The organism is Micromonospora sp. NPDC049044, assembly GCF_040649215.1.
GTDB lineage: Bacteria > Actinomycetota > Actinomycetes > Mycobacteriales > Micromonosporaceae > Micromonospora.
Map to the genome: position 1 here is coordinate 129,345 of NZ_JBEZFA010000001.1, position 57,671 is coordinate 187,015.

47 protein-coding genes (1 of these 47 only partly in view) are annotated in these 57,671 nt (G+C 70.3%); 18 read left to right on the forward strand and 29 right to left on the reverse strand.

Annotation, left to right across the window (positions count from 1 at the left end):
• Window positions 1-3,456, forward strand: a 3,456-nt coding sequence (locus tag AB0B85_RS00610; protein WP_357401987.1) for a tetratricopeptide repeat protein, incomplete at its 5' end; no start/stop codon positions are given.
• Window positions 3,457-3,461: 5 nt separating this feature from the next.
• On the opposite strand, the gene AB0B85_RS00615 is transcribed toward AB0B85_RS00610, so the two are convergent.
• Window positions 3,462-5,777 carry an LLM class flavin-dependent oxidoreductase gene (locus AB0B85_RS00615; RefSeq protein WP_357401989.1) on the reverse strand — a complete coding sequence of 772 codons (2,316 nt, stop codon included), beginning with the start codon at window positions 5,775-5,777 and terminating at the stop codon, window positions 3,462-3,464.
• Window positions 5,778-5,950: 173 nt separating this feature from the next.
• Here AB0B85_RS00615 and AB0B85_RS00620 point away from each other — a divergent pair, with 173 nt between their 5' ends.
• The 3 genes from AB0B85_RS00620 to AB0B85_RS00630 all read left to right on the forward strand — a co-directional run bounded on the left by AB0B85_RS00620 (window position 5,951) and on the right by AB0B85_RS00630 (window position 7,772).
• Window positions 5,951-6,397 carry a hypothetical protein gene (locus AB0B85_RS00620; protein ID WP_357401991.1) on the forward strand — a complete coding sequence of 149 codons (447 nt, stop codon included), beginning with the start codon at window positions 5,951-5,953 and terminating at the stop codon, window positions 6,395-6,397.
• A 49-nt stretch (window positions 6,398-6,446) separates the two neighbouring features.
• Window positions 6,447-6,644: a hypothetical protein gene (locus AB0B85_RS00625; RefSeq protein ID WP_357401993.1), complete on the forward strand. Its 198-nt coding sequence runs from the start codon at window positions 6,447-6,449 to the stop codon at window positions 6,642-6,644.
• A 198-nt stretch (window positions 6,645-6,842) separates the two neighbouring features.
• Entirely contained in the window at window positions 6,843-7,772 is a 930-nt protein-coding gene (locus AB0B85_RS00630) for a hypothetical protein (protein WP_357401995.1), read from the forward strand.
• Window positions 7,773-7,827: 55 nt separating this feature from the next.
• Here AB0B85_RS00630 and AB0B85_RS00635 read toward each other — a convergent pair whose 3' ends face one another.
• The 6 genes from AB0B85_RS00635 to AB0B85_RS00660 form a co-directional block, all read right to left on the reverse strand.
• Window positions 7,828-9,555, reverse strand: coding sequence for an IlvD/Edd family dehydratase (locus AB0B85_RS00635; protein ID WP_357401997.1), 1,728 nt, complete (start codon window positions 9,553-9,555; stop codon window positions 7,828-7,830).
• Window positions 9,556-9,619: 64 nt separating this feature from the next.
• Window positions 9,620-10,504, reverse strand: coding sequence for a carbohydrate ABC transporter permease (locus AB0B85_RS00640; protein WP_357401999.1), 885 nt, complete (start codon window positions 10,502-10,504; stop codon window positions 9,620-9,622).
• Entirely contained in the window at window positions 10,504-11,445 is a 942-nt protein-coding gene (locus AB0B85_RS00645) for a sugar ABC transporter permease (protein WP_357402001.1), read from the reverse strand. Before AB0B85_RS00645 ends, AB0B85_RS00640 begins: the two co-directional genes overlap by 1 nt.
• A gap of 78 nt (window positions 11,446-11,523) precedes the next feature.
• On the reverse strand, window positions 11,524-12,864 hold the full coding sequence (locus AB0B85_RS00650; RefSeq protein WP_357402003.1) for an extracellular solute-binding protein: 1,341 nt from the start codon (window positions 12,862-12,864) through the stop codon (window positions 11,524-11,526).
• A gap of 102 nt (window positions 12,865-12,966) precedes the next feature.
• Window positions 12,967-15,150 carry an alpha/beta hydrolase-fold protein gene (locus AB0B85_RS00655; RefSeq protein ID WP_357402005.1) on the reverse strand — a complete coding sequence of 728 codons (2,184 nt, stop codon included), beginning with the start codon at window positions 15,148-15,150 and terminating at the stop codon, window positions 12,967-12,969.
• A gap of 118 nt (window positions 15,151-15,268) precedes the next feature.
• On the reverse strand, window positions 15,269-16,291 hold the full coding sequence (locus tag AB0B85_RS00660; RefSeq protein ID WP_357402007.1) for a LacI family DNA-binding transcriptional regulator: 1,023 nt from the start codon (window positions 16,289-16,291) through the stop codon (window positions 15,269-15,271).
• Between the two features lie 673 nt (window positions 16,292-16,964).
• Here AB0B85_RS00660 and AB0B85_RS00665 point away from each other — a divergent pair.
• Window positions 16,965-18,488, forward strand: coding sequence for an alpha-N-arabinofuranosidase (locus tag AB0B85_RS00665; RefSeq protein WP_357402009.1), 1,524 nt, complete (start codon window positions 16,965-16,967; stop codon window positions 18,486-18,488).
• A 95-nt stretch (window positions 18,489-18,583) separates the two neighbouring features.
• Here AB0B85_RS00665 and AB0B85_RS00670 read toward each other — a convergent pair whose 3' ends face one another.
• From AB0B85_RS00670 to AB0B85_RS00700, 7 genes are all read right to left on the reverse strand, one after another.
• A complete protein-coding gene (locus AB0B85_RS00670) occupies window positions 18,584-20,158 on the reverse strand; it encodes an alpha/beta hydrolase-fold protein (protein WP_357402011.1) in 1,575 nt (524 codons plus the stop codon).
• 87 nt (window positions 20,159-20,245) lie between these two features.
• A complete protein-coding gene (locus AB0B85_RS00675) occupies window positions 20,246-21,757 on the reverse strand; it encodes an aldehyde dehydrogenase (NADP(+)) (protein ID WP_357402400.1) in 1,512 nt (503 codons plus the stop codon).
• A 2-nt stretch (window positions 21,758-21,759) separates the two neighbouring features.
• Entirely contained in the window at window positions 21,760-22,971 is a 1,212-nt protein-coding gene (locus tag AB0B85_RS00680) for a fumarylacetoacetate hydrolase family protein (protein ID WP_357402013.1), read from the reverse strand.
• On the reverse strand, window positions 22,968-24,149 hold the full coding sequence (locus AB0B85_RS00685) for a mandelate racemase/muconate lactonizing enzyme family protein (protein WP_357402015.1): 1,182 nt from the start codon (window positions 24,147-24,149) through the stop codon (window positions 22,968-22,970). The genes AB0B85_RS00680 and AB0B85_RS00685 overlap by 4 nt, the downstream gene beginning before the upstream one ends.
• 8 nt (window positions 24,150-24,157) lie before the next feature.
• Window positions 24,158-24,988, reverse strand: a complete 831-nt coding sequence (locus AB0B85_RS00690; RefSeq protein WP_357402017.1) for a carbohydrate ABC transporter permease — start codon at window positions 24,986-24,988, stop codon at window positions 24,158-24,160.
• On the reverse strand, window positions 24,985-25,932 hold the full coding sequence (locus AB0B85_RS00695; RefSeq protein WP_357402019.1) for a sugar ABC transporter permease: 948 nt from the start codon (window positions 25,930-25,932) through the stop codon (window positions 24,985-24,987). The genes AB0B85_RS00690 and AB0B85_RS00695 overlap by 4 nt, the downstream gene beginning before the upstream one ends.
• A gap of 75 nt (window positions 25,933-26,007) precedes the next feature.
• On the reverse strand, window positions 26,008-27,255 hold the full coding sequence (locus AB0B85_RS00700) for a sugar ABC transporter substrate-binding protein (protein WP_357402021.1): 1,248 nt from the start codon (window positions 27,253-27,255) through the stop codon (window positions 26,008-26,010).
• 164 nt (window positions 27,256-27,419) lie between these two features.
• Between AB0B85_RS00700 and AB0B85_RS00705 the strand changes: the two genes are divergently transcribed.
• Window positions 27,420-28,217 (forward strand): IclR family transcriptional regulator, encoded by a 798-nt coding sequence (locus tag AB0B85_RS00705; RefSeq protein ID WP_357402023.1) that lies wholly within the window; start codon window positions 27,420-27,422, stop codon window positions 28,215-28,217.
• A 32-nt stretch (window positions 28,218-28,249) separates the two neighbouring features.
• Here the strand turns inward: AB0B85_RS00705 and AB0B85_RS00710 are convergent, their stop codons facing one another.
• Window positions 28,250-28,546 carry a chorismate mutase gene (locus AB0B85_RS00710; protein ID WP_357402025.1) on the reverse strand — a complete coding sequence of 99 codons (297 nt, stop codon included), beginning with the start codon at window positions 28,544-28,546 and terminating at the stop codon, window positions 28,250-28,252.
• Between the two features lie 125 nt (window positions 28,547-28,671).
• On the opposite strand from AB0B85_RS00710, the gene AB0B85_RS00715 reads away from it, so the two are divergent.
• Window positions 28,672-29,274 (forward strand): methyltransferase domain-containing protein, encoded by a 603-nt coding sequence (locus AB0B85_RS00715; RefSeq protein ID WP_357402027.1) that lies wholly within the window; start codon window positions 28,672-28,674, stop codon window positions 29,272-29,274.
• 48 nt (window positions 29,275-29,322) lie between these two features.
• Here the strand turns inward: AB0B85_RS00715 and AB0B85_RS00720 are convergent, their stop codons facing one another.
• The 3 genes from AB0B85_RS00720 to wrbA all read right to left on the reverse strand — a co-directional run bounded on the left by AB0B85_RS00720 (window position 29,323) and on the right by wrbA (window position 31,614).
• Window positions 29,323-30,051, reverse strand: coding sequence for a tetratricopeptide repeat protein (locus AB0B85_RS00720; protein ID WP_357402029.1), 729 nt, complete (start codon window positions 30,049-30,051; stop codon window positions 29,323-29,325).
• 39 nt (window positions 30,052-30,090) lie between these two features.
• Window positions 30,091-30,894: a GNAT family N-acetyltransferase gene (locus AB0B85_RS00725; protein ID WP_357402031.1), complete on the reverse strand. Its 804-nt coding sequence runs from the start codon at window positions 30,892-30,894 to the stop codon at window positions 30,091-30,093.
• 120 nt (window positions 30,895-31,014) lie between these two features.
• Window positions 31,015-31,614 carry an NAD(P)H:quinone oxidoreductase gene (gene wrbA, locus AB0B85_RS00730; protein WP_357402033.1) on the reverse strand — a complete coding sequence of 200 codons (600 nt, stop codon included), beginning with the start codon at window positions 31,612-31,614 and terminating at the stop codon, window positions 31,015-31,017.
• A gap of 221 nt (window positions 31,615-31,835) precedes the next feature.
• Here wrbA and AB0B85_RS00735 point away from each other — a divergent pair, with 221 nt between their 5' ends.
• On the forward strand, window positions 31,836-32,792 hold the full coding sequence (locus AB0B85_RS00735) for an acyltransferase domain-containing protein (protein ID WP_357402035.1): 957 nt from the start codon (window positions 31,836-31,838) through the stop codon (window positions 32,790-32,792).
• Window positions 32,793-32,813: 21 nt separating this feature from the next.
• Here AB0B85_RS00735 and AB0B85_RS00740 read toward each other — a convergent pair whose 3' ends face one another.
• From AB0B85_RS00740 to AB0B85_RS00750, 3 genes are all read right to left on the reverse strand, one after another.
• Window positions 32,814-33,248 carry a VOC family protein gene (locus AB0B85_RS00740; RefSeq protein WP_357402037.1) on the reverse strand — a complete coding sequence of 145 codons (435 nt, stop codon included), beginning with the start codon at window positions 33,246-33,248 and terminating at the stop codon, window positions 32,814-32,816.
• An 89-nt stretch (window positions 33,249-33,337) separates the two neighbouring features.
• Window positions 33,338-35,935: a rifamycin-inactivating phosphotransferase gene (gene rph / locus AB0B85_RS00745; RefSeq protein ID WP_357402039.1), complete on the reverse strand. Its 2,598-nt coding sequence runs from the start codon at window positions 35,933-35,935 to the stop codon at window positions 33,338-33,340.
• A gap of 295 nt (window positions 35,936-36,230) precedes the next feature.
• Window positions 36,231-38,414, reverse strand: a complete 2,184-nt coding sequence (locus AB0B85_RS00750) for an MMPL family transporter (RefSeq protein WP_357402041.1) — start codon at window positions 38,412-38,414, stop codon at window positions 36,231-36,233.
• A gap of 69 nt (window positions 38,415-38,483) precedes the next feature.
• On the opposite strand from AB0B85_RS00750, the gene AB0B85_RS00755 reads away from it, so the two are divergent.
• The 4 genes from AB0B85_RS00755 to AB0B85_RS00770 all read left to right on the forward strand — a co-directional run bounded on the left by AB0B85_RS00755 (window position 38,484) and on the right by AB0B85_RS00770 (window position 44,197).
• On the forward strand, window positions 38,484-39,101 hold the full coding sequence (locus tag AB0B85_RS00755; RefSeq protein ID WP_357402043.1) for a TetR/AcrR family transcriptional regulator: 618 nt from the start codon (window positions 38,484-38,486) through the stop codon (window positions 39,099-39,101).
• Between the two features lie 145 nt (window positions 39,102-39,246).
• Window positions 39,247-40,659: an acyl-CoA synthetase gene (locus AB0B85_RS00760; protein ID WP_357402045.1), complete on the forward strand. Its 1,413-nt coding sequence runs from the start codon at window positions 39,247-39,249 to the stop codon at window positions 40,657-40,659.
• A 326-nt stretch (window positions 40,660-40,985) separates the two neighbouring features.
• Window positions 40,986-42,473: a family 43 glycosylhydrolase gene (locus AB0B85_RS00765; protein ID WP_357402047.1), complete on the forward strand. Its 1,488-nt coding sequence runs from the start codon at window positions 40,986-40,988 to the stop codon at window positions 42,471-42,473.
• Between the two features lie 143 nt (window positions 42,474-42,616).
• Entirely contained in the window at window positions 42,617-44,197 is a 1,581-nt protein-coding gene (locus AB0B85_RS00770; protein WP_357402402.1) for an RICIN domain-containing protein, read from the forward strand.
• 113 nt (window positions 44,198-44,310) lie between these two features.
• On the opposite strand, the gene AB0B85_RS00775 is transcribed toward AB0B85_RS00770, so the two are convergent.
• Window positions 44,311-45,576, reverse strand: a complete 1,266-nt coding sequence (locus AB0B85_RS00775; RefSeq protein WP_357402049.1) for a PHB depolymerase family esterase — start codon at window positions 45,574-45,576, stop codon at window positions 44,311-44,313.
• Window positions 45,577-45,619: 43 nt separating this feature from the next.
• Window positions 45,620-45,751, reverse strand: a complete 132-nt coding sequence (locus tag AB0B85_RS00780) for a hypothetical protein (RefSeq protein ID WP_357402051.1) — start codon at window positions 45,749-45,751, stop codon at window positions 45,620-45,622.
• A 77-nt stretch (window positions 45,752-45,828) separates the two neighbouring features.
• Here AB0B85_RS00780 and AB0B85_RS00785 point away from each other — a divergent pair, with 77 nt between their 5' ends.
• The 3 genes from AB0B85_RS00785 (at window position 45,829) to AB0B85_RS00795 (ending at window position 47,473) form a co-directional block, all read left to right on the forward strand.
• Window positions 45,829-46,065 (forward strand): DUF5988 family protein, encoded by a 237-nt coding sequence (locus tag AB0B85_RS00785; protein WP_357402053.1) that lies wholly within the window; start codon window positions 45,829-45,831, stop codon window positions 46,063-46,065.
• Window positions 46,066-46,350: 285 nt separating this feature from the next.
• Window positions 46,351-47,175 carry a hypothetical protein gene (locus AB0B85_RS00790; protein WP_357402055.1) on the forward strand — a complete coding sequence of 275 codons (825 nt, stop codon included), beginning with the start codon at window positions 46,351-46,353 and terminating at the stop codon, window positions 47,173-47,175.
• A 13-nt stretch (window positions 47,176-47,188) separates the two neighbouring features.
• Window positions 47,189-47,473: a hypothetical protein gene (locus AB0B85_RS00795; RefSeq protein WP_357402057.1), complete on the forward strand. Its 285-nt coding sequence runs from the start codon at window positions 47,189-47,191 to the stop codon at window positions 47,471-47,473.
• 87 nt (window positions 47,474-47,560) lie between these two features.
• On the opposite strand, the gene murQ is transcribed toward AB0B85_RS00795, so the two are convergent.
• A complete protein-coding gene (murQ, locus tag AB0B85_RS00800; protein ID WP_357402059.1) occupies window positions 47,561-48,610 on the reverse strand; it encodes an N-acetylmuramic acid 6-phosphate etherase in 1,050 nt (349 codons plus the stop codon).
• Window positions 48,611-48,720: 110 nt separating this feature from the next.
• On the opposite strand from murQ, the gene AB0B85_RS00805 reads away from it, so the two are divergent.
• From AB0B85_RS00805 to AB0B85_RS00815, 3 genes are read left to right on the forward strand one after another with little or no spacing between them, the layout of a single operon-like run.
• On the forward strand, window positions 48,721-50,283 hold the full coding sequence (locus AB0B85_RS00805) for a sodium:solute symporter (protein ID WP_357402061.1): 1,563 nt from the start codon (window positions 48,721-48,723) through the stop codon (window positions 50,281-50,283).
• 11 nt (window positions 50,284-50,294) lie between these two features.
• Entirely contained in the window at window positions 50,295-51,467 is a 1,173-nt protein-coding gene (locus tag AB0B85_RS00810) for an anhydro-N-acetylmuramic acid kinase (protein WP_357402063.1), read from the forward strand.
• Window positions 51,468-51,492: 25 nt separating this feature from the next.
• A complete protein-coding gene (locus AB0B85_RS00815) occupies window positions 51,493-54,360 on the forward strand; it encodes an FAD-binding and (Fe-S)-binding domain-containing protein (RefSeq protein ID WP_357402065.1) in 2,868 nt (955 codons plus the stop codon).
• A gap of 32 nt (window positions 54,361-54,392) precedes the next feature.
• On the opposite strand, the gene AB0B85_RS00820 is transcribed toward AB0B85_RS00815, so the two are convergent.
• The 5 genes from AB0B85_RS00820 to AB0B85_RS00840 all read right to left on the reverse strand — a co-directional run.
• Entirely contained in the window at window positions 54,393-55,109 is a 717-nt protein-coding gene (locus AB0B85_RS00820; protein WP_357402067.1) for an alpha/beta hydrolase, read from the reverse strand.
• 94 nt (window positions 55,110-55,203) lie between these two features.
• On the reverse strand, window positions 55,204-55,554 hold the full coding sequence (locus AB0B85_RS00825; RefSeq protein ID WP_357402069.1) for a DNA polymerase ligase N-terminal domain-containing protein: 351 nt from the start codon (window positions 55,552-55,554) through the stop codon (window positions 55,204-55,206).
• A 73-nt stretch (window positions 55,555-55,627) separates the two neighbouring features.
• Window positions 55,628-56,809, reverse strand: a complete 1,182-nt coding sequence (locus AB0B85_RS00830) for an aminotransferase class I/II-fold pyridoxal phosphate-dependent enzyme (RefSeq protein WP_357402071.1) — start codon at window positions 56,807-56,809, stop codon at window positions 55,628-55,630.
• Window positions 56,810-56,884: 75 nt separating this feature from the next.
• Window positions 56,885-57,382, reverse strand: coding sequence for a hypothetical protein (locus AB0B85_RS00835; protein ID WP_357402073.1), 498 nt, complete (start codon window positions 57,380-57,382; stop codon window positions 56,885-56,887).
• 49 nt (window positions 57,383-57,431) lie between these two features.
• Window positions 57,432-57,671 carry the 3' end of a glycoside hydrolase family 6 protein gene (locus AB0B85_RS00840; RefSeq protein ID WP_357402075.1) on the reverse strand. 1,113 nt of this gene lie beyond the right edge of the window, so the window shows 240 of its 1,353 coding nt (coding positions 1,114-1,353); its start codon lies off the right edge, out of view — the gene reads right to left on this strand; its stop codon occupies window positions 57,432-57,434.

Here is a 57,671-nt window from a genome sequence, read left to right on the forward strand (position 1 = left end):
GCCGCCCGACAGGCGATCGAGGCACGGCCCGACTCACCCGACCTGCGCCTCCAACTGGCCTACGTCCACGACGACAAGCACGACCACGAACAAGCCTTCACCGCTGTCGAGCAGGCCCTCACCATCGACCCACACCACGAATGGGCACTCGCCCAGCGCATCACCGAACTGCGCCAACTACGACGCTTCGACGACGCGGAACAGGCCGCCCGACAGGCGATCGAGGCACGGCCCGACTCACCCGACCTGCGCCTCCAACTGGCCTACGTCCACGACGACAAGCACGACCACGAACAAGCCCTCACCGCTGTCGAGCAGGCCCTCACCATCAACCCACACCACGAATGGGCACTCGCCCAGCGCATCACCGAACTGCGCCGACTACGCCGCTTCGACGACGCGGAACAGGCCGCCCGACAGGCGATCGAGAACCGGGCCGACTCACCCGACCTGCGCCTCCAACTGGCCTACGTCCACGACGACAAGCACGACTATGAGCAGGCCCTGACGGCTGTCGAGCAGGCCCTCACCATCGACCCACACCACGAATGGGCACTCGCCTGGCGCATCACCGAACTGCGCCAACTACGCCGCTTCGACGACGCGGAACGGGCCGCCCGACAGGCAATGGAGGCACGGCCGGATTCACCCCAGCCGTACCTCGAACTCGCCCACCTGCACGACGACCGTTACGACCACCAACGAGCGCTCGAGGCGATCGAACAGGCCCTCACCATCAACCCAGACCACGAATGGGCGCGCATCTGGCACATCGTCGGACTACGGCGACTACGACGCCTGGACGAAGCCGAAGATGCCATCCGACTGGCAATCGAGAAAAGACCCGACTCACCTGACCTGTACCTCCAGCGGGGCCTCCTGCATGACAGTCGCTACGACTATGAGCAGGCCCTGACGGCTGTCGAGCGGGCCCTCACCATCGACCCACACCACGAAGCGGCCCTCGCCTGGCGCATCACCGAACTGCGCCAGCTCCGGCGCTTCGACGAGGCCGAGCAGGCCGTACGGCAGATGATTGAGACAATTCCCGGCTCATCCCGGCCGTACCTCGAACTCGGCTACCTGCACGACGAGCGGCACGACCACCGACGAGCGCTCGAGGCGTTCGAACGGGCCCGCTCCATCGACCCCGACCGCGAACAGGCACTCACCTGGCGCATCGTCGAACTACGGCGACTACGACGCCTTGACGAAGCCGAAGACGCCGCCCGGCAGGCGATCGAGACGCGGCCCGACTCACCCGACCCGCACCTTCAACTGGCCTACCTGCACGACGACCGGCACGACAGTGAACAAGCCCTCGTCGCTGTCGAGCAGGCCCTCACCATCGACCCACTGCATGAATGGGCCCTGGCCCAGCGCATCGTCCAACTACGCCAGCTACGGCGCCTCGACCAGGCGGAGGAGGCAGCACGCCTGGCGATCGACGCGCGACCCGACTCGGTGGTCCTACGTCTGGAGTTGGCGAGGGTCGCCGAGGACCGTGGTGACCTCGAAGCTGCGCGTGCGGCCGTACAGACCGCTCTCGACCTCGACCCGCGGGACGACTCGGCACAGGCGGCGTGGATCCGCGTGTTGCGGCTGTCGCGTGATCTCGCGGGTGCGGTGACGGCAGCCCAAAGGTCGGCGGTGGCACGTCCGGACAGCGTCGAGGTGCTCATCGAGCTGGGAAACGCACATGCTGACAAGTACGACGACCAGCGGGCTCTTGCCGCATTCGACAGCGCGTTCGCTATCGATCCCGGCCATGTTCAGGTCGTCGAGCGTCGGGTGGCGACGCTCCAGCGGCTCCAGCGACACGTCGACGCCGAGCGGTGCGCTCGGGCCGCGGTGGCACTGCGCCCAGAATCCGAGTCGTTGCACATCTGCCTGGGACAGATCTTCGAGGAGCGGCTGCAGGCGCGGGAGGCCCTCGCCTGTTATGAGGCCGCCGCGCGGTGCAACCCGCACAACCCTCGTAGTCTGGTGGGCAGGTCAGCGGCTCTGCGCACCTTGCACAGCTACGCAGAGGCGGACGGACTGATTTCGCCGCTGGCGCGTGAGAAGCCGCACCTACGCGCTCTGACGGAGGAGCTGGCGTGGATCCAGCACGACTCGGAACGGCTCGCTGAGGCGCGGGCGACCTTCACCCGGCTGGAGCGCGCGGCACTGTCGGACGGAGAACGGGCCGCGTCGGTCGCGGGACTCGGCTGGGTCGACTTCACCTGCGGCGACTACGTGTCAGCCGAAGACCACTTCCGTCGATCGGTCGAGCTGATGCCGCATGACCGCGAGTATCGGCTGGCCCGAGCCTGGGCGCTGGTCCGGCAGGACGAACGTCGCCAGTGGGAGGAGGCCGAGCAGCTCTGCCTCGCGGCGCTCGCCGAGCATCAGGATGCGGCAGTCCTTGTGTGCCTGGGCGTGATCGACTATCGGCTCGGCCGGTTGCCGGCTGCGGAATATCACCTGGGAAAGGCGCTGAAGGTCGACCCCTACAAGGGCAGCCATACCGACCTCGCGTCGCTGTACACACAGTTGGGCCGGTACGAGGAGGCCGAGGCACACCTGAACGTCGCGATCACGCAGGATCCGTACGCCACTTCCGCACAGGTCGAGCTGGGGCACCTGCGGCTGCTCACGGATCAGCCGCAGGAGGCCGTCCGCCTGTTTCGGGGCGTTCTGCGAGTGGACCCGTCGGTGCAGGTAGCGGCACTCGGATTGGCCGAGGCGTTTACCGCACTGGGCCGATCGCGTGAGGCGGAGGACGTGTTGCGAGAAGGGCTACGGACGGCCGCCGTACCGTGGCGGCTGCACCTGGCCCTGGCCCGGCTGCTGTTCCATCAGGCCGACGCGACGCAGAACGACGATGTCTTCGCCGAGGCGTACGCCGAAGCGGTTGAGGCGATCGCAGCCGCTCCTGCCGGCGAGGCCGACCCCTACTACGTTGCCGCGGTGTGTCAGGTACGGCTGGGTGGAACAGCGACGGTGGGTGCCCTGGGCGATGCTCCCGCCCGTCGCGTCGCACTGCGACACCTACGTCGCTGTCTGAGCGTCGAGCGCGAACATGTGGATGCGCAACGGCTGGTGCAGTTGCTCGAACGCGAGAGAGGAGCCGCCCGCACCGCGGCGCTCGGCACGGCCACCATCGCGACAGTGGCGTTGGGCCTGCTGGCGGTGATGTGGACCGCGTTCTTCGTGTCGGACCGCGTCACCACCGTCATGATCACCACCATCACGCCCGTCCTGGTCGGGCTCGTCGCCGTCGCCGTGCTCCTGCCGTCGCTCATCCGTCTGAAGCTGCCCGGCTTCGAAGCCGACCTCCAGGCAGGGTTGGGTCAGATCACTGCGGGTCCCACCGGCGAGGTGGTCATCCGACCGGGCAATCTCGCTATCAGCACGGGTCCGGTGGGCTACGCGCCGAACCAGCGACGATCGGAGGACCACCGTCGAAGGTGACGCGCTCACCCCGCGTCGTCGTCGCGGGAATCCGCTCCCTCGTCGTCGGTGTCGCTCGCCGGCGGGATGGGGAAGTTTCGGTTGAAGACGTTTGTCGGGTCGTAGGTGGCCTTGATGGCGCGCAGCCGGCTGAGGGTGGGCTCGGGCCAGGCGTCCGACAGTCGCGCCGGATCGGTGTCGCTCTCGAAGCTGAGGTACAGACCGTCCAGCTGCGGATACAGCTCGGCCCACAGCTCGTCGAGCTGGGCTCTGCGCTCCGGCACGGTAGCGGCGATCACGGAGAAGTTCTGCGTCCGGTGCGGGTAGGCGGTCGCGTCGGCGGCGACGTCGTTGACGGCCGCGCCGACGGATCGGAACTGCATGATCATCACCTGACCGGACGCCATCATCGTCGCCGCGAGATCCGCCGCCTGCGGCGTGATGTGGTGCAAGAGTCCGCTGCGGGTGTCGTTGAGGCCCTGACCCCGATGCTTGTTTCCGGACGGTGCGACGATCGCCGGATAGGGCACCAACTGCGCCTGCGTGTCGAGAATCGGGCCGATCTCCAGGAACGGGCTCAGGGCGGACTGGGCCGCCTCGACGTCGTCACCGGCGTACACCAGGGTGACCTGGGCCACCGGCGGGTTACCCCGTCGACCCGGGAAGAGGGACAGGAAGCTGGTCAGATCCCGCGGTGCGTCCTCGACGAGTTGGCCCCAGCGGTGCAGCAGGGGCGCGGTGTCTGTCGCGTCCACGACGAGGTGGGCGTAGACCACCTTGTCGACCTCGTACGCGTCCAACTCGATAGCGGTGACGACGCCGAAGTTGCCGCCGGCGCCACGAACGGCCCAGAACAGGTCGGGATGGTGCTCGGCGTCGACGCGGAGCAGGCGGCCATCGGCGGTCACGATCTCGACGGCGACGACGTGGTCGATGGTCAGGCCGTGCTTGCGCGCCAGATACCCGATGCCGGCGGTGGTGGCGAGGCCACCGACGCCCACATCACCGTAGTCGCCCGCGCTCATCGCGAGGCCGTACGGGGCGAGGGCCTGGGCCACCTGCCCCCACCGGGCGCCCGGCTCCAACCGGATCCGGCGGGTCGCCCGGTCGAGCACCTCGACCCTGTTCATCCTCGACATGTCGATGACGATTCCGCCGTCGTTCGTCGACCGGCCGCTGATGCCGTGCCCGCCACTGCGCACGGACAGGGGGACGTCCTGGGTCCGCGCGTACGACACGGCAGCGGCCACCTCGGCGGCGGTCTGCGGGCGGATCACCAGGGCCGGCGCCCCCGGCCAGCTGTAGCTGTGCCGCACATCCTCGTACTCCCGGTCGCCGGGTTGGACGGCCCGGGCGGCGAGCGATGCCGGCAGCGCCGCACGGTCCGGACCGGGGCGAGCGTCGGGCCGGGCGGCGAGCGCACCGGTCGGTCCGGTGTCCGAGCCGCTCGTCGCGCGCTCCTTGGCCACCGCCTCCCGCAGCGCCGGGGCGATCTCCTGCCCGAGGGTCTGGATCAGTCGCGGGTCGTCACGGCCGACCAGGAAGGTGCTGAACCCCTCCTCCACGACAAGCGGGAGGAGTTGCTCGACCCACTGTCGCGGTGGGCCCTGCAGGAAGCCACGACTGCGCGACGAGACGTCGACGGTGAACAGGTTGAGCAGCCGGCGGATCTGCCGTGGGTCGCGTCCTGCCGCGACCGCCGCCTCGTCGATCAGCCGGTTGGCCGTCACCCGGTCCGGGGAGCGCAGGTACTCGAGCGTCGGCAACCAGCCATTCGCCTGCTGACCTGTCAATGCCAGCATCTTCGGCTGGTAGGCGCCGAGCCAGATGTCGATGTCGTGTGCCGGCGCGGGACCGCGCCGCATGCCGGGGACCGGGTAGTAGGTCCCGTCGTGGCGCAGCGGGCCGGGTGCGGTCTCGTCCCACACCCCGCGCAGGACGTCGATCGCTTCGCGCAGCGCCTCGACGCCCTGCCCGGCCGTCAGCCGGCGGGCACCCATGCCCTCGACACCGTCCCAGAACGCGCCAGCACCGAGGCCCAGCTCGAACCGGCCGTGGGACAGCCGGTCCAGGCTCGCCGCAGCCCTGGCCAGAACGGCCGGCGGGCGCAGCGGGAGGCTGAGGACGTTTCCCGAGATCCGCAACCGTTCGGTACGGGCGGCGACCCAGCTCAGCAGGGTCCAGGTGTCGAGGTAGTCGGAGTTGTACGGGTGGTCCTGGAAGGTGGTCAGGTCCAGGCCGGCCGCCTCGGTCAGCTCGGCGAGCCGCACCACGTGATCCGGGTCCTGTGCGCTGGGCGTCAGGAACGTCCCGAACTGGATCTCGTGACCGTAATCAGCCATGACGTCAACATCTCCGTAGTCGTAGTGCCAACATACGATCTGTGAAACAGATCGTATGCACTACAACTCGATTGTTCACCCACGCATTCCGGGGCGGCGCGGGCCGGCCGCGGGTTGACGGGCTTCGCATGCTGGAACCAGCAGCCCGACTTGCCGAGCCCGGGAGATGAGCCATGCGAAAGCCGGTCAAGACCGCGGCCCTCCTCTTCGGGCTCGGCGTCGGTGTGTGCGTCGGGCCGTCTCTCGGTCCGGCCGCACTGTGGTCCGGAGTCGCGGTCGCCGCGCTCGGGGTCGGCCTCTCCCTGCTCGGCACGAGCGAGGCCGATCTGGTGGAAGCCGACCTGGTCGACCGCGTCGCCGCGAACGACGACACCGCGGTCGAGCGGCTGCGAGAGCTTTACCAACGACCCACGCTCAGCGGCTTGGGTCCTCGGGTCGAACAGATCCTCAGACTCGCCGAGGGGCAGGCCAAGGAGCACCGCGCCGAAGTGCAGCTCGAATGCGAGCAGATGCTGGCCGCCGCCCGACAGGAGGCGGAGACGATAGTGAGTCAGGCCCGCGACCGGGCCGCCGGGATCACCGGCAACACGCGGGAGCACGAATCCGGACCGAGCGCCTGAGGTCCCTCCCGTACCGCAGCGGTACGCGGTCAGGCCGTACGGTGGGGTGATGGTGCAGCGTGACGGGGGGAGGCCGGCGATGCGCTACCACCTGCTCGGGCCGGTCGAGGTGTGGTCTCCCGCGGGGGAACGGCTGGCCCTCGGCACGCCGATGCAGGTGCGGCTGTTGGCCGTGCTGCTGGTCGTCCGCTTCCGCCCCGGCCTGACGCACCGGGCGCCCTCCGGGCGAGTGTCGACAACGGCCTGACACCCGGGTCGGCGCCGAGGCTGAGGCCTCGCCGCTGACCCGGCCCCCGCCCGCCGCGGTCTCCGACACGGTCAGGTCAGCGCCCGTGACCGTAGCACCGGCGCTGGCCCCGGCGTCCCGAGCGACTCCCTCCGGCGAGGGAGCACCTCCCCTGTCGGCGGGGTTCGCCCGCGCCGGGACAGCGGAAGGATCGGACGCATGGCGACATCAATCGCTCGCAGGACGGGCCACTGCCTGACGTACGCGGTGCTCGGTTGGGCCGTGGCGTACGGGGGTGTGCGTCTGGCGTGGACCGTCGGCGAGACCCCGGAGTTCCGGCAGTTCGGGTCGGACCTGCTGGGGTTCACCGGCTGGTGGTCGGTGGCGTTGTGTCTGACCGCGGCCGCCCTGGCGGTTGCGCTGGACCGGATGCCGACATGGCGGCCGGTGCTCGCGGGGGTCGCCTGGGCGGTCACCGGGGCGCTGGTCGCCGCCGCCGCGATCCTGCTGCCGGAGCTTGTGGGTTTCCTGCTGTTCACGGTCGGCCCGCACTTCGAGCCGACGGCGTTCGCCAGCCGGCTGGGGTGCGTGACCGGAGCGGCTCTGCTCGCCCTGGCCACCGCCGGCTACCAGCGGCGCACCCGGGGCGACTGCCCGGACTGCTGCCGGACCATCCGACCCGGTCACCGACGCGTGGTCCCCGCACGGTGGGCGCGCTGGGCCGCGTACGTCGCGGTGGCCGGCCTCGTCGTGCGCTTCGCGGCCCAGGCCGCGGTGGGGCTCGGCAGCCTCGCCCAGGACGCCGCCGTGATCGGGCTGGAGGTCTGCCTGCTGCTGGCGGGGGTGCTGTTGCCGCTGGCGCTCGTGCACGGCTGGGGTGAGGTCTGGCCGGGCTGGGTGCCGCTGCTCGCCGGCCGCCCGGTCCCCCGCCTGCTGTTGCTGGTGCCCGGTTTCGGGCTCGGGGTGGGCATCGTGGCGTACTTCGGCATGGGGCTGGCGCAGTTGCTGTCCGGCTCGGTGAGCGAGTTCTCCGACGCGTTCCTCTGGGTGGCGATGTCGGCGTACTCCGTGCTGGGGCTCGGTCTGCTCGCGGCGTCAAGCGACTACCACCTGCGTACCCGCACCGCGTGTGCGGCCTGCGGACGGTGACGGGAGCCCCAGCCGCGCGCCGGGGCTCCCGCTTCTGCCCGGGTGTCCGTGCCGGTCAGTGTGAGTGCCGGGGTACGGCGCTGCCGCTGCCGCCGACGAGAAAGTCGAGGTCCGCGCCCTGGTCGGCCTGGAGCACGTGCTCGCTGTACAGGCGTGCCCAGCCCCGGTCGGCGGTCGGCGGTGCCGGTTGCCAGTCGGCGCGGCGTCTGGCGAGTGTCGCCTCGTCGACCAGGAGGTCCAGGCGTCGCGTCGGGACGTCGACCCGGATCAGGTCGCCGGTGCGCACAAGCGCGAGTGGGCCACCCACTGCGGCTTCCGGGGCGACGTGCAGGACGCAGGTGCCGTACCCGGTGCCGCTCATCCGGGCGTCGGAGATCCGCACCATGTCCGTGATGCCGGCGGCGAGCAGCCGTCGTGGCATGGGCACGTTGCCCACCTCCGGGAAGCCGGGATAGCCGCGTGGACCGGCGTTGCGGACCACGATCACCGTGTCCGGGGTGACGTCGAGGTCCGGGTCGTCGGCGGCGACGACGTAGTCCTCGATCCGGTCGAAGACGAGCGCCGGCCCGGTGTGCCGGAGCAGGTCCGCGGAGGCGGCGGAGACCTTCAGCACGGCACCGGACGGCGCGAGCGACCCGCGGAGCACCACGGTGCCCGAGCCGGCGGGCTGGAACGGCTCCGCCATGGTGCCGATGACCTCACGGTTCCAGCACTGCACGCCGCTGATGTTGTCGGCGACGCTCTGGCCGCTGACAGTGACGTGGTCCAGGTGGAGCAGGGCGGCGATCTCGTTCATCACCGCCGGAACGCCCCCGGCGTAGGCGAAGTCCTCCATCAGGTACGCCCCGGACGGCATCAGGTTGACAAGCATGGGCACGTCGGCGGTGAGGGTGTCGAAGTCCTCGAGGGACAGCGGCACGCCGAGGCGTCCGGCGATCGCCAGCAGGTGCACGACGGCGTTCGTGGAACCGCCGATCGCGGCGTTGACCCGGATGGCATTCTCGAACGCCTCGCGCGTCAGCACGGTGGACAGCCGCTGGTCCTGCCCGACCATCGCGACGATCCGACGGCCGGCGGCCTGGGCGAGCGCGTACCTGCGGGAGTCGACAGCGGGCACGGCGGCGGCACCCGGCAGTTGCACGCCCAGCGCCTCGGTCACGCAGGCCATCGTGGAAGCGGTGCCCATGGTCATGCAGTGGCCCCGGCTGCGGGACATGCCGACCTCCGCCTCCGCGCAGTCGGCCGCTGTCATCCGGCCGGCGCGCTGCTCCTCGGTGAAGCGCCAGACGACGGTGCCCGAGCCGATGTCCTGGCCCCGGAACTTGCCGTTGAGCATCGGACCACCGGTGATCATCAGAGTGGGCAGGTCGACGCTCGCCGCGCCCATCAGCAGGCCGGGGGTGGTCTTGTCACAGCCGGACAGCAGCACCACCCCGTCGAGCGGGTTGGCGCGGACCGACTCCTCCAACTCCATGGCCAGCAGGTTGCGGTAGAGCATCGTCGTGGGCCGCATCAGGGGCTCACCCAGGCTCATGGCGGGGAACTCCAGCGGCAGGCCGCCGCTCTCCCACACGCCCCGCTTCACCGACTCGGCCAGGTCCCGCAGATGGGCGTTGCAGGGGGTCAGCTCCGACCAGGTGGTGGCGATGCCGATCACCGGGCGACCGTCGAAGACGTCGTCGGCGAAACCCTGGTTGCGCATCCAGGACCGGTGGATGAAACCGTTGCGGCCCTCCGCACCGAACCACTGCCCGCTGCGCAGCGGACGATCCGTCGTCGACATCAGCACACCTCTCCGTCATCCGTGCGGCCGCGTGGGTGCGCGGCGATCAAGGGGTGGTACCTACCTACCGGAGGCCGCCGACGGACAACCCGCCGCGCCAGTGTCGTTGCAGGCTGAAGAACGCGATGATCAGTGGGATCACGGACACCAGCGAGCCCAGGATGATCAGGCTCCACAGCGAGGTGCCGCCCGAGTTGTTCGCCGACGCGATGCCCTGCCAGAGGCCGAGGCCGACGGTCACCGGGAAGAGCCGGTTGTCGGAGAGCATGGCCAACGGCAGGAAGTAGTTGTTCCAGGACGCCACCGCGGACAGCAGCAGCACGGTGACCACCGCGGGGCGCATCATCGGCAGGGCGATCTGGACGAAGGTGCGCAGCTCGCCAGCGCCGTCGACCCGGGCCGCGTCCAGCAGTTCGTCGGGCACGGCGTCGCGGGCGTACACGTGCATCAGGTAGACACCGAACGGGTTGAGCAGCGACGGGAGGATCACCGCCCAGACCGTGTTGGTCAGGCCCAGCCGGGCGAACATGATGAAGGTCGGGATGACCAGGGCGGTGGCGGGCACCATCAGCGCGCCGAGCACGACGGCGAAGCTGAAGCGCCGGGCGGCGAACCGGTACTTGGCGAAGCCGTAGCCGGCCATCACCGACAGCACCGTGGCGCCGACTCCGCCGGCTATCGCGTAGAGCGTGGAGTTGAGGATCCACCGCAGGTAGATGCCACCGTCGTAGGTGAAGAGCTGCCGGAGGTTACCGACGTAGTCGATCTGGTCGGAGAACCACAGGGTGTTGCCTCCGCCGAACAGTCCCGGCGCGTCCTTGGAACTGTTGACGATGACCCACCAGAACGGTACGAGGAAGTAGATCACCATGAAGCCGAGGAGGATCTGCAGCGGTAGATAGCGTTGCGGTCGGCGGGGCCCGGCGCTGACGCTTGTGCGGTTGGCCATCAGAGGAAGCTCCTCCGCTTGCGGGTGAGGAACAGGAACGCGTACACGCAGATGAACACGACGCCGCCGAGGGCGAACGAGATCGCCGATCCGTAGTTGAAGTTGGCGAGGGAGAACGCCTGCTGGTACGCGTACATGTTGGGGGTGAAGTCCGTCCCGATCGTGCCGGCGGCGAGATACCGCAGGATCTGCGGTTCGTTGAAGAACTGCAGGGTGCCGATGAGCGCGAAGACCAGGATGAGGATCAGCGCGGGTGCGATCAGCGGGATCTTGATCCGCGACGCGATCTGCCACCGCCCGGCGCCGTCCATCCGGGCGGCCTCGTAGAGCGTCGGGTCGACGCCCTGCAACGCCGCGTACAGGATGATCATGTAATAGCCGACCCACTGCCAGGTGACGACGTTGAGCAGGCCATAGAAGATCAGGTTGCTGCTCAGGAAGTCGGGTGCGGTGGCCCCGAACATCCCGAAGATGTCGGTGAGCGGGCCGAACCCCTTGCTGTAGAGGAATCCCCACATCACCGCCCCGATGACTGTCGGAATCGCGTAGGGCAGGAAGATCATGAGGCGGGAGAAGCGCGCGAACACTGACGTCACCGCGTCCAGGATGAGCGCCATCGCCAACGCGATGGCGATCTGCACCGGGATGGCGACGAGCGAGAACCGGATGACGAACCACACCCCGGACAGGAAACTCGGGTCGGTGAACGCCTTCACGTAGTTGTCGAAGAGGACGAAGCTGGTGCCGCCGATCAGCTTCTTCTGAAAGAGACTGAGATACAGCGCGTACCCCAGCGGCGCGATGAGGAACGCCAGGAAGACGGCCGCGAACGGCCCGACGAAGAACCATCCCATCAGGTGTTCGCGGAGGTGCACCTTGCCACGGATCTTGCGCGTCCCGGTGGGGGTACGCGGTGTGCGCTGCTCGGTCAGGAGTGTCATCTTTGCTCTCCGGGACGTGGACGCTGCGGGGTCGTGGGTGGGCCGGCCGTCGAGCGGCGGCACGGCCCACCCATTCGGTCACTGAACGGTGAAGCCCTGTTCCTTTGCGTACTTCGCCACGTCGTCCTGGAGTTTGTCGGCGGCCTGCGATCCGCTGATCGAGCCCTTGATGACCTCGCTGATCTGCTTGGTCATGGCGTCGAGGTAGTACTGACCGAAGGGGGCGTAGGCGACACCCTTGTAGGCTTCGGCGGCGGGCAGGTAGACCTCCTTGTTCGCCTGCTGGCCGTCGAAGAACGCCACCTTCAGGTCGACGAACGCCGGGTCCTTGAGTGCGGTGAGGTTCAGCGGGAAGATGATCTGGTTGGTCCAGCCGTCGGTGAGTGACTCCTTGTCGGCGTAGAGCCCGTAGGCGACCTTCGCCGCCAACTCCGGCTTCTTGGCCTGCTTGGTCACCGAGAACGCCGACCCGCCCCAGTTGACCTGCACCGGATTGTTCGCATCCCACTGCGGCAGCGGCGCCACCGCGAACTTGCCGGTGTCCTGTCCCTTACCGACGCCCGCGCCGGTGAGGTAGCCGGGCGCCCAGGCCGCCGAGATGTACGTCGCGTAGTTGCCGTTGATCACGCCGGAGATGTACTCCGGGGTGAACTGGTCCTGCGTACCGACAAGGCCCTTCTTGGCGAGGCCACCCCAGTAGTCGAGCACGTCCTTGGACGCCTGGTCGTTGAGCTTCACGCCGATCGACTTCGGCTGCGCCGGATCGAGGGTGAACGGCGAGGCGCCCTTCTGGATCTGCAGCGCCATCAGCACCGCCGGGACGTTCGCGCCGAGGTCCCCGAAGAGCGGGCCACCGGCGTCCTTCACCTTCTGCGCGGCCTGCTCGTACTCGGCCCAGGTCTTCGGAGGGGTGATCTTGTACTTGTCGAAGATGTCCTTGCGGTAGATCATGCCCATCGGGCCACCGTCGACCGGGACGCCGTAGACCGCGTCGCCCACCGACACGTCCTTCCAGGCGCCCTCGCCGTAGTTGGCCTTGACCGCGTCGTAGCCGTACTTCTTGATGTCGACGAGCGCGCCCTGGATCTGGAACGTCGGGATCCGGTCCGCCTCGACCATGATCACGTCGGGTGCGCCGGTGCCCGCCGAGATGGCCGTCTGGAACTTGTCGTACTCGTCACCGCCCTGCCCGACGTTGGTCCAGCAGACCTGCACGTCGTCGTGCAGCTTGTTGAAGTTGTCGACGACGAGCTGCGTGTTGGGGTACCAGCCCCACATCGTCACGACCGGCGCGTCCTTCTTGGTGATGGTGTTCGTGCAGTTGCTCGCGTCGCTTCCCCCCTCGTCGGAGGAACAGCCGACGAGCCCGGCCCCGGCCGCGAGCATGGTTACCGTGGCGAGTATTCGTTTCGTCTTCATTGACGTGCTTCCCTTCGGGGATCGCGGTGCGACAGTTTCCTGCTCGGCGGGCACTACCGGGGCAGGAAGTCCTGCCCCGGTAGCGCCGCCGTGGTCGTGCTCCTAGCGCTTGAACAGGCGCGGCGCCAGGTCGATGAGGTTCTTCTGCCACACGTCCCAGCCATGCGGCCCGGGGGTCACCCCGTCGAACTCGTAGCGGATGCCGAGGCTGTCGAGCGTGGCCAGGGACGCCATGAAGCTCGGGTAGACGAAGTCGGTCTGGTCACCGACGTACAGGCGCAGCATCTTCGTGCCGTTGTTGATCGCCTCGACGTCGACGCCGGTGCCGCTGCCGAAGCCGGCGGACAGCGCCGCGACGTAGGCGAACTCGCCCGGGTAGGCCCGCAGCACCCCCAGCGCCTGCCCGCCACCCATGGACAGGCCGGCGATCGCCTGTTGGGACGACTCGGTGGAGATGTGGTAGCGGGCGCGGGCCGTCGGCACGATGTTCTCCAACAGTTCCCGGTTGAAGTTCGACGAGTTGCCGTTGCCCATCACGACGACCATCGGGGTGAGGTCACCGTCGAGGAACTGGTGGTCGAGGATCTGCTTGGCGCGTCCCATCTCGACCCAGTCCGTGTAGTTCTGGCCCCCGCCGTGCTGGAGGTAGAGGACCGGGTACGGCTCGGCCCGGCCCGGGTCGTACCCGGGCGGAGTCCACACCAGCGCCGTGCGGTCCTGGCCGGCCACCGTGCTGGCATAGGTCATGCTCTCGACCTTCCCGCCCTGGCCGGCGGGGACGTCCGTCAGCAGGCGGGCAGCCGGACCGGGGATGAGGAAGGTGCTCCAGGTCGGTTCGGTGGTCACAGTCGTCGGGTTCGAGGTGTCCTTGACCGCGACCCGGTCCACGATCAGCCGGTAGTAGTAGAACCAGGGCTTCAGCGGGCCCACTGTCGCCCGCCACCGGTCACCGTCGCGGTTCAGCGGCACGCGCAGCCAACTGCCGCCCGGCGCGATGTTCGCCCACACAGTGACGTGCTGGGCGTCCGTGAAGTCCGGGCCGGTCTCGAACGTGACGAACCCGTCCTCGGTGACGAAGGGCGTCGGGGTGGTGCCGACCGGCGGCGGTGCGAACTCCCCCGTCAGCGGCCGGTGCCCCGCGCTCGGGCCGCTGCCCGACACGTGCTGGAACAGCCGCGGCGCGAAGTCGACGAGATTCTCCTGCCAGGTGGTCCAGTTCGCGCCGCCGTCCGGGTTGACCCCGTCGAACTCGAACCTGACGTCGGCCCGGTCGAACGCCTTCATCAGTCGATAGGTGGGGTTGTACGCCGGATCGGTCTTGTTCCCCGTGTAGAGGCGCAACACCCGCACTGTGCGGTTGACCGTCTTGGCGTCCTTCCGATCGACCTGCGGGACCGACTGGCCGGAGAACCAGCCGACGTAGCCGAACTGACCCGGCTTGGCCAGCGCGGCCCGGACCGCCGTCGTCGCGCCGTCGGAGACACCCGCGATCGCCTGGTGCGCCGGGTCGCGCAGCACCCGGTAGCTGTCGGCGACCGCCTTTCCGAGATCCTTCAACTCCCGGCCGTCCGCGCCGTTGGCGTCGTTGATCACGACCACCATCGGTTTCATGGCACCGGCGGCCGAGAGGTTGTCGAGGATCTGCGTGGACCGGCCGAGGTCGAGCCAGTCGGTAGCTGCCTGGGTGGCACCCGACTGCAGGTAGAGCACCGGATAGGCCTTCGGGCCCTGGGCCGCGTACCCCGGTGGGGTCCACACCAGGGCCGACCGCTGCCCGCTCCTGGTGCGGTAGGTAAGGGTCCCGACCGTGCCGCCGGTGCCCGCCGGTGCGTCTGCCAGCCACCGCGCCGAGTCACCCGGAACGAGGAAGGTACTCAGGAGCGGACTGGACGCCACAGTGGTGCTGTTCGTCGGATCCTTGATGTGCTTGGTGTCGTCGGCGGTGAGCTGGTAGTGGTAGAGCCCCGGCTTGAGCGGGCCGAGGATGCCCGACCAGACGTCGCCGCGCCGGGTCAACCCGAACTCCGCCCAGGCCGCCGAGGGGCCGATGTTGCCCTCGACGACCACCTGCGACACCGTGCCCAACTGCTCCTGGACGTACGCGGCCGGAACGGTGAACGAGGCGTAGCGATCCGGGGAGACCGTCAGCCAGGGTGTTTCCGCCGCAGCCGCGGGCTGCGGCGTGAACAGCACGGCCGCGGCCGCGATGACTCCGGCGGTGAGCACCGCCGACAGCCGGCGCACGCCCGATCGGCGTAGGCGCCGGTGATACGTTGCGGTTGTCACGCTCCACTCCTTTCCTGCGCCGGCGACGGATGCGACCCGCCGGGCCGGCTCAACTCATCGGTGGATCTCGCCGTGGGTCTACCTGCACACCTCCCTCGCGGTCCACCACGGGCGTGGGTCACCCTCGTGCCGTGCTTCGTGGTGGCGCGCTCGAGCCGCGGACGACGAGGCTGGTCGGGAGCACTACCTGGCGCGGCCCCTCCCACTCGTCGGTCACCAGCGACTTCAACATGCGCGCGGCCTCGTAGCCGAGCTGGTACATCGACTGATCCACAGTGGTCAGCCCCGGCTCGGTCAGGGCTGACTCCGGGATGTTGTCGAACCCGACGACCGACAGGTCGCCGGGGACCGAGAGCCCCAGCTCCGCGGCGACCTCCAACACCTTGAGGGCCATCCCGTCGCTCGCCGCGAAGATCGCCGTGGGTGGGTCGGTCCGTCGCAACAGCGCACGCGCCAACGGTGTCGCCGACTCGGGGTTGAAGTCCCCTTCGCCGATCAACGTCGGGTCGACCGGGATGTCGGCGCTCGTCAGCGCCGCGCGGTAGCCCTCCTCCCGCGACCACGCCGACGCCAGGCTGGAGCGGCCCGCGATGAACCCGATCCGCCGGTGACCCAGGCTCAGCAGGTGCTCGACCGCCGTGGTGGCGCCGGCGAGGTTGTCGGCGGTCACCGAGGGCGCCGTCGAGCCGCGCACCGGGTCGATGGCCACGATCGGGGTCCGGCTCTGCACCTCACCCCAGGGGGTGACGACGATGCACCCGTCGGTGAGGGTGCCGGACAGCCGGGCGATGTGCCGCTTCTCCCAGCCCTCCGAATAGGACCCGTAGAGGTCACTGTTGGCATAGATGATCAGGTCGAAGCCGGAGCGGCTCAGCGCCTTCATCGCTCCCTTGAGCACCTCGGCCGTGTACGACTGGAAGCTGTGCGTCACCAGGCCCAGGACGTTCGTGCGGCTGCGCCGCAGACTGGTGGCCACCAGGCTCGACTCGTAGCCGAGCTGCTCGATTGCCGAACGGACCTGAGCGATAGTGCGGGCACTGACGCCGTAATGCCCGTTGACCACCCGCGAGACGGTGGCTGTCGAAACGCCGGCAACCCGCGCGACATCACTCATTGTGGCCGGCGCATTGACCTCAATCATGCCGCTTCCTCTGGACTGCAATCGTTATCGGTTACGTTTCCAGGGTGTTGCCAACGTAACCGACAGGGGTTACGAGCACAAGACCTCCGCGCTCCTTACCCGAGCGCTGGCACACCGTCCTACCAGGACTCGGACCAGGCCATGACGACGCGCCGGGGCCGGTCACAGAAATGCTGACAGAGGTCACTCTCGGTGGCTGGCGGGGAGTGTGGTTCCGCAGTTCCCCAGCCCGGCGAGAACGGCGCGCCAGGGCCGCGAGATTCCATTTCGCGGGGCCGCACGGAATGCGGACAGCGGAACAATCCGGCCCGGTTAGGCGCGGCGGTCAAACGTCGCCGGACTCCGGCTCGACAGTGGTCGCCCGGGTCGCCGAACATTTACCGCTTGGCGCTGTTCCCTACCGTAAACGTTCTCGGTAACGTTTACATTGATCGAGAACGTAGCCCACCGCCACCGCGATGTCCAGACCTCACACGGACCCCACCACCCCCGGTTCCGCGCCGCGGCAGCGATCCCGGCGTCGGGACCTCGCACGAAGGGAGCCCGTCCTGAACCCCCACCTCGACACGGCGTCGGCGTACCTGGCCGGCACCGGATGTCCACTCCCCCACCACCCCGAGCCGCTGCCGGACCGGCCGGTCGGAACCACCCCGCCGGGCACCCGGGAGGCATCGTGAACACCGCCCGGTTGAGCCTGGACCCCCGTCGGCGCGTGGCGCCGGTGCCGCGTCGGCTCTTCGGCTCGTTCGTGGAGCACCTGGGTCGCGCCGTCTACACCGGCATCTACGAGCCGGGCCACCCAACGGCCGACGCCGACGGCTTCCGGGGCGACGTCCTGGCGCTCGTGCGGGAGCTGGGCGTGACCACGATCCGCTACCCGGGTGGCAACTTCGTCTCCTCCTACCGGTGGGAGGACGGCGTCGGGCCGGTCGACAAGCGACCGGCCCGGCTCGACCTCGCCTGGCACAGCCTGGAGACCAACGCGTTCGGTCTCGACGAGTTCATGCGCTGGCTCGGCAAGGCCGAGGTCGAACCGATCATGGCGGTCAACCTGGGCACCCGCGGCACCGCCGAGGCGGTCGACCTACTCGAGTACGCCAATCACCGCGGTGGCAGCCACCTCGCCGACCAGCGGCGCGCAAACGGCGCGGCCGACCCGTACGGCATCCGGCTCTGGTGTCTGGGCAACGAGATGGACGGCCCGTGGCAGGTGGGCCAGCGCAGCGCCACCGAGTACGGGCGCCTCGCCGCGCAGACCGCGAAGGCCATGCGCCGCTTCGATCCCGATCTCGAACTCGTCGCCTGCGGCTCGTCACACCTGGGCATGCCCACGTTCGGCAGCTGGGAACGCGACGTGCTCACCGAGGCGTACGACGACGTGGACCTGATCTCCCTGCACGCCTACTACCAACCGGTCGACGACGACCTACCCAGTTTCCTCGCCTCCGCCGAGGACATGGACAGGTACATCGACGCCGTCACCGCGATCGCCGACTCGGTCGGGGCGATCCGCCGGTCCACCAAGAAAATCATGATCGCGTTCGACGAGTGGAACGTCTGGTACCAGTCCGCCACCCCGTCCACCCCGCCGAGCGGTGACGACTGGCCGGTAGCGCCCCGGCTGTTGGAGGACCACTACAGCGTGGCGGACGCCGTCGTGGTCGGTGGCCTGCTGATCAGCCTGCTCCGGCACAGCGACCGGGTGACGGCGGCCTGCCAGGCCCAGCTGGTGAACGTCATCGCGCCGATCATGACCGAACCCGACGGTTCGGCCTGGCGGCAGACCATCTTCCACCCCTTCGCCCGCACCGCCCGGCACGCTCGGGGCGCGGTGCTCGACGTGCTCCGCCACGGCAGTACGACGAGCACCGACCGCTACGGTGCGGTGGCGGCGGTGGACGCGGTATCCACCTGGGACGACAGCACCGGTGAGATGGCTGTGTTCCTCGTCAACCGCGTCACCGACACCCCGGCCGAGGTGACGGTCGACGTCAGCGGCGCCCAGCTGACCGGGATCATCGAGTGCGTCACGGTCGGCGGCACCGACCTGGCTGCCAAGAACACCGCCGACGGCCCGGACCACGCCGCCCCGCGGTCCAACGACACAGCGCGACAGGCCGACGCCACCGTCCGGCTGACGCTGCCGCCCGCGTCCTGGACCATGCTGCGGATGCGGGCCACGGAAGCGACAGCGTGACCGGCTGAGCGAAAGCGCCCCGGCCGCCACCCCTGTCAGCAGGGGTGGCGGCCGGGTTCTTCCCCACCGCACCGGGGAGGATGTCGGGCCCGGTGCTACCGGACGTCGACCGGTGCGCTCGACGAAGCATTGAAGAGCTTGTCACCCCGGTAGTGGGCGACCACCGCAGCAGTCACTCCACCGTGGACGATCTTCGTGAGCCGGGCCACGCCGTGGTGCACCGGGGCCGACCCGAGCAGGGTGTCACCCGCGTAGAAGTCGACCCGGCCGGCCGGGGCCGTGGTGGTGGCGCTGACGGCGTCGACAGTCGCGGTGGCGGTGACCCTGCTGCGGTGCGCGGCGCCCGCCGGGGCGACGGTGACGTCGAGACCGGTCGTGGTGGCGCGGAACGTCAGGGTCCGCAGGTAGTGGTCGAGCAGCGGGCGCCAGACGTGCCAGGTGTGCACGCCCGGCACGTTGAACTCGTCGAGTTCGACCCCGGCGGCCCGCAGGGCGGCCGCGTTGCGCTGGGAGTTCTCGGCGATGTTGCCCAGCCGGTCCTGCAGCCCGGTGCCGATCATGATCCCGCCGGCCACCGCCTTCATCCGGTCGAGCTGCGCCGGGGTGGCGGCGGGTCCGCCGGCGCTCCAGGCCGCGTGGTAGCCGAACAGGTCGGTGTGGTCGTACATCAGGGTGTAGGCCCGGCTGCCACCAGCGGAGAAGCCGGCGAAGGCGCGGTCCTGCGGGCGGGTGGAGACGCGGTAGTTCCGCTCGACGAACGGGAAGATGTTGTTCCGCAGCTCGTCGACGTAGCCCTCGTTGCCGCCGGGCAGGCCATTGAAGTCGGTGGACACGATCACCATCGGCTCGACCGCACGGTCTGCTATCGCGTTCTCCAGGATCAGGTGGGCCACACCCTGCATCGTCCAGGCGGTCGAGTGGTCACCACTGCCGTGACTCAGGTAGAGGGTCGGGTACGGCGTGGTCCGGTGGGGGTCGTAGCCGTGCGGCAGGTAGACGACGATGTCGTGCACCCCGGCCGGGTTCGTCGACAGCGGCGAGGCGTACCGCCGGGACTCCAGCCGCCCGGTCCTGGCCACCGGCGCCTGGTAGCCGGTGTCGTAGGTCGGGAACTTCCGGCTGGCCGGGACGTAGATCGTGCTGCGTACCGCGCCGGGCGCGCCCGGGTACTGCGGCTGGATCTGCCACCTGTTCGCCGGGTCGTCGTGCAGCGTGCAGCCGGTGGCCAGGTCGTTGGCGCAGTCGTGGGTGAACGCGTAGCGGAACGTGCCGGCGGGCAGCGGCGTGGTGATGGTCCACACCCCGTCCGGGCCCTTGCTCATCGGCAGGATGTGCCACGGGGTGGCCGCGACGTCGCCGGGCTGCCACTGGGCGGGTGGCCGGGCGTCGCCGCAGTCCTGGCAGGAGATGGTCTCCGGCCGGGAGTAGAACCAGTCACCGTAGATGTGGACCTGCTTGACGTCCTCGGGTGCCCGGTATCGGAAGGTGACCTCGTACCCGGTCGGGGGTGTGTCGGTGCGGGTGACGGTCGGCCCCAGCCGCGCGGGTGGCGCGGCCGACGCCGCCGGGGCGACGGCAGTGGTGGCCGCGACGGCGACGGCGGTGAGCAGGGCGAGCAGCAGCCGACGCCGTGACGGCGGCGGCAGGGGACGGGGGACTGCGACGGGCATGTTCCTACTCCCTCTTCGGCGTGTGGCCGGCCGCGGTGCGCGGCCGACCGACGTTTCGACGGGTGTGGTGAACGGATACCGGCGCGGCTATGCCACCGCTGACTCCAACCTCCCGTCGACTCGCCGGGGAATGGCGGTATAGCCGTCCTGTAGTTCCTCGGGAAGGATCCAGACCGGGGCGTCCTGCCAGGCAAGCGGGCGCAGGAAGCGCCGGATCGAGGTCGCGCCGACGGAGGTGTGCACGGTGTTCGTCGAGGGCCAGGGGCCGCCGTGGTGCTGGGCCCACGACACCCGGACGCCGGTGGGATAACCGTCGAAGACGATCCGACCCGACCGGTCGGCGAACAGGTCGACAAGCCGGCGTACCACAGCCGCGTCGTCGCTCGGCGCACTGTGGATCGAGCCGGTCAGCGACGGTGGGACGGTCGCCAGCGCCGCGTCGAGCGTGGCAACGTCGTCGTAGCGCACCACGACCAGGAGCGGGCCGAAGCACTCGTCGGCGATCTCGGCGGTGAGGCCCGCCAGATCAACCTCCAGGAGCGTCGGCGCGACCTGGAAACCCACCTCGGCGTCGATCCGGGGTCGGGCCGAGACACGAGCGCCGGCCTGCTCGAACGCCGTCGCCTGCTGCTCGTACGCGGCCCGGATGCGGTCGTTGAGCAGGATCGCACCGCCGGTGGCCGCGACCTTCTCCCGCAGCGCGTCGACAAGCCGCGCACCGCTCGGATCCGCCGGGATGAACGCCAGCCCGGGCTTGGTGCACAGCTGGCCGCCCGAGCTGGTGAAGGAGGCGAAGAGCCCTTCGGCGATCTCCTCGCCCCGGTCGGCGGCCGCGCCGGGCAGCACGACGATCGGGTTCACGCTGCTCAGTTCGGCGTAGAGGGGAATGGGATCCGGGCGTTCGTCGATGGCCGCCTGGATGGCACGGGCGGCGCCGACGGAGCCGGTCAGCGCGGCCGCGCGGATCGTGGGGTGGCGCACCAGGGAGCGGCCGGCCGGCTCGCCGTACACGGTAGCGATCACACCGTCGGGCCCGCCCCGCTCGCGGACGGCCGCCGCGATGGCCTCGGCCGAGGCGTGCGAGGTCAACGGGTGCGAGGGGTGGGCCTTCAGGACCGTGGGGCAGCCGGCGGCGAGCGCGGCGGCGGTGTCCCCTCCCGCGACCGAGAAGGCGAACGGGAAGTTGCTGGCGCCGAAGACGGCCACCGGCCCGAGGGGTACGAGCATCCGCCGCAGGTCCGGGCCGCGGCCGAGCGGGGTGTCGGCGGCGTGGTCGATGGCTGCTTCGAGGTAGCCCCCGTCGCGCAGCACGTCACCGAACATCCGGAACTGGATCGCCGCCCGGGTGAGTTCCTGGTCGAGCCGGGCGTGACTCAGACCGGTCTCCGCCTCCGCCGCCGCGATCAGGTCGACCCGACGGGCCTCCAGGGACGCGGCGATCGCGTCGAGCAGGTCCGCTCGGCCGAGTCTGCCCAGGCCGGACAGCCACTGCCCCGCCTGGGGCGCCTGGCTGGTGATCGCCTCCAGCCCAGCCTCGTCGGTCTCGCTGAGCTCCGTCGTGCGGGTTCGGCCGTCACGCGGATCGACAGTGCTGACCATGTTCACAGCAGTCCTCTCCTTACCAGATTGCCCATCAGATCCCGGACGCCGAACTGCCAGGGCTCGCACTCCTGGGCGTGCCGCACCCGGTTGACCAGGCTGCCGAGAGCCGGACAGCCGATCCGTACCACGTCGTCGATCTTGTGGGTGAAGCCCTCGCCGGGGCGGTCCCGGTCCTGGGTGGGCGCGAACATCGTGCCGAGCATCAGGGCGGCACCGTCGGGATAGCGGTGCTGCGGACCGATCAACTGCCGCACCAGCTCCGCCGGGTCGCGCGACATCTGGGTCATCTCCGAGACCGCCTCCAGGTGGAAGCCGTCCACGCCCCGGATGTCCAGGCTCACCTCAAGCTCGCGCACCCGGTCCAGGTTGAACCGGTCGTCGAAGAGCCGGATCAGGGGACCGAGGGCGCACGAGGCGTTGTTGTCCTTGGCCAGCGGAAGCAGCAGTGCCGAGCGGCCTTCGATGTCCCGCAGGTTCACGTCGTTGCCGAGGGTGGCGCCGACGATCCGGCCGCTGGACTGGATGATCAGCGTGATCTCGGGTTCCGGGTTGTTCCAGGTCGACGCGGCGAGCACCCCCACCGGCACCGCGGTGCCGACGGCGGAGAGCACCTGGCCCTTTGTGAAGATCTCGGCGTCCGGCCCGATGCCCACCTCCAGGTACTGACTCCAGATGCCCTCGGCGACCAGCAGGCTCTTGAGCCGGTCGGCCTCGGGCGAACCCGGCGTCAGGCTGTGCAGGTCGGCACCGATGTCGGCGAGCATCCGCTGCCGGATGTCCGCCGCGAGCGCCAGGTCGCCGCGGGCCCGTTCCTCGATGACGCGTTCGATCATCGAGACGGCGAAGGTGACGCCGGCGGCCTTGAGTGCCTGCAGGTCGACCGGGGCGAGCAACCAGGGTCGGGTGTGATCGCGGGTCACTGCCGCCGTGTTGGCCAGCATCTCGCCGAAGTCGCCGAGCCGCGGCCCGTCGAGCCCGGCAACCGTCGCGGCCGGGTCGGGCAGTTCGCAGATGTCCCGGATGGTGGGGAACCGCTGACTGAGGTCGATGACCTGACCGTCCCGGACGGTCACGGGTGAGGGTCCGTCGCCGGCCGGATCCCAAATCCGGCCGATGAGGACGCTGTCGTCGGCGTCGTCCGGCAGCGCCTCGGCGGCGGTGCCGAACCAGTCCGCGCCGCCGGGCTGTTGCCGGGGCTGTGGCACCGTCATGAGCCGCCCTCCAGGTTGAAGAAGGACCGCTCGTCGCGCGGACGGATGTCGTAGACGGCGTCCTGGAACATCCGGAGTGGATGCGGTGTGAACGGGTGCCGCTCGATCGCGGCGAGGTCCAACTCGATGCCCAGTCCGACAGCGGTCGGGATGAGCACGTCGCCGTCGGCGGTCAGCACCAGCCGTTCGTTGGTGATCTCGGGTCGCCACGGCACGTCCGTCGCCATGATCTCCAGGTACCGGAAGTTCGGCAGCGTCGCCCCGAGTTGCAGCGTCGCCGCGGTGCTGAGCGGGCCGCTCGGGTTGTGCGGCGCGAAACCGACGTAGCTGGTGGACGCGAGCGTCGCGATGAAGGCCAGCTCGGCGATCCCGCCGGCGTGGGTCACATCGGGTTGGACGAAGTCGACTGCCTGGCGGGCGAGCGCGGGAGCGAAGCCCTGCCGGCCGAACCACCGCTCCCCCGCCGCGATCGGCACCGGCGATGCGCGGCGGATGTCCACGAGCGCGTCGAGGTTGTCCGGCGGGCACGGCTCCTCGAACCACACCGGATCGAACTGGGCGATCTCCCTGGCGACCTTGATCGCGTGGCGGACGTCGAAGCGACCGTGCCCCTCGACGAACAGCTCGACCTCGCGGCCCACCGCGGCCCGGACCGCGTCGATCTGGGCGAGCACCCGGTCCAACTGCGCTGTGGTGATGGTGAGGTCGTAGTTCTCGAACGGGTCCCATTTGAGGCCGCGGAAGCCGGACGCCACAGTCCGGCGGGCGGCCGCCGCGTAGTCCTCGGGGGTGACGGCACCGGAGAACCAACCGTTCGCGTACGCGCGCACCCGGTCACGGGTCGCACCGCCGAGCAGCCGGGAGACCGGAACACCGAGGTCGCGCGCCGAGATGTCCCACAGGGCCATCTCCAGCGAACTCAACGCGGTCATGATCACCGGCCCGCCACGCCAGTACCAGTCCCGCGCCAGGTCGTAGAGGATCTTCGAGATGCGAGTGGGGTCCAGGCCCACGACCGCCTCGGCCAGCTCGGCGATGGCACCCTGGACGGCCCGTTCCTTGCCCTCCAGGGTGGCCTCGCCGAGCCCGACGATCCCCGCGTCGGTGTGCACGCGCACGATGACGAGGTTCGTGCGGTAGAAGTCGACGACAAGTGTGTCGACGGAGACGATCTTCATTTTTCGGCTCAACCCTTCACCGCGCCGGCGGTCATGCCGGACACCACGTACTTCTGCACCAGCAGGTAGAACGCGACGGCGGGCAGCGTGAACAGGAAGGCGACGGCCATCACGGTCTGGATCGGCGTGCCCAGCTCGCCGATGAAGTTCGCGATGCCAACGGACGCCGGTTGCAGGTCCGGATTGAAGATGAAGGTCACCGCGAACACGTACTCGTTCCAGGCGTGGAAGAACGCGATGACCGCGGTCGCCGCGATCGACGGCGCGATCAGCGGCACGTTGATGCGGGTCAGGGTGGTGAAGGGCCGGGCGCCGTCGGCACGCGCGGCCTCCTCCAACTCCTTCGGGATGCCGTCGATCGCACCCTTGAGGATCAACGCGACGATCGGCAGGACGAAGGCGGAGTTCACCAGGACGAGGCCGGTAAGTGAGTCGAGCAGCTCGAAGCGACGGAACAGCGCGAACAACGGCACGACCATGAGCGCCTCGGGGAGCATCTGCGTGAACAGCAGCACGACGGTCAGCACGGCCTTGCCCCCGAACGAGAACCGGGACAGCGCGTAACCGAGCGGGATACCCAGGCCGACCGAGACGACCATCGTGCCCACGGCGATGATCAGGCTGTTCAGCAGCCACCCGGCCGCCTTGCCTTCGGCGAGCGCGTCGACGAACACCCCGAACTGACCGAGGTCCGGCGTGAGCCGGGGCTGGTCGGCGAAGAGGTCGCTGTTGCTCGACAGCGCCGTGACGAACATCCAGTACAGCGGGAACACCGCGATGCCGAGTACGACGAGCACGGCGACGATCCGTGCGGTGACACCGAAACGGAAGCGCCTCATCGGGCGTGCTCCTTCTCCACGGCACGGGCGACCAGCCGGCTGCCGATGATGACGATGAGTGAGATGACGACGCCGACCATCCCGATGGCCGCCGCCGATCCGAGTTCCTTCGAGTCGAACGCCTGCGAGTAGAGGTCGATGACGAGCGTCTCGGTGGCGCCGACCGGCCCACCCTTGGTCATCAGCCAGATCAACTCGAACCGCCGCAGGGACCAGATCGTCATCAGCAGCGCCAGGAGTCCCACTGTGGGCTTGATGACCTGCCACGTGACGGCCCGGAAGGTGGCCCAGCGTCCCGCGCCGTCGACTGTCGCTGCCTCGTTGAGGTCCTGCGGAACGGATTGCAGCGCGGAGAGCAGCACCACCGAGGTGAACGGGAACAGCTGCCAGATGGTCGTCGCGAGCACCGCCGGCAGCGCGTAACGCGGGCTGTCCAGAATCGCGCCGCCCGGCACACCCAGCCCCACCGCGTCGAGCATCCGGTTCACGATCCCGTACTGGGCGTTGAGCATCCAGGTGGCGATGAGCGCGACAGCGATGCCGGGCGCGGCCCAGGGGACGGTCACAAGTGCCCGCGCCACACCGCGACCCCGGAACTTCCGGTTGAGCAGGAGCGCGACGACGAGGCCGGCGCCGATCGCGACGACGACGCAGGTGACCACGTAGACGACGGTGATCAGCAGGGTGTGGTGGAACTCCGGGTCACCGAAGATCCGGTTGAAGTTGTCGAGGCCAACCCACTCGCTCTTGGTCGGGTTGAGCAGTCTCGTCCGGGTGAAGCTGAGGTACACCTCCTGGACGAGCGGCACCGCCTGGAAGACGAGGATGAACAGTGCGGCGGGTGCCAGGAACAGGTACGGCGTCCACTTGCTCCCCAGCGGGCTGGGCCGACGCCGGGTTCGGGGTGTTGTCTTCGGTGCTCCGGTCTGCTCGACCACAGTCATCGGGTTCGATCCTTCTGAGGAAGGACGCTGCCGGCGCATGGTCCGTCGCGCCGGCAGCGTCGCCGGGTCGAGCTGTCAGCGGACCAGGTCGGTCGCCTGCTGCTGGGCGCGGTCAAGTGCCGACTTCAGGTCGGTCTTACCCTGCAGTGCCGCGACCACGTTCTGCACTACCACCTTGCGGATGTCCGGCGTCTTGGCTTCGAACCCGAGGACGATCTGCGGCAGGCTGGTCTCGGTGAGCCCGTCGAAGACGGGCAGGAACGGGGTCTCCTTGAGCTTCTCCGCGCTGCGCTGCGTGGTGGTGGCAACGCTGCTCGCGCCGAGGATCTCCTGCAGCTTGACCTGGTTCTGCGGCTCCAACGCCCACTTGATGAAGGTGCCGGCCTCGTCCTTGCTCTCGCTCGCCTCGTTGATCACGATCGGCGCGAGGATCGTGCCCTGCTTACGCACCGGGAACGGGATGGGCGCGACGCTGAAGTTCAGCTTCGCGTTCTGACCCCGGGTGGCGGTCACGTATCCGCCGTTGTTGAGCTCCATCCCGACCTTGCCCTCGGCGAACATCCGCCGGAACGTCGCCGCGTCCGCTCCGCGCGGGATCACGTTCGCGTCGTACAGGTCCTTGAACGCCTGCAGACCCTTGAGGTTCTCCGGCGAGTTGATCGTCAGGTTCTTGCCGTCGGACCACGCGCCGCCGAAGCCGTAGACGTAGTTGAAGATGTCCTGCCAGACGCCGGCCTCCTCGGCCTCCGTCTGGCGGAACGCCAGGCCGAAGACGTCGCCCTTGGTGAGCGACTTGGCGGTGGCGGCGAACTGCTCGTAGGTCGACGGCGGCGTGGGGATCAGGTCCGCGTTGTAGAACATCGCGTAGTTCGACGCTTCGAAGATGACGCCGTGCCGGACACCGTCGTGGACCATGAACTGGTCGGGCTGCTTGAGCAGGTCGTACTTGCTGGCGTCGACCACCTTGTCGAGCGGTGCGACGAGGCCGGCGTCCGAGGCGGCCTCGAACTCGGGCATGTCGAAGCGGATCAGGTCGGGGCCCTTACCACTGCCCATCTGCGTGAGCACCGTCTGACCGAAGGTCGGGTACGGGACCGCGGCGGCAGAGACCTGGACCTTGGTCTGGCTCTGGTTGAACTCATCGAGCCACTTGGTCAGCAGAGGTCCGCGGCCCGGGTCGCCGAAGGTCGAGGCGGCGAAGGTCAGTTTGGTGACCCCGTTGCCCGAGTCGCCGTCAGAGCCGCAGCCGGTCAGGAGAGTGGCGACCAAGCCGAGGGCACATGTCGCCCCAATGATGCCGAAACGAGCGCGCTGGTTACCCATCGTTACTCCAGTGTTACGAGTCAGAGTCTTCGGGATGAAATTGCAACGATCGTAGCGCCATGCGCAACGGTGTCAAGTGGCGGTTGCGCACTGCGTCGTCTACATTGCACATATTGCAACGCAAGCGATGGGCGGGGCCCATCGCTTCGAGGGGAGGCATAGCCTTGGCCCAATCGATTCGCCGCGCGATCGACCTCATCCGTCGCTCGGCGGAGCACCCGCTGTCGCTCACCGAGGCGGCGGACGTGCTCGACGTACACAAGTCCACGGCGCTGCGGATCCTGCAGACCCTGGAGTCCGCGCGCTTCGTCCGCCGGACCGGTGCGGGCACCTACGTGCTCGGCAGCGGGCTGATCGAGCTGTCCGAGCTTGCCCTCGGCTCGATGGACCTTCGTCAGTTCGCGGCCGCGCACCTGCGCGCACTACAGCGCGAGACCAGCCACACCGTGCACCTGGCACAACTGACCGGCGATGAGATCATCTACATCGACAAGGTCGACAGCCCGGCGTTCGATGCCGTCAAGCTGCCGTCCCGGGTGGGACGGGCCGTGTCGATCTACGCCAGCGCCGTCGGCAAGACGATCCTCGCCTACCTGCCGGCGGAGGAACGCGACCGCCTGCTCTCCCATGTCGTCTTCGAGAGATTCACCGACACCACCTTCGCCGACCACGAGTCCCTCGAAGCCGAACTCGTCCGCATCCGCGAGAACGGCTGGGCCACCGACAACGGCGAGCACGACGCCTACGTGATGTGTGTCGCCGCGCCGATCAGGGATTCCCGGGGCCAGGTCATCGCCGCCGCATCGATCACGGCGATCGAGGTCATCGCCAACCTCGAGCAACTGAGGAGCAACCTGCCGCGCCTGCTGGAGACCGCGAACCGGATCTCGTGCGAACTCGGTTACACGCCGGCCGGCCCGGGCCCGGACGGGTCGGAGGACGGCCGACCGATCGACGGGTGAGCGCCTGCGCATCCGGGGTCGCGCCGGGGCAGTCAGGCGCCGCCGAGCCGATGATGCTCGTCGCTCTCCATGTCGATGAAGGCCCGGATCATGTCGCGGTAGATCCGCTCGACCAGGTCCGGGTCCGCGCCGGAGTCCTCCGCCAGCACGCGGACCCGCGCCACCACCTGCGCCACCCGGTCCGGCGCGCGGACCGCCTGCTTGTCGCTCTTGAGCGGGGCCGCCCGCCGGACCAGTGCCTCCCGCCGGGCGAGCAGCCCGACGAGCGCGGCGTCCAACTCGTCGATCTGGGCGCGGATGTCGGCCAGTGCCGACGCGGTGTCTGTCATGCCGGGAATCGTCGCACGGCGGGGCCGACGGCTCGGACCGTCGCCCGACCCTCACCGCCCACCCCACCCCGGCCGGAGCGCGAGCCGAGCAGCGTGGCGACACCGGTCCTCGTATAGTTCCGGCTGTGCAGCGGGAGAACGTTCGGCAGGCGTACGGCTCGATCGCAAACCTCTACATCGACCTGTTCGGCACGCGCCAACAGGTCGACCCCGACGACCTCGACCTCATCGGCCGGCACCTGACAGCTCAGCCCGGCACGGTGCTCGACCTGGGCTGCGGCCCCGGCCATCTGACCGATTACCTCTGTTCGCTCGGCGTCGACGCCAGGGGGATCGACCTGGTCCCCGAATTCGTCACCCATGCGCGGGCGACCCACCCGGGCGTCGAGTACCACCTCGGGTCGTTCGAACACCTCGACGTCGCCGACGGCTCCATCGACGGCATCCTGGCCTGGTACTCATTCATCCATCTGCCGCCACCGGAGTTCGACGACGTGCTCACTGAGTTCCGGCGGGCACTGGCCCCGGGTGGGCGGCTGGTGCTGGGCTTCTTCGACGCCGACGAGATCGGTCCCTTCGAGCACAAGGTGGTGACCGCCTACCGCTGGCCCCCGGACGAGGTGTCGCAGCGGCTCAGCCGGGCCGGCTTCCGGGAGGTCGAACGCCAACGGCGGCCCGGCGAAGGCGACAGGCGGCCAGTCGCCGTCATCGCGGCTGTCACGCAGTAGCGGCAGGCCGGACAGCCGTCACCGTCGGCGCGACGGGTGGCGGTCGGGTCAGTCGGTCTCCTCCACGAACGCCGCACGCGGTTCGAGACGCTGGCCCCGGGCGTACTCCTCGGCGAAGCCGGTCGCGCCGAGCGCCTCGACCGCGGCCGCCCGCACGGCCGCCAGGTCCGCCGCGTCGTCGGGATCGGGCACCTGGCCCAGCGCCGCGAACGCGGCGTCCGTGACGGCGACCATCCGAGCGGCCCGCTGGTGGTCACCGTGGGCTGACGCGAGCGCGGCGCCCGCCAGGCAGACGTACGGGACGAAGTCCACCCAGCCGTTCCGGAAGACCCGCTCACGGCTCGCGGCGAACAACGCTCCCGCCGCGTCGAGATTGCCGAGACCCAACTCGCAGAACCCGAGGTTGTGGGTCTCCGAGTTGACGAGTTCGGGCTGCCCCAGAACCTCGTTGAGCGCGATGCTCTCCCGGTAGAGCTGCCGGGCCCGGGTCAGGTCGCCGGACATCCGGGCCACGGCGGCCAGGACATGGCGGGGTCGCTCCTCCAGACTCCGATCACCGGAGCGCAGGGCGACCGCCAGCGCTTCCCGAGCACGCGCCTCGCCAGCCGGGAGGTCACCACCACGGATGGCGACCCGGGCGAGGCTGTACCGGGCCTCCACCTCCCCCGCCGGATCTCCGGCCGTCCGCGCCCTGTCGATCTCGGCCTGGCTCATTCGCACCACCGCGTCGGTCTCGCCCCGGCGGAAGGCCGCGCGAACATCGTCGCTGAAACCCACTTCTGTTCTCCCTCTCGTTGCGGACCGCACTCTCAGCCCTCAGGCGTGAAAGAGGGTCCAGTTCTCCACGAGGCGGAAGCCCATCGTCTCGTAGAGCGGTCGGCCCATCTCGCTCGACTGCAGGTACGCGGCCTCCGTGCCGGCCGCGACGCCGTCGCGCAGGACGGCCTCGGTGATCGCTCGGCCCAGCCCACGACCTCGTGCGGACGGCACCACGGCGATGTTGAACACGCCGAGCACGCCTGCGGTCCGCAACCCGAGCCCGGTGCCGACGGGTCGGCCGGACTCCTCGGCCAGATAGCCACTCACCTGGTCGGCGTCGAGCACACCGCCGCCCACCAGGGCACCGAAGGCGCCGTCCGGAGCTTCGAAGCTGCGGGTGAGGGTCTCGGTGTACCGGTCAGACTCGGCCGCGCGGACCTGGCGGATCACCTCGTGCCGCGGCGCGTCGGCCCGGTAGACCACGTCAGCCGCGGTGCAGGCCAGCAGGGGCAGCTCGCTGCTGTTGAGCAGCTCGTGCCGGGCGGCGAGATCGCGGACCGCGTCGTCCGCCGCACTCCGCACCATGATCGACCAGTGCGCGGCCTGCCGGCGGACCTCGGTCGCCAGCCGGTCGAGGGAGCCGAGATCCGGCTCCCGCGTCAGGTCGTAGGCCACGTTCAGCGACGCCACCTCCGCCTGGGTCACCGCCGCTCGGGCGGTGCCCCGCTCGGCGTACCAGCCCTTCGGGGTGACCGCACAGAGAGCCTTGATGGCATCGGCGTACGACGCCGCCATCCGATCGGCGCTGGTGCTGATCGAATCCTCCTCGTTGTTCCTGGCCCGACCGGCGGTCGGCGCCACCTTGTTGCGCCGCCGGGCCGCGGGCCGGGTGAGCCTGCCTGGGGCCGGTCTCCACAGTCGGGAAACCGGCCCCAGGCAGGTAGTTCGTCCGCTCGGCCGGGTTGCGGCCCGGGCGGGTGTTCAGGCGGTGAGCTTGCCGGCGATCGTGACCACCCGCTGAGCCATGTGGTCGAGGGCGTTGAGCTGCGCGTCGCCCAGCGGTGCGTCGTTGCTGCCGCCGGTGACGTGCGAGACGCCGTACGGGTTGCCGTCGGCGAACTTCGTCGGGTCGGTGTAGCCGGGGGCCACAACCAGGCCGCCGAAGTGGTGGATCGTGTTGTAGAGCGCCAGCAGCGTCGACTCCTGCCCACCGTGGGCGGTCATGGAGGCGGTGAAACCGGCGTACACCTTGTCGGCCAGCAGGCCCTGCCCCCACTGCGGGCCGAGGGTGTCGATGAACTGCTTGAGCTGGCTGGAGACGTTGCCGTACCGGGTGGGGGTGCCGAAGAGCACCGCGTCGGCCCAGACGACGTCGTCGGCGGTCGCCTTCGGCTCGCTCTTGGTGGCGTCGAAGTGCTGGCTCCAGGCGGCGTTGGAGGCGATGGCCTCCTGCGGGGCGAGTTCCGGCACCTGGCGCAGCCGCACCTCGGCGCCGGCCTTCTCGCCGGCCTCGGCGAGCCGCTTGGCCATGGCGTGCACGGTGCCGGTCGAGGAGTAGTAGATGACGGCGAGCTTGGCCATCGGAGGGGTCCTTTCGTCGAAGTAGTTGCCGACGATAAATTTGCGGCAGCAACAATCTGACTCTAGCAACGGCAGCGAGCGGTTGCCACCGGACCCCGGACACACCGACGCCGCCGCAAGGCCGACAGTGAGCCATGCCGACAAACGGCGCACGACGGCGGAAAGGGTCAGGAGCGCACCGCTGCTCCCAACCCAAACCTGCTGCCGGTACGATCCGCCACGTGGATCCGGACGCCATCGCCACCCGACTCGGGGTCCCCGTCGAGGACATCGACCGCGTGCACCGCCTCGCCGCCGACCGGCCGTCGGCTCCGCTGCCCGCCAGGGCCGACGCGCCCGCGATCCTCGACCGGCTCGCGGTACGACCGGACGACGCCGCCGAGATCATGGCCGGCTGGCCCGATCCCGACTCAGCACTGTGGACCCCGGAGCTGCGCTGGCTGCTCGACCGCACGACAGCTCTGGTCCTGGCCGACCTCGGAGGCCACGGCTGGCTGTCGCCCGGTCCGGAACTGCCGCGCGACCGAGGTCCCGCCTGGCGACACCTCTACGTGTACGCGTACCTGGCGCTCGTCGACGTCGTCCGGGGCTACCACCGCGACCACGGCATCACCGATGAGGTGTCCTGGACGACCCTCGCCGACCTGGGCCGCAACCTCGCGATCGACAGGCGGATGCACGGCGAGGGTTGGCCGGTCATGCAGAGCTGGCTGACGCTGCACGCCCGCGGCGGCCTCTACGAGCTGGGCCGGTTGCAGCACCAGCGCGGCGGCACCACCATCGACCTGCACATCCCCGAGGCGGGTCCGCTGACCCCGGCGGCCGTCGCGGCATCGCTCGACGCGGCCCGCGTCTTCTTCGCACGCCACTTCCCCGACGAGCACTACACCGCGTTCGCCTGCGGCTCCTGGCTGCTCGACCCGCAGCTGCGGGAATACCTGCCAGCGGATTCCAACATCATCCGGTTCCAACAGCGCTTCGAGTTGGAGCCCTACGAGGAACCCGAAGGGCTGGACGCCGATGTCGAGGTGCGGCGATTCGTGTTCCGCACCCTGACCACACCACTCGACAAGCTGCCGCGCGACACAGTGCTCCAGCGTGCGGTCGTCGACCACCTGACGGCCGGCCGCCACTGGCGCTGGCACCGGGGCCGGTTCCCGATCCAGCCACACCGCTGACGGCGGTGCCGCCGCGGCCCCTCAGTCGAGACAGAACTCGTTGCCCTCGACGTCCTGCATCACGAGGCACGACTCGTTCTCCTCGTCGGCGGTCAGCAACCGCACGCGTACCGCGCCGAGCGCGACCAACCGCGCGCACTCGGCCTCAAGCGCGGCCAGCCGCTCGTCGCCCACCAGCCCGGTGCCAACCCGCACGTCAAGGTGCAGCCGATTCTTGACGACCTTTCCCTCGGGGACGCGCTGGAAATACAGTCGTGGACCCACCCCGGAGGGATCAGCACAGGCGAACGCCGAGCCCCGTTGCTCGACCGGTCGGGTCGACTCGAAGTCGTCCCAGCTGTCGAACCCCGGCGGGGGCGGCGGTACGACGTATCCCAACACCGCGCACCAGAACCGGGCGACCCGCTCCGGCTCCGCACAGTCGAAGGTGACCTGGACCTGCCTGACCTGTGACATCGCTCCACCCTAGAGCGGATGTCGCGGCGCCCCCGGAGCGGGTCTCGCGGCGTCGGGACCGGTTGTGTCGGCGCGGCCGGCGGGGTCGGTCACGACAGGATCTCGACGTACCCGTCACTGCCGTGTACGCGGATCCGCTGCCCGTCGGAGATCAGCCGGGTGGCATCCACCACGCTGACCACGGCCGGCAGGCCGTACTCCCGCGCGATCACCGCGCCGTGCGTCATCAAACCTCCGACCTCCGTCACCAGGCCCGCGATGGCAACGAAGAGGGGCGTCCAACTCGGATCCGTGTGCGCCGTGACGAGGATGTCGCCCGGTTCCAGACGAGCCTGGGTCAGGTCCAGGATGACGCGGGCGCGCCCTTCGACGGTCCCGGCCGACACCGGCTGGCCGACCAGAGCGCCGGCCGGCACGTCGTCGCGGCGGTACGCCCCGGTGAGCGCCTCCCCGTCGGAGGTCAGCACCCGGGGCGGCCGGAGCGCCTGGTACGACCGGAAGGCGTCCTTCCGTTGCCGGATCAGCGTGTCGTCCACCTGGTGCGAGCGCACGACCTCGTGCAACTCCTGGAAGGTGAGGTAGAAGGCGTCCGCCGGCTCGCGGAGCACGTTGGCCCGCACGAGGCGCTCGATTTCGCCGAGCAGGGCCTGCTTGTAGATGAAGTAGCGGCTGATGATGCCGTACTTCGGGTACTCCCGGTAGCCGGCGAAGGTGCGGACCCGGTCGATCATCCGCTCGGTCTCGGCGGCCTTCAGCTCCCCGTCCGGCAGGGCCCGCAGGCGCGTCAACACCTCCTGCGCCTTGCGCCGCGCCTCCTGTCGCCCCTGCTCGAAGCGTCGCTGGGCCGCACCCGGCGGGAAGTTCGCCACGTGGTCGAGGAGCACGGGCAGCAGGGTCGCCGGCCGTTCCCGCCAACGCGGTCTGGTGATGTCGATCTCGCCGACGCAGCGCATGCCGTACCGGTCGAGGTAGGCCTCGATGGCGTCGCGCGCCTCGGTCCCGCCCGCGAGCTTCGGCAGCTCGTCCAGGAAGCTGTCGTCCTCGACGCCCCGCAGGTACGCCACCACCTCCGGATGCGGACGGATCGCGTCCGCGACGTCGAGCAGCGCGAGCCCCATCTCCGAGGTGACGTTACCGGGGGCGGACAGCGTGAGGGTGTCGGCGGCGTCCCTCTCGCCCAGCCATTCCCCCAGCCGGTCGTTGAGCCACCAGGTGGCCTCCATCCCCGCCATGATCGCCTGCATGCTCACCGGGTCGCCGAGATTGCGCTTGTGCTCGCCAAAGGCCTCCAGCAGGAAGTCGAACAGCGCCGGTCCGGTGAACGTCGCGATGTCCCGCCGCAGGGCGGCGATCGACCCTTCGCTGCGCTCGATCAGTTCGGTGACGACGGCCGGGTCCGTCTCGATCGCGGCGGACGCACCGGCGAGCGGCGGCCCGCCGGGCCCGCTGTCCGGCAGCGCCGGGACGAAGCCGGGACGGTCGAGGACGGTCTGTAGCGCGTCCCTGGTCAACGGATCGATCCGGCCGGCCATCTCCAGGAAGCGGTCGCGGCTGGCCGGTGCGCCAAGCATCCGGGTCGCGTCGACGAACAGTCGACCGCCGGCCTCGTGCATCGGCGCCATGGCCGTCAACTGCCACATGGAGAGCCCGAGCGGCTTCATCGCGTCGGTCATCATCTGCTGGTGGCCGACCGAGAGATAGACGTGGTTCTCCTGGTCGCGGGCCGTGGGGAGGGGGAAGAGCGTGGTGATCGGCCGGCTCTGCACGATCTGGAAGTCATCGTCGACCAGGCACCACTCGATGTCCTGCGGGCCGCCGAACCCCGCCTCGATCAGTCGTCCGAGTCGCACCAGCCGGAGGACCTGCGCCTCCGTCAGCGCCGGCTGATCCTGCCGCTGCGGGTCGACCGCCACCTCGTGGGTCCCGCCACCGGGCCGCGCGTGCACGGCTACCTGTTTGGCGGCCACCGCCCGGGCGACGACGACACCTTCGCGCACCGTGAAGACGTCCGGGTTGACCCGGCCGGAGACCAGGGCCTCGCCGAGGCCGAAGCTGGCGTCCACGGTGGCGACCTTCCGGTTGCCGGTGACCGGGTCGGCCGTGAACAGGATGCCGGCCGACCGCGGGAAGACCATCTGCTGCACGACCACGGCCATGCTGACCGCCCGGTGGTCGAAGCCGTTGCGGAGGCGGTAGGTCACGGCCCGCTCGGTGAACAGCGACGCCCAACACCGGCTGACGTGCGCCAGGATCGCCGCCGGCCCCAGGATGTTCAGGTAGGTGTCCTGCTGGCCCGCGAAGGAGGCAGTCGGCGTGTCCTCCGCCGTCGCGCTGGAACGCACGGCGTAGGCGGACCGCTCGCCGTGCACGAGGAGCGTGTGGGTGATCGCCGCCGCGAGATCGTCAGGGATGGCGATCCCTTCGATGCGCCGGCGGACCTCGGCGCTGAGCACCCGGATCGCCTCCCGGTCGTCCGGGCTCAGGCGCGACAGCTGATCGAGCAGCTCGCCGACCGCCGGCCCGTCCGCCACCACCCGCCGGAAGGCGGCGGTTGTGACGCAGAAGCCGGGCGGCACGGGGATGCCGTCGATCCGGGACAGCCCGCCCAGGTTCGCGCCCTTGCCGCCAACGAGTGCGACCTGGGTCTGGTCGACCTCTCGAAGATCCACGACGTACTGCTCGCTCATCGCCCCACCCCTCCGGCAGCCGCGCTCCGGCGCACCGCACCCAGCGCGGACGCCCACGACGGCACCGCCGCCCCCAACCGCGGATCGCGGCAGCCGCGCTCCCCGCACCACGACAACACACCCACGTCGTGCCCCCCGTTTTCTGTCGGTGCCGAGTCCGGCCGCCGATTCTGCGGCACGACCGGGGTCTTGCCGCAAGCCCCCCGGTACGCTATAAGTTAGAGGTGGCAGGGAGTCTGATCTCCCTGCCTTTTGCGTTGGCGCGTCCGTCGCCGGCCGGGAGCCTTCGACCGGGTCAGTGGCTGCCGGGGACGAGCGGCGCACGCCGCGCTGCCGACGGGTCCTGGCGGCGCCCCTTCGGCCATCGACGCCAGGCGGCCGACCCGAGGATGCTCAGCACCGCCGGTCCGAGCACCAGTCGGATGATGGTGACGTCGATGATCACCGCGGTCGCCAGGCCGATGCCGATCATCTTGATGCTGGTGTCCTGGATCGGCACGAAGGACAGGAACACCACAGTCATGATCGCCGCGGCGGCGGTGATCAGCCGCCCGGTGCTGTCCACTCCGACCAGGATGGCGCGCTGCGCGTCGCGGCCACTGTCGTACTCCTCCTTGACCGCCGAGAGCAGGAACACCTCGTAGTCCATCGAGAGTCCGAAGAGGACGGCGAACAACAGCATCGGCACCATCGACATGATCGGCACGGGTTCGTCGATGCCGATCAACGACAGGCCCCAGCCCCACTGGAAGATGGCCACCAGCACGCCGAACGCCGCGCCGATCGACAGCAGCGCCGACACCGCCGCCTTGATGGCGAGCACTGGCGCCCGGAACATCGCGATCAGCAGGAGCGCCGCCACGACCAGCACGGCGAGCACCATCCAGGGCAGCCGCGCGCCGACCGCGTCGGACAGGTCGGTGACGAAGGCGGTGGGACCGCCGACATAGATGCGGCAGTCGGTGCCCCGCTCGGCCGCCGGCGCCAGGTCGGCACGGATGCGATGCAGCAGGTCACTGACCTCGGCGTCCTGCGGCGAGTGTCGAGGCACCACGGTGAGCAACGCGAAGCCGCCGTCCCGGCTCGGCTGGGCCGGAGTCACCACCGACACCTCCGGATCGGCCGCGAGGCCACTGCTCAACTTCGCCAGCACGGCGTCGCCCTGGCCGCCGCTGGGCAGGTCGGCGACGATCAGAAACGGTGCGTTCCAGCCGGCCCCGAACTCCGCGGCGACCCTGTCGTACGCCCTGCGCTGGGTGAAGCTCGCCGGTGCGTTGCCGTCGTCCGGTGTGCCCAGCCGAAGGCTGAACATCGGGATCGCGAGCGCGACGAGGACCAGCAGAGCCCCGGCCGCGTACGGGTAGCGGTGCCGCGCCACCCGGCTCGCCCACCGCCCCCAGCCGCCGATCGCCCGCCGCGCGCCGGGCTCCCCGACGACCGGCGCGCTCGGGTGCCGACGGCCGATACGCAGGGCGTTGACCGCCGGACCCAGCAGTCCGAGCACCGCCGGCAGCAGGGTCAGCGCGGCGAGCATCGTCATGCTGACGGTCAATGCCGCGGCCACGCCCATGCCCCCGATGAACGGGATGCCGGTGAGCAGCAACCCGAGGATCGCCGCCACCACTGTGGCGCCGGCGAACAGCACCGCGTGGCCCGCCGTGGCGAGCGCCCGGCCGACGGCGTCGGCGGTCGGCATGCCGGTCGAGAGGTAGTGCCGGAATCTGGTGATCACGAACAGGGCGTAGTCGACGCCCGCACCGAGCCCGAGCATCACCGCCACGATCGGGGCGATGGCCGGGATGTCCAGGCCGGTGCCGACGATCAACACAAGCGCGGTGCCGGCCATCAGCCCGAGCACGGCGACCAGCACGGGCAGGCCGGCGGCCACCACCGACCCGAACGCGAACAACAGGACGAGCAGCGCCGTCCCGACGCCGATCAGCTCGGAACCGCTGGTCTCCGGGGTAGCGGCCAGATCCACCACCAGACCGCGGAACTCCACGGTCAGCCCGGCGGCACGCGCCCTGTCGGCCGCGACGTCGAGCCGTTCGCTCTGCTCGGCGGTGAGGTCGCCGAGCTCCTTGTCGTACTGCACGGAGCTGATCGCGGTGCGGCCGTCGGCGCTGAGCTGACCGCCTCCCTCGGCGAGCGGGTCGGCGGCCGACCGGACGTCCGGCTGCCCGGCGAAGTCCGCGACCACCGCGTGGATGGCGGCGGCGTGGGCCGGATCGCGGAGCGGGCCGCTGTCGCTGTGCCAGACGACGTCGGCGCTGGCGGCGCCCAGTTCGCCGAAGTGCCGCTGGGTGAGGTCGACGGCGCGCTGCGACTCGGCGCCGGGGATCCGGAACTCGTTGACGAAGGCGCCGCCGCCGACCTGCGCCACACCGAGCAACGCCAGCACGCTCACCACCCAGGCCGCGATCGTCAGCCAGGGGTGCCGGGCGGTGGTACGCCCCAACCGCTCAAGGGTTCTCTCCATGCCCCCACGTTAAGTGCAGTGGTTGTAATTTTGCAATGGCTGCAACGTCTAGGATTGTAGGATGCAGCGATGAGCGGCACCATGGGCCTTCGCGAGCGGAAGAAGGCGCGCACCAGACAGGCGCTCGTCGACGCGGCGATCGCCCTGTTCGCCAGCAAGGGCTACGACGAGACGACAATCGCCGACGTGACGGCCGCCGCCGAAGTCTCGCCCCGCACCTTCTTCGTCCACTTCGCCAGCAAAGAGGACGTGCTCTTCGACGATCCGCCACTCAAGCTGGAGCTCTTCACCGCCGTGCTGGCGCACCCGGGCCCGGATGAGACCCCCGCGCAGCTGCTGCTCCGGGCGTTCCACTCGGTGCTGCACGCGGACACCGACCCCATGGGCCAGTCCGAGCGCATCCGCGCCAACCTGATCCTCCAGACACCGGCACTACAGGCCGGTGCGGTGCGCAAGGTGTTGGAGGGCCAACGGGAGATCGTCCGGGCGTTGCTCGACGCCTTTCCCGGCACGCTTGATCCGGTAGCCGCCTCGGCACTTGTCGGTGCCATGGTCGGCACCCTGGTCGGCGCGATCACCATGCTCTACTCCGATGCCGAGGTGGCCGCCCGGATGGCCGCCGACCCGCAGCGGGTCCGCGCCGAACTGGAAACCGCCATCACGTCCACCTGGCAACACCTCGGCTGACCCACGACGCCACCCCGCCCGGTGCCACCCGTGACGCTGTCGATAGGGGTGGTCCCCTCCGGTGGGCCCGACTAGGTTCGGACCGTCGGGCAGGTGTCCGCCGGCCACCCCGACGACCCGGGTCGGGTACGACGAGAAGGGTGCCGTGCCTGTGCTGCTGAGCTGGCTGCTCTCGTCGACAGACGAACGTCCGGACGCGATCCGGATCGACGACCAGGCGACCTCGTGGGTCCAGTTGCGACGGTTCGCCGCCGCCGTGGCCGACGACCTGCGCGGTGTGGACCGGGTCGCCGTCGACGCGACCGCCAGCCTGCACACTGTGGTCGGTGTCGTCGGCGCGCTGCTCGCCGGGTCCGCGATGATACCTGTCCCGCCCGACGCCGGACCGATGGAACGTGGGCACATTCTGCGGGACTCGGCGCCCGGGGCGATGCTCGTACCGGCTCGCGGCGAGCGCCGGGAACCTCCCGCCGGCATACCGACAATTCCGATCGACCTGGAACGCGGGTCGGACACCCGCCACCCGGAGCCCGATCCGGCGGACACCGCGCTGATTCTCTACACCAGCGGCACGACCGGCGCACCGAAGGGCGTGACACTCTCCCGCCGAGCCATCGCCGCCTGCCTCGACGGGCTCGCAACGGCCTGGCAGTGGACGCCGGACGACCTGCTCGTACACGGCCTGCCGCTGTTCCACGTGCACGGCCTGGTGCTCGGCGTGCTCGGCCCCCTGCGGGTGGGCGGCCGGCTGCACCACGTGGGCCAACCCCGCCCCCAGCGGTACGCGGCGGCGGCCGGCTCCCTCTATTTCGGTGTCCCCACCATCTGGTCCCGGATCGCCGCCGACGAGACCTCGGCCCGTGCTCTCCGCGCCGCGCGGCTACTGGTGTCGGGCAGCGCCGCGCTGCCGCCGACGGTCTTCGCCGACCTGACCGGGCTCACCGGCCACCAGATCGTCGAGCGCTACGGGATGACCGAAACGTTGATCACGGTGAGCGCCACCGCCGACCGACCCCGCCGCCCCGGCGCCGTCGGTCTGCCCCTGCCGGGGGTACGCACCCGGGTCGTGGACGAGCAGGGCCACCCGGTGCCCACCGACGGGGTGGCGATGGGCGAGCTGGAGGTGTCTGGCCCGACCCTCTTCGACGGGTACCTGAACCGGCCCGACGCGGACGCCGCCGCCCGTACCGCGGACGGCTGGTTCCGTACCGGCGACGTGGCCACCATCGGTCCGGACGGCTGGCATCGCATCGTCGGGCGGGCCGCCACCGACCTGATCAAGAGCGGCGGTTACCGGATCGGCGCCGGCGAGGTGGAGGACGCGTTGCTGGCGCATCCGGGTGTCCGCGAGGCCGCGGTGGTGGGCACCCCGCACCCCGACCTCGGCCAGCAGGTGACGGCGTACGTGGTGGGTGACGGGATCGACGCGGCGCAACTGATCGAGTTCGTGGCCCGACAACTGTCGACGCACAAGCGTCCCCGACAGGTACGGCTGGTCGAGGCCCTGCCCCGCAACGCGCTCGGCAAGGTGCAGAAGGGCCGCCTCGGCGCGGAGTGATCCGCCCGGCACGATGGTCGATCTTCGACGCGGTCCCAGTGGGATCTGACCACGCAGGTCACCGGCCAGGTTTCCTTGACACACGTCGATGTTAACGCCAACATTATGACCGCTACCTGGGCGCAACACCGCCGTCATGTTCCCGTCCCGTGCACGTCTCTCCTTCGGCGGAGTGCCGCAGGCCGGCCGCCCGCGGTGGCGTCACGACCAGGCGCGATCCAATCGGTTCGCACTCGCCGCGCGGCGATCAACCGGATCGGCCCCGACGCGTCGGCCGGCACTGCCGCACCGACGGACGGGTCGCTCACGAACCGCACGGAGGACAGATGCCGCTGCCACTCCCCCGCACCGACCCAACCGGCCGCGTCCCCGGTCGTCGGCGCGCACGATCGGTGGTCGCCGCCGTGCTGGCGGTGCTCGCCGTCTCCGCCGGGCTGCCGGCGGCGGGGCCGGCGCAGGCCGCACCGGCGGTCAACTACACGAACCCACTTGTGAACCAGCGGGCCGACCCGCACATCTTCCGGCACACCGACGGCTACTACTACCTGACGGCAACCGTGCCGCAGTACGACCGGATCGTGCTGCGACGGGCGACCACCCTGCAGGGGCTGGCGACGGCACCGGAGTCGACGATCTGGAGCCGCCACACCAGCGGCGAGATGGGCGCCCACATCTGGGCACCAGAGATCCACTTCATAAACAACAGGTGGTACGTCTACTTTGCCGCGGGCCGGACCGATGACGTGTGGCGGATCCGGATGTACGCGCTGGAGAACGCCAGCGCCAACCCGCTCACCGGTTCGTGGACCGAACGCGGACGGATCACCACGCCCTGGGACACCTTCAGCCTGGACGCGTCGACCTTCGTGGCGAACGGGGTGCGCTACCTGACCTGGGCCCAGCAGGAACCGGGAATGTCAAACAACTCGAACGTCTACCTCGCTCGGATGGGTGCCAACCCCTGGCAGATCACCGGCACCGTGACCCGCCTCGTCGTGCCGACGTACGACTGGGAGACCCGCGGCTACCGGGTCGCCGAGGGACCGGCGGTCATCCAGCGCAACGGCCGCATCTTCCTTACCTACTCGGCGAGCGCCACCGACGCCAACTACTGCCTGGGCATGCTGAGCGCCTCCAGCACCGCGAACCTGCTCGACGCGGCCTCGTGGAGCAAGAGTCCCACCCCGGTGTTCGTCAGCAACGCGGCCACCAGCCAGTACGGTCCCGGCCACAACTCGTTCACCGTCTCCGAGGACGGGCAGACCGACATCCTGGTCTATCACGACCGCAACTACCGCGACATCAGCGGCGATCCGCTCAACGACCCGAACCGGCGGACCCGGCTGCAGAAGGTGTACTGGAACGCCGACGGCACCCCCAACTTCGGCATCCCGGTACCCGACGGGGCCACCCCGGTTCGGCTGCGGTCACACGACCAGGCCACCAGCTACCTGCGGCACTACGACTACCGGGCCCGACTCGAACCGAACGTGACGAACCTGGCCGACTCGCAGTTCCGGATCGTCAACGGCCTCGCCGGCGGCGGCTCGGTGTCGTTGGAGTCGACGAACTTCCCCGGGTACTACCTGCGCCACCGGGGCTTCGCCCTCTACGTCGAGAAGAACGACGGCTCGGCGCTCTTCGGCAGCGACGCCAGCTTCCGCCGCCAGTCCGGCCTCGCCGACAGCGCCGCGATCTCCCTGGAGTCGCAGAACTACGCGGGCCGATATGTGCGCCACCGCGACGGGCTGTTCTACGTGGAGGCGGTCAGCACGAGCGCCGACCGCGCCTCGGCCACCTTCCACCTGGAGTAGCCGCCACCGGCCGCGGCGCCCGCGGCCGTCCACACCCGTCCAGCTTCGCTCCGGAGCCGATCCCGCCAGGAGGACAGATGCCCCGCACCATCATGAGAAGACCGACGGCCCGTCGGGTCGGGCGTAGGGGTGCGGCGCTGGCCATGGTCACCGCGCTTGTCGGCGCCGCAGCTGCCGTTCTGGTCGGCGCACCACCGGCAGCGGCGGCGACCATCGACACCAACGCCTACTACGTCCTGGTCAACCGAAACAGCGGCAAGGTGCTCGACGTCCGGGACACCTCCACGGCTGACGGCGCGGTGATCCAGCAGTGGTCCCGCAACGACGGCGCGTGGCAGCAGTTCCAGTTCGTCTCCTCCGGCGGCGGCTACTACCGCCTCAAGGCCCGGCACAGCGGGAAGGTCGTCGACCTCTGGGAGTGGAACACCGCCGACGGCGCCGACTACCGCCAGTGGTCGGATGTCAACGGCACCAACCAGCAGTTCCAGGTGCTCGACTCCGACAGCGGCCACGTCCGGCTGATCAACCGCCACTCCGCCAAGGCACTCGAGGTCTGGGAGCGGTCCACCGCCGACGGCGGTCGGATCAGTCAGTACGCCGATGTCAACGGCACCAACCAGCAGTGGCAACTGGTCGCGGTCGGCGGTGTCGGCACCCCACCCGCCACCGGCTGTGGCAGCGGGTCGACAAACGCCGAGGCCGTGCTGAGCGGCAGCACCTGGACGGCCCGCAACGGCTCGTCGACTGTCTACTCGGGAGCGGACATGCTCGCGGCGATGCAGGCGGCGGTCAACTCACTGTCCTCGGGCCGGACGTCGAAGCAGCGGGTGGTGGTTCGTGGCTCCGGCTCGATGAGTGCGGGCTCGCGGCTGTCACTGCCGTCGTACACCACACTCGCCGTGTGCGGCACGATCAACGTGACCGGGTCGGGCTCTGGCGACCAGGCACCGGTGTACTCGCGGGGAACCACTGACGTCGAGGTGCAGAACCTCACGCTCACCGGTTCGCCGTTGTACGGGATCTTCATGCGCAACGTGAACAACCTGACCCTCGGGCAGATCGACATGCGGCTGTCGGCGGGCCTCGGGGTCCGCATCGACAACCACGGTGGCGACCGGGCGGTCAAGGTGCGCAACGTCCGCATCGACAACGTGTACGTCTCGGGGACCGGTACGCACGGGGTGGAGACGTACGGCGTGGACGGTCTGACCATCGGCACGGTCACCGCGCGCAACACCCGGGACTCCGGTCTGCTGCTCAACGACACGATCAACGCCACGGTGGGCACTGTCGACGCGCAGGGCGCCGGGACCGGCACCGGGTACGCGGCGTTCCGGATGGCCAACCGCAACGGCCGGGTGGGCAACTCGTATCCGACGAACATCCGGGTCGGCACCGTGCTCGCATCCGGGGGCGGACGTGGGATCTTCTGCGTGTCGGAGTCCGGTGGCGCGGTCATCGACCGGGTGACGATCTCGAACACCGGAAACAACGCGATCCTGGTGGAGAACTGCTACAACGTCGTCATCGCCGGTGTTTCCGGGACGGTGACCGGCGGTGGCGAGGTACGGATCGCGGCGCGGACCGAGTTCCCGATCTCGTCGGGCATCCGGTTCCAGAACCTGACAGTCAGCGGCACCAACATCACCCAGAGCCCGTGCGGCGGGGCCAACAACACGATCAGCAACGTCACGCGGGTCAACTCGACACTTACCTGGTGTTGATCTGAGCAGGGGGCGGCCGACCGGATTCGGTCGGCCGCCCCCGGTCACGGCCGGGCCCGGATCGTGGCGCTGGCGGTGGGCTCGACGCACCTGTTCGACCCGGGACCCGCCGATCACCGACGGCGGCGGGCCATCCACTGCCAGATGTGGGTGCCGTTGCGGCTCGGGTCGTTACGGGCCACGTAGATCCAGGACCAGTGGCCGGGGAACTGGTAGCCGTTCCAGACGACGTGGTCGTACAGGCTGATCAACGATCCCGGGATGAGGTCGTGGGCGTGGATCGTGTTGGTCTCGGGCGGCACGGTGTCGTCGTCGCGCGAGGTGACCAACCAGGTCGGGGTGCGGATCGCCGCCAGCTCCGCGTCGGTGACAAGCGGCGGGCCCACCCCGTCGAGCGGCTCGACGACGCCGCAGATCGGCACCGACGCGGCGAACAGGTCGGGATAGGCCACTGTCATCTCCAGGGACATGTAGCCACCGTTGCTGCACCCGACCACGTAGATCCGATCGGGGTCGACGCGCTTGCGGCGGACGAGGTCCCGGACGATCTCACGGATCAGCGGGGCGAACCGGGGGCCGTCCTCCATCCAGTAGGACGTGCTCTGCGGGGCCACCACGTACGCGCCGGAGAAGATCCGCTGCGCCTGCGGCGTGGCGAAGCCCAGCGCCCCCCGGTTGGCACGCAGCGTGGTCTCGTTGTCGTAGTAGTCGTCGGGCAGCGACGCACCCTCGCCGGCGCCGTGCAGCCAGACGATCAGCGGTCGCCGACCGGGCCGGGCCGAGTGGTCGGGGGAATACAGCCGGTACTTCAGGCCCGAGCCGCAGACGTGGTAGCTGAAGGCGTCCACCTCGGGATTCGACAGCCGGCCCTGCACGAAGCGGGTGATGGTGACCGGCGAGCCGTGGCGTCGGGCGATCGGGGTGTGCTGCGTGATGGTGTAGACGAGGTCCAACCGGACGTTGCGGCCCTTGCTCAGGATGTAGCCGAGGGTGCCACCGCCGGGTTGACCTTCGGCGTGGCTCAGCTCAAGCACGATGTTGCCGTGCCGGTCGAGCCGGGCCGCGGTCACCGTACGGTCCAGGTCGTACTCGCTGAAGATCTGATCGCCGGGGGCGATCGGGATCGGGCTGGTGGCCTTGGCGTGCACGCTGAACGTGGCGGGGGTCAGCCCGGCCGGGTCGATCGGCCCGAGCCGGCTGGTGTCGAGGGTGACCGAGGTGACCTGCTCACCGCCGTCGAGCGTTGTCGCGTCGAGGGTGAAGCGCACGCTTGTCGGATGGTGGTCACCGGCGTGGGCGGCGTGACCGGGCAGGGCCAGGCCGATGGCGGCACCGGCCCCACCGGCCAGGACGGTGCGACGCGTGACAGACGTGGACATGCGGCCCCCGTAGCGTGCGGAGTAGACGTTCGTCGATGAGATCTCAACGTAACGCCGCCGAGATCAGCTGGCAACCGGCGTCCACGGCCGCGGCGATGAACCTCCGGTCCGTGGCCGGCTCGGACTCCTCGGTGTCCGGGCGCTCGTAGGGCCGCCGCCGCTCGATAGGGGTCACTTACGGGTATCCGGACCTCCGGTGTTACCGCCACGATGGAGAAGACCCAGCCGGCGAATCAGCCATGGAGGCAACGGATGGACGACCTGACGGAAGCCCCTCCCGCACCGAGATTCGACGGGATGCTCATCGGCGGCCCGGCAGACCTGCCACCCGAGGCTCGCGCGGCCGCCATCGTGGCGGACGCGACCCGCGTCAAGGTTCCGCATCTCGGTGGCTACGAGCACTTCGAACGAGCCGACGACCAGCCCGACGACGACGAGCGACAGGTGCCGGAGTTCCACTGGACCATGCGGACCCGGATCGCGGAGTGAGCAGGACAGGCCGTTTCGCGGACGCCGTCGGCCTCCGCGAAACGGTATGTCCGCGCGACGCCATCGCCACCGCCCACCGCCGCCCCGTCGTGGCGAGCCGTTGGCGCATTCAGTCGTATTGCCGGCGCAGACATCGACAGCAGGTGTAGTCCCAGGTGTCTCGGGGCAAGAACCACACGTGGAGGGAACGGCACGGGGCGAGAGGCTACCGATCGGCCAGCGGCACCGGGCTGGCGGATCTGACCGGCCGACGCGCACCACACGGTCCTCGGCAGCCTCCGTCTGATGCGGGCACGGCACAGCCTTCCCGCGGTCGCGCTCGGCGCGGTCGCGCTCGGCGCGGCCCTGGGTGCCAACCCCGCCCACGCCGACACGCCGCTGCCGCTGCCAACCGCCGTGCCGCCGGTGGACGGGGCCTCCGCGCCACAGACCATCACTGTCGAGGTGCCCGCCGTGGTCGAGGCCCAGCTGACCGTCCCCCTGCCGCTGCCGTCGGCCGCCTCCCTGCCGCTGCCGAGCGCGATCCCACTGCCGTCGGCCGCCTCCCTGCCGCTGCCGACCGCGATCCCACTGCCGCTGCCCTCGGCCGTCTCCCTGCCCGCGCCGACCGCGATCCCCACCGGCACGCCGACCCGGCTGTCCGATGTCCCACCGTCGACCGCAGCCCTCCCGTCGACCACAGCCGCCCCGCCCACCGCGGATAGCTCGGCCGCGGATTCGCCGGCCGCACACGTTGCCCCGCAGCCGTCGCCACCCCCGTCGACGGCGACGGTCTCTTTCGGTGGCGTCCAGGAAACGTCTGCCGACCGGGCACCGGATCGGCCGCGGCCGGCGGCGACCGTCGCCGCGGAACCGACGCCCGGTCCGCCCGCGCGTCCCCGCTCAGGCCTACCGGTGTTCGCGCTGGCATTCTCGTCGGCACCGGCCGGCACCGGCACCGGCGGTGTCGATCCTCCCTCGTCGACTGCGGAAGCTTCGCTGTTCACCGCACCGCTACGACCGGGTGCCACAGTCGCCGCCGTCGACCGGCGCGCTACCGGCCGACCGGTGGAGCGGGGTCCCCCGCCACCACAGCACCTTCTGATCACCCAGTCGCAGCCACGACACTGATCAGGAGAGTCACATGGAAATCGCAGTCATCTGGGTCCCCGCCACCGTCGAGCCGTCCGAGCCCGCCGTCACGAGGTGCCTTGCGCACCTCGACCGGCACTCCTACCGATTGGCGGGAATCGTCCGCGCACCGTGGGAGACCGTCGAGCAGACGATGATCGACGGAGACGTGGATGTCGTCGTGATCGCCGACCTCGCCCACCTCCCGCCGGATCGGTCACCTCGGATCGAGGTGGCCACCCCGCCCGGCCTCGATGGTGACCCGGACCGCACCGTGACCGACCCACAGGTCGGCTGATCTGACGAAGCGCCCCGTCCAGGTTGGACGGGGCGCTTCGTGGCGGTCCACCCCCGCGCCGAAGCGTCGGGGGGCGACGGCTGTGGGTCAGGCCGCGACGGCCGCCCGGACGTCGTCGTCGGCGGCGCGCAGCCGCGCGGCGGCCTCCTCCGCGGTGCAACCCGCAAGCAGCAGCACGATGGCCGTCTTCGCGTGTCCGTGCGCCTGGTCCAGCGCCCGGCTGGCGGTGTCGAGGTCGGTGTCGGCGGCCTCGGCGACGATCCGTCGCGCCCGGTCGACGAGCTTCTCGTTCGTGGCGTTCATGTCCACCATCAGATTGCCGTAGACCTTGCCGAGCCGGGCCATCGCGGCGGTCGAGAGCATGTTGCAGACGAGCTTCTCGGCGGTGCCGGCCTTGAGCCGGGTCGAGCCGGTGAGCACCTCGGGGCCGGTGGGCACCTCGACTGCGACATCGGCGTACCGGCTGATCACCGCGTCGGTGTTGCAGGCCACCGAGACGGTCGACGCGCCGAGCGCGCGGGCGTGCGCCAACCCGCCGACCACGTACGGGGTACGGCCGCTGGCGGCGAGCCCGACGACTGTGTCGCGGGAGGTCAGGCCGAGGGCGTCGAGGTCGGCGACGGCACCGGCCGGGCTGTCCTCCGCGCCCTCGACGGCGACAGTGAAGGCTCCCGCCCCGCCGGCGAGCAGGCCGACGACCTGGTCGGGCGAGGTACCGAAGGTCGGCGGGATCTCGACGGCGTCGAGCATGCCGATCCGGCCGCTGGTGCCGGCGCCGAGGTAGATCAGTCGCCCGCCCTGGCGCAGCGACGCCACGACGACGTCGACGGCGGCCGCGATGTCCGGCACGGCCCGGCGGACGGCCTGCGCGACAGTGTGGTCCTCGTCGTTCATGGCGAGGAGCAACTCGGTGGGAGACATCCGGTCGAGGTCGGTGGTCTTGTCGTTGCGGGTCTCGGTGCCGAGGGTGCTGAGGTCCACGGGGTGTTCGTTCCTCTCGCTGGTGTTCAGTCGCCAGCCGGCGGGCGATCGCGCGCCGGTGCGGTCGACGTCTGGCGCGTGCTCGCGACTCGCCGCGATGAGGCTGAGGCGCGGTGGCGGATGGGTGGCGACCCCGGCGGGCCACCGTGCCCCCATACCAGCAGGCTGGGAGCACAGCGTAGCCAGCCCGGAGCGGTGGTGGCAAAAAGTTTCGCGCTACGGTAGACCAGCGTCACTTATTGACAACCCCTGGTAGGGAGCGAGCCGTGCGTCAACTCGACCTTGTCGTGATCGTGCTGTACCTCGTGGTGATCGCCTACGTCGGACTACGCCTGTCCGGTAGGCAGAAGTCCGCCAAGGACTACTTCGTGGGCGAGGGGCGACTGCCCTGGTGGACCGTCTCGTTCTCGGTGGTCGCCACCGAAACCAGCGTGCTGACCGTGATCAGCGTTCCCGGTGGCGCCTACAGCGGGCAGGGGTTCGGCAACGTCGAGCTGGCGCTGGGCTACGTGATCGGTCGCGTCGTCGTGGCCGCGGTGCTCATCCCGCTCTACAAGCGTGGTGGCTTCGTCAGTGCCTACCAGTACCTCGGTGAGCGGTTCGGCCTGAAGCTCCAGGGTCTGGCGTCGGTCACCTTCGTCTTCACCCGTCTGCTCGCCGAGGGCGTACGGCTGTTCGCGTCGGCCATCCCGATCAAGCTGCTCCTCGACGAGTTCGGGCTGAATGTCGGCTACCAGGCCATTATCATCGTTCTGACCCTCATCACTGTGGTTTACACCTATCTCGGTGGCATCAAGGCGGTGATCTGGACCGACGCGATCCAGATGGGGCTCTACCTCGGTGGGGCGATCCTGGCCATCGCGGTGCTCAGCCACGCCGTCGGCTTCGACGGCTACTCGCAGGCGCTCGACGCCGGCAAGTTCCAGCTCTTCGACACCAACTTCGACCTCGCGCACGTGCTCACCAGCCCGTTCGCCCTGCCGACCGCGATCATCGGTGGCGCGATCTTCGCGATGGCCAGCCACGGGTCGGACCAGCTGATCGTCCAGCGCATCCTGTCCACCCGGACGCTGCGCGAGGGGCAGCAGGCGATGATCTCCTCGGGCATCTTCGTGGTCATCCAGTTCGCGGCGTTCTCCCTGGTCGGCGCGCTGCTGTGGTCGTACAACAAGGGTCAGACCTTCAAGGAACTCGGCCTGGCCAGCAGCGACAACCTGTACCCGAGCTTCATCCTGCACGCCCTGCCGGTGGGCATCTCGGGTCTGCTGGTGGCCGGCATCCTCGGTGCCGCGATGGGCTCGCTGTCGTCGGCGCTGAACTCGATGTCGAACTCCACTGTCGCCGACTTCATCCACAGCTTCTTCCGGAAGACCCCGTCGGACGACGTGATGCTCCGGCTGGCCCGGGTGATGACCCTCGTCTGGGCGGTGCTGATGGCGGTCTTCGCCTGCGCGTTCAGTTCCAGCACCGGAAACGTCTACCTGACCGGTCTGACCATCGCGGGCTACACCTACGGAGCGCTGCTCGGCGCCTTCCTGCTCGGTCGCCTGGTCAGCCGGGCCAACCAGGTCGACGCGTTCGTCGCCTTCCTCGTCACGGTGGCGGTGATGACCTACATCGTCCGCTATGTCAAGATCGACGTCACGACGGCGGGGAACACCGTCCCCACCGCCATCGCCGCGCAGTGGCTGGTGCCGATCGGAGTCCTGATCACCCTGCTGGTCGGCGCGGTGTCCAGCCGCTTCCACGCGGCCCCGGCAGCGCCCTACGACCACCGGCGGGCCGACGAGGCCGACGACCCGGCGGCAGAGCCCGCCGGCCGGGCGTGAAGGAGACCGTGATGCGCGTGATCGGCCTGATGTCCGGCACCTCCTACGACGGCATCGAAGCCGCCGCCGCCGAGTTCGACCTCAGCGGTGACACCCTGCGGATGCGGCCGCTGGGCCGACTCAGCCACCCGTACCCGGAGCGGCTGCGCACCCACATCGCCGCCGCGTTGCCGCCCGCGTCGACAAGCACCGAGGCGATCTGCGTGCTGGACACCGGCATCGGCCAGGCCTTCGCCGAGGCCGGCGTGCGGGCACTCGCGCAGCTGTGCGGCAACGACGCCGACCTGGTCGTGTCGCACGGGCAGACCATGCACCACTGGGTCGACGGCCCGGTGGTGCGGGGCACCCTGCAACTGGGGCAGCCGGCCTGGATCGCGGAGGCCACCGGCCTGCCGGTGGTGGCCGACCTGCGCAGCCGCGACGTCGCCGCGGGCGGCCAGGGCGCGCCCCTGGTCGCCCTCTTCGACGCGCTGCTGCTGCGGGGCCTGCCCGGCGTCCCCGCCGCGCTCAACCTCGGCGGCATCGCCAACATCACTGTCGTCGCGCCGGACGCGGACCCGCTCGCGTTCGACACCGGGCCGGCAAACGCGCTCCTCGACGCCGCCGCGCGCCACTTCAGCGGCGGCGCCGAGGAGTACGACCGGGACGGGCGCGGGGCCGCGGCCGGGCAGGTGAACCAGGTGCTGCTGCGGCGGCTGCTCGACGAGCCGTACTACCGGCAGCCCAGCCCGAAGAGCACCGGCAAGGAACTGTTCCACCTGCCGTACCTGCTCGCCGCCCTCGCCGACGCCCCCACGCCGGAGCCGAACGACGTGCTGGCCACGCTCACCCGGCTGACGGCGGTCACGGTGGCCGACGCCTGCCGGGCGCACGGCGTCACCCGGCTCGTCGTCTCCGGCGGCGGGGCACACAACCCGACCCTGATGGGCCTGCTCGTCGACGAGCTGCCCGACGTCTACCTGACGTCGAGCGACGAGGTCGGTGTCGCCTCGGACGCCAAGGAGGCGCTGGCCTTCGCGCTGCTCGGCTATCTGACAGTGCACGGGCTGCCGGGCACCCTGCCCTCGGGCACCGGGGCGCGGCACGCCTCCGTGCTCGGCAGCATCACCCCCGGTCGCCAGCCGCTGCGGCTGCCGGCGCCGGCCGACACCGCGCCCGAGCGGTTGCTGATCGTCGCCGACTGACCACCCCTTCCGGGAGGATCCGCAAATGAGCACAGTCGTTCCCGCGCCGAGCGCCGCCGGCGTCCGCGCCCGCGAGGTCGCCGACTTGCTGCGCGCGCGCCTCGCCGATCCGACCCGGGCCAGCGCCGAGCTGCCCCGGAGGCTAGCCGCGGCGCACGACGCCTCGCCGTACCTGTTCGAGCCGCAGGCCGTGGTGCGCGCCGCCACGGCGGCCGAGGTGGGTGCGTTGATGGCCGGCGCCCGGGAGGCCGGCGTCCCGCTGACCCTGCGCGGCGGCGGCACCAGCCTCGCCGGGCAGGCCGGCGGCGCGGGGGTGCTTGTCGACGTCCGGACCGACTGGCGGCACGCCGAGGTGCTCGACGACGGCCGCCGCATCCGGCTCCAGCCGGGCCTGACCATCCGGCAGGCCAACGCCCGGCTGGCCCGCTACGGCCGCCGGCTCGGCCCCGACCCGGCCAGCGAGGCCGCCTGCACGGTGGGCGGCATGGTGGCCAACAACTCCAGCGGAATGACCTGCGGGACCACCGACAACGCGTACCGCACCATGGAGTCGCTGCGCTTCGTGCTGCCGTCCGGCACCGTTGTCGACTCCGCCGTCCGCGACGCCGACGACCGGCTGCGCGCCGACGAACCCGAGCTGCACGCCGGGCTGCTGCGGCTGCGTGACCGGGTGCGCTCGGCACCCGGCGCACGCGCCACCATCGAGCGGCTGTTCGCCATGAAGAACACAATGGGGTACGGGCTGAACTCCCTGCTCGACCACGACAGCCCAGTCGACATGCTCGCCCACCTGATGATCGGCAGCGAGGGCACCCTCGGCTTCGTGGCCGGGGCCGTCTTCCGGACCGTCGAGATCCACAAACACGCCGCCACCGGACTGCTGATCCTGCCCGGCCTCAGCGCCGCCACCGACGCGCTACCCGCCCTGCTGGCCGTCGGTGCGCGTACCGCCGAACTGCTCGACGCGGCCGCGTTGCGGGTCAGCCAGCGCGACCCGGACGCGAGCCCGGCCCTGCGTGGGCTGACGGTGAGCGGGCACGCCGCGCTGCTCGTGGAGTTCGCCGAGGACAGCGCGGAACGGCTGGCCGCCACGCTCGCCGACGCCCAGCCCGTGCTCGACCGACTGCCCGCCGTCACCGGCACCGGGCTGACCCACGACCCGCGCGAACGGGCCAGGCTCTGGCACCTGCGCAAGGGCCTCTACACGGCGGTCGCCGGTGCCCGCGCGCCCGGCACCACGGCCCTGCTCGAGGACATCGCGGTGCCGATGCCACGGCTGACCGGCACCTGTGATGGGCTGATCCGCCTGTTCGAGCGGCACGGCTATCCGGACGCGGTGATCTTCGGACACGCCCGCGACGGCAACCTGCACTTCATGTTGACCCAGTCCTTCGACACGGCGGCCGAGATCGACCGCTACGCCCGGTTCACCGACGACATGGTCGACCTCGTGCTTGCCGAAGGGGGCACCCTCAAGGCCGAGCACGGCACCGGACGGGCCATGGCCCCCTTCGTCCGCCGCCAGTACGGCGACGAACTGTACGACGTGATGCGCGAGCTCAAGCGGTTGTGCGATCCGAGCGGCCTGCTCAACCCCGGCGTGCTGCTCAACGACGACCCGACAGTGCACCTGCGCCAGCTCAAGGCCGTCCCGACTGTCGACCCCGAGTTGGACGCCTGCGTGGAGTGCGGTTACTGCGAGCCGGTCTGCCCCACCGCCGACGTCACCACCACCCCCCGGCAGCGCATCGTCCTGCAACGGCAGATCGCCCTGGCCACCGCCGCCGGTGACGAGGAGCGCCGCCGCGAACTGAGCGCCGACTACGCGTACGCCGCGGTGGACAGCTGCGCCGCGGACAGCCTCTGCGTCACCGCCTGCCCGGTCGGCATCGACACCGGGGTGGCGATGAAGCGGCTGCGCGCCGAGCGGCACAGCCCGCGCGCCCAGCGCACCGCCCGCACCGCCGCCCGGCACTGGCAGGCCGCCGTGACAGGTGTCCGGGTGGGCCTGACCGCCGCGCACGCCGTACCGGCACCGCTGACCCGCGCCGCCACCGGGGTGCTCCGTGGGCTCGGCGGCACCGAACTCGTACCGGAGTGGAGCGACGACATGCCGCGCGCCGGCGCGCCCCGCCCCGCACCCCGCAACGCGCCGGACGCCCGGGCGGTGTTCTTCGCGGCCTGCGTCGGCAGCCTCTTCGCCCCCCAGGACGGCCCGGCCGGCGGCGCGGCGGCGGCGTTCCTGCGCCTGTGCGAGCTGGCCGGGGTGCCGGTCGTCGTACCGGCCGGCACGTCGGGTCTGTGCTGCGGAACGCCCTGGCAGTCAAAGGGGTACCCGGCCGGGCACCGCGAGATGGCCGAGCGGACCCTCGCCACGCTCTGGGCGGCCAGCGACCAGGGCCGGCTGCCCGTCGTGTGCGACGCGTCGTCCTGCACCCACGGGCTGACCCAGCTGACCGCCGCGCTCGCCGAGGAGGACCGGGCGCGCTACCGCGACCTGCGCTTCGTCGACAGCGTCACGTTCACCGCCGAGCACCTGCTGCCGGCGCTGCCGGAGCCCCGGCGGCTGGGCTCACTTGCCCTGCACCCCACCTGCTCCACAGTGCACCTCGACGGCGTCGACGACCTGCGCACGGTGGCCGGCGCGGTCGCCGACACGGTGACCGTGCCGGACAGCTGGGGCTGCTGCGCCTTCGCCGGCGACCGGGGGCTGCTGCACCCCGAGGTGACCGCCGGGGCCACCGCGGCGCAGGCCGCTGAGATCAACGAGCGTGACCACGACGCGTACGCCTCCTGCAACCGGACCTGCGAGATGGGCATGAGCCGGGCCACCGGGCAGCCGTACCGGCACGTGCTCCAGGTCCTCGTCGAGGCGGTCGAACCGCCCGCGTAGTCCCGGATCCTCGTCAGCGCCGGGAGCGGACGTCAGCCGCCCACGCCCCGGACCGCCTCGATGATCGTCTCGGCGACCTCGCCCGGCCGGGCCACCACCATGGCGTGCGAACCACCGGCGATCTCACGCTGGCCCCGCGGTTGGGCCCGCTCGGCCATGAACCGGTGTGCGGCGACCGGGATGTTGTTGTCGGCGTCGCCGAACACGAACCAACTGGGCAGCGATCGCCAGGCCGGGTCGCCGGTGAGCCCGTCACCCAGGGCCTTCTCGGTGATCGGCCGCTGGGTCCGGGCCATCAGCGCGGCGGTGTCCGCCGACACGTCCGCGACGAACTGCTTGTGGAAGGTGTCCTGGCCGATCGCCACCTCGTTGCCGCCGGTCGACAGTGGGTACTGCACGAGCGTGTCGGCGAGCGTGCTGCCGGGAAACATCCCGGACAGCGACAGCGCCGACTCACCGGTGTCCGGGCTGAAGGCGTTCACGTACACGAGGGCCCGCACCAGTGTTTCGCCGGCGGCGGCCTGCGTGATCACCATGCCAGCGTAGGAGTGTCCGACGAGGACGACCGGGCCGCCGATCCCGCGTACCACGTCCCGCAGGTAGGCGGCGTCGCCGGCGAGCTCGCGCAACGGGTTGGCGGCGGCCACCACGTTGTACGCGGCGCCCAGCCGCTCGATCACGCCGTTCCAGCTCGCCGACTCGGCGAACGCCCCGTGTACGAGAACGATGGTGGGCTGCGGATCAGACATAGCACGCACTCCCTCACTCCGTGACACTGTTCCACCCACGGCCGCGCCGGTGCGCCTGATTACCCGTCACGCGAGAGCGAAACATCCGGTGCTCTCACTCGTCCGAGGGTTGCTCCTTCGTCAGGTGCAGCAACCACCCCTCGCTCGTGCGGATGAGCGCGTACCGTCGTCGGCCCGCGCGGCCGTGCAGCGTGAACAGCAGGCGGCGTTCGTCGCGGTCGTGCTCCTCCCAGGTGCCGATGTCGGCGATCGACTTGTCGGCGTCCTCGTAGGTGAGGTGGTCAAGGTGGTGGTCCGCCACGGCGATCGCGAGCCGGTTGCCGCGAGGGTCGTCCGGCAGGCCGCGGGGTACCGCCCAGGAACGCAGCACACCGGCCTCCTCAAGCCGCAGGTCGAAGTGCGGTCGTGGCTTGCGGTGGTGGTGCAGCACGAAGGCAGGTGGCACGCTCTCGATTGTCGCCGCCCCGCCACGCTCTCGCTGCCGCATCCGCCACCGAATGAACCGGCGGTGACCTGGCCTATCCGGTCACCGCGCTCGCCATCCGGCGTACCGCCTCGGCGATCACCTCCGGCGCGGTGGCCAGGTTCAGCCGAACGTGCCCGCCGCCGCCGGTGCCGAACGCCGAACCCGGGTTGAGCGCCACCCGCCCACTGTCGAGGAACACCGCCGCGGGATCGTCGCCGAGGCCCAGGGCGCGGCAGTCGAGCCAGGCGAGATAGGTCGCCTGACCCGGTTGGTAACCGATGGCCGGCAGGTGCTCACCGAGCAGCGCGGCGAGGAGCCCACGGTTGTCGTCCAGGCCGGCCACCAGGGCGTCGAGCCACTCTTCACCGTCGCGGAAGGCCGCGGTGTGGGCGATGACGCCGATATGGCTGGTGCTGACGCTGGCCTCGAACGGAACGCGGGCGAGGTCCGCGGCCGCCGCCGGGCCGGCGATGAGCAGCGCGGCGCGCAGGCCGGCCAGGTTCCACCCCTTCGAGGCGGACATCAGCGACAGGCCGTTCTCCGCGCCGGGCACCGAGAGGTACGGCACGAAGCGCCCTCCCCCGACCACCACCGGGGCGTGGATCTCGTCGGCGACCACGCGCACCCCGTGCCGCCGGGCCAAGCTGGCGACGGCCGCCAACTCGTCCGCTGTGTGCAGCACGCCGGTCGGGTTGTGCGGGCTGCACAGCAGGTACGCCGCCGGCCGGCCACCGGCCCGGGCCCGGTGGAACGCCTCCTCCAAGGTGCCGAGGTCGAGCCGCAGGTCCGCGCCGAGCGGTGCCTCCACGATCCGGCGACCGGCGTGCCCCACGAACTCGTAGAACGGCGGGTAGACCGGGCAGTTGACGACCACCGCGTCGCCCGGCCCGGTGACCAGCCGCAGCCCCTCGACGACACCGTGCATCACGTCGGGCACCAGCGCGGTGCGCTGCACCGCCAGCCCGTCCCACCCCCACCGCCGCCGGGCGAACTCGGCAAGCGCCTGCGGGTACGCGGTCCCGGCGGGGTAGCCGGTGTCGCCCCGCGCGAGGGCGTCGGTGACCGCCCGCACGACCGGCTCGGCAAGCGGCACGTCCATCTCCGCGACCCAGAGCGGCAGTACGTCGTCGGGGTACTCCCGCCACTTGAGGCTGGTCCGTTCGCGGAGCTGATCGATGGTGAGCTGGCGAAGGGGATTCATCGAGTCTCGGGTACCGCTCAACACGCCACTCATCGCCGAAGCCTATGCCGCGCCCCGTCGCGGGGCTCACCGCCACCTGGTCGGCCAGTTCCGCGACGCCGGGTGCGGTCAGTCGCTGAGACCGAGGTGCAGCAGCCACACCCGGGCGTCCACCCGAACGACGAGGTCGACGTAGACGGCTTCGTACCAGTGGCTGGTGTCGACGGTGAGTTCCCAGGATTCGACGGAGCCGGGCCAGATCCGGCGCAGCAGCGCCACGACCCAGCCGGCGACCGCCTCGGCCAACTGCCGGGCCGGCATCTTCTCGGCCCACACGTACGCCGGCCGCCCGGGCAGGAACAGCCCGGGCAGCGCCGCGTGGACCAGCTCGGACCAGGAGCTGACCGGCGTCAGCCGGGCGACCCCGCAGTCGCTCGGCAGCAACGCGTTCACGGCGGTGGTCACGTCGCCCAGCAGCGGTCCGTCGGTGAGCGTGAAGGTGCACACGTGGTTGGTTTCTTCGAGAAGGTCCTCCAGAAACCGCAACGCGTGATTGATCATCTCTGGAACCGCGTCCAGTTTCGCGTTCCTCGCCGCCGACAGGGTGGTCCAGTCGAATGCCGTCACGTCGGCCAGGTTAGTGAATCCGATGCTGGTCCTCGATCCGGACCGACTGTCACACCGGCGGCCAGGCGTTTGTCAGCAGCTGACGGAAGTGTGCCGGGAACCACTCGCCGGCCGGCGGGGCGGCCGGCAGCGCCCCGGTGTCGTACGGGGAAGCGCGCGGCGGGACGTAGTACGCGTCGCACAACGGCTCGTACGGCTCATCGGGGTTCGGGCTCCCGGCGGTGCCGTCGGACTCGCCGGGCGGCTTGACCCACGCGTACGCGTCGATGCCCGGCTCCGGTTCGGCGAT

Bases quoted from the DNA above. Each gene is read 5' to 3' on its own strand.
- AB0B85_RS00755 (WP_357402043.1), top strand. From the start codon at position 38,484: ATGAGCGGCACCATGGGCCTTCGCGAGCGGAAGAAGGCGCGCACCAGA.
- AB0B85_RS00620 (WP_357401991.1), top strand. From the start codon at position 5,951: ATGCGAAAGCCGGTCAAGACCGCGGCCCTCCTCTTCGGGCTCGGCGTC.
- AB0B85_RS00670 (WP_357402011.1), bottom strand. From the start codon at position 20,158: ATGCCCGTCGCAGTCCCCCGTCCCCTGCCGCCGCCGTCACGGCGTCGG.
- AB0B85_RS00660 (WP_357402007.1), bottom strand. From the start codon at position 16,291: ATGATTGAGGTCAATGCGCCGGCCACAATGAGTGATGTCGCGCGGGTT.
- AB0B85_RS00750 (WP_357402041.1), bottom strand. From the start codon at position 38,414: ATGGAGAGAACCCTTGAGCGGTTGGGGCGTACCACCGCCCGGCACCCC.
- AB0B85_RS00815 (WP_357402065.1), top strand. From the start codon at position 51,493: ATGAGCACAGTCGTTCCCGCGCCGAGCGCCGCCGGCGTCCGCGCCCGC.
- AB0B85_RS00795 (WP_357402057.1), top strand. From the start codon at position 47,189: ATGGAAATCGCAGTCATCTGGGTCCCCGCCACCGTCGAGCCGTCCGAG.
- AB0B85_RS00790 (WP_357402055.1), top strand. From the start codon at position 46,351: ATGCGGGCACGGCACAGCCTTCCCGCGGTCGCGCTCGGCGCGGTCGCG.
- AB0B85_RS00685 (WP_357402015.1), bottom strand. From the start codon at position 24,149: ATGAAGATCGTCTCCGTCGACACACTTGTCGTCGACTTCTACCGCACG.
- AB0B85_RS00675 (WP_357402400.1), bottom strand. From the start codon at position 21,757: ATGGTCAGCACTGTCGATCCGCGTGACGGCCGAACCCGCACGACGGAG.
- AB0B85_RS00630 (WP_357401995.1), top strand. From the start codon at position 6,843: ATGGCGACATCAATCGCTCGCAGGACGGGCCACTGCCTGACGTACGCG.
- AB0B85_RS00710 (WP_357402025.1), bottom strand. From the start codon at position 28,546: ATGACAGACACCGCGTCGGCACTGGCCGACATCCGCGCCCAGATCGAC.
- AB0B85_RS00645 (WP_357402001.1), bottom strand. From the start codon at position 11,445: ATGACACTCCTGACCGAGCAGCGCACACCGCGTACCCCCACCGGGACG.
- AB0B85_RS00740 (WP_357402037.1), bottom strand. From the start codon at position 33,248: ATGTCACAGGTCAGGCAGGTCCAGGTCACCTTCGACTGTGCGGAGCCG.
- AB0B85_RS00820 (WP_357402067.1), bottom strand. From the start codon at position 55,109: ATGTCTGATCCGCAGCCCACCATCGTTCTCGTACACGGGGCGTTCGCC.
- AB0B85_RS00695 (WP_357402019.1), bottom strand. From the start codon at position 25,932: ATGACTGTGGTCGAGCAGACCGGAGCACCGAAGACAACACCCCGAACC.
- AB0B85_RS00830 (WP_357402071.1), bottom strand. From the start codon at position 56,809: ATGAGTGGCGTGTTGAGCGGTACCCGAGACTCGATGAATCCCCTTCGC.
- rph (WP_357402039.1), bottom strand. From the start codon at position 35,935: ATGAGCGAGCAGTACGTCGTGGATCTTCGAGAGGTCGACCAGACCCAG.
- wrbA (WP_357402033.1), bottom strand. From the start codon at position 31,614: ATGGCCAAGCTCGCCGTCATCTACTACTCCTCGACCGGCACCGTGCAC.
- AB0B85_RS00700 (WP_357402021.1), bottom strand. From the start codon at position 27,255: ATGGGTAACCAGCGCGCTCGTTTCGGCATCATTGGGGCGACATGTGCC.
- AB0B85_RS00770 (WP_357402402.1), top strand. From the start codon at position 42,617: ATGGTCACCGCGCTTGTCGGCGCCGCAGCTGCCGTTCTGGTCGGCGCA.
- AB0B85_RS00650 (WP_357402003.1), bottom strand. From the start codon at position 12,864: ATGAAGACGAAACGAATACTCGCCACGGTAACCATGCTCGCGGCCGGG.
- AB0B85_RS00625 (WP_357401993.1), top strand. From the start codon at position 6,447: ATGGTGCAGCGTGACGGGGGGAGGCCGGCGATGCGCTACCACCTGCTC.
- AB0B85_RS00785 (WP_357402053.1), top strand. From the start codon at position 45,829: ATGGACGACCTGACGGAAGCCCCTCCCGCACCGAGATTCGACGGGATG.
- AB0B85_RS00635 (WP_357401997.1), bottom strand. From the start codon at position 9,555: ATGTCGACGACGGATCGTCCGCTGCGCAGCGGGCAGTGGTTCGGTGCG.
- AB0B85_RS00615 (WP_357401989.1), bottom strand. From the start codon at position 5,777: ATGGCTGATTACGGTCACGAGATCCAGTTCGGGACGTTCCTGACGCCC.
- murQ (WP_357402059.1), bottom strand. From the start codon at position 48,610: ATGGGGGCACGGTGGCCCGCCGGGGTCGCCACCCATCCGCCACCGCGC.
- AB0B85_RS00690 (WP_357402017.1), bottom strand. From the start codon at position 24,988: ATGAGGCGCTTCCGTTTCGGTGTCACCGCACGGATCGTCGCCGTGCTC.
- AB0B85_RS00810 (WP_357402063.1), top strand. From the start codon at position 50,295: ATGCGCGTGATCGGCCTGATGTCCGGCACCTCCTACGACGGCATCGAA.
- AB0B85_RS00775 (WP_357402049.1), bottom strand. From the start codon at position 45,576: ATGTCCACGTCTGTCACGCGTCGCACCGTCCTGGCCGGTGGGGCCGGT.
- AB0B85_RS00680 (WP_357402013.1), bottom strand. From the start codon at position 22,971: ATGACGGTGCCACAGCCCCGGCAACAGCCCGGCGGCGCGGACTGGTTC.
- AB0B85_RS00640 (WP_357401999.1), bottom strand. From the start codon at position 10,504: ATGGCCAACCGCACAAGCGTCAGCGCCGGGCCCCGCCGACCGCAACGC.
- AB0B85_RS00765 (WP_357402047.1), top strand. From the start codon at position 40,986: ATGCCGCTGCCACTCCCCCGCACCGACCCAACCGGCCGCGTCCCCGGT.